Origin of the sequence: Pantoea sp. OXWO6B1 (assembly GCF_001641135.1) — a bacterium.
Taxonomy (GTDB): Bacteria; Pseudomonadota; Gammaproteobacteria; order Enterobacterales; family Enterobacteriaceae; genus Pantoea; species Pantoea allii.
Genome location: NZ_LWLR01000001.1, coordinates 2667063 through 2724733, shown reverse-complemented (window position 1 = coordinate 2724733; position 57671 = coordinate 2667063). Strand labels below are relative to the sequence as shown.

Genomic DNA, 57671 nt, shown 5'->3' with positions numbered 1-57671 from the left:
ATGTTGTGTCACAGTTGTGATACAACGCGTTATCAATGATAATAAGCCGCTTTGTGGCAATCAGGCGAAAAAATGACCGATTATCTCCTCCTTTTTGTTGGTACTGTGCTGGTGAATAACTTCGTGTTAGTGAAGTTTCTCGGCCTGTGTCCCTTTATGGGCGTTTCCAAAAAGCTGGAAACGGCCATTGGCATGGGCCTCGCCACCACATTTGTTATCACACTGGCCTCCATTTGTGCATGGCTGGTGAACCACCTTATTCTGGTGCCGCTGGACTTAGTGTATCTGCGGACCATGGCCTATATCCTGGTGATCGCCGTGGTCGTGCAGTTCACCGAAATGGTGGTGCGTAAAACCAGCCCGTCGCTCTATCGACTGCTGGGTATTTTCCTGCCCCTGATTACCACCAACTGTGCCGTGCTGGGCGTGCCGTTGCTGAGCGTTAATCTCAACCATACCTTTTTGCAGGCGGCGCTGTATGGATTCAGCGCGTCGCTGGGTTTCTCACTGGTTATGGTGCTGTTTGCCGGTATGCGTGAGCGTCTGGTGCTGGCGAACGTCCCCGCGCCGTTCAAAGGAAACTCCATTGCGCTGATCACCGCGGGTCTGATGGCACTGGCCTTTATGGGCTTTACCGGTCTGGTGAAATTCTGATGAGTGCGATTTGGATAGCTGTTGCTGTATTGAGCGCCCTGAGCCTGGTCTTTGGCGCGCTGCTGGGTTACGCCTCGCGACGCTTTGAGGTGGAAGAAGATCCGATTGTCGAACAAATTGACGCCATTCTTCCGCAGAGCCAGTGCGGTCAGTGTGGTTATCCCGGCTGTCGTCCCTATGCTGACGCGGTGGGAAATAACGGTGAAGCCATTAATAAATGTGCGCCCGGCGGCGAACAGACCATGCTTAAACTGGCGGCGCTGCTCAACGTGGAACCGCAACCGATTGACGGTGACGAAGACGCCAAAGCGCCGGTGCGTACCGTGGCGTGGATTGACGAAGCAAACTGCATTGGCTGCACCAAATGTATTCAGGCCTGTCCGGTTGATGCCATCGTCGGCGCAACGCGCGCCATGCACACCGTGCTGAGTGATGTCTGTACGGGCTGCGACCTTTGTGTGGCGCCCTGTCCTACCGACTGTATTGAGATGCGTCCGGTTGCCACCACCACGGCCAACTGGAAATGGGATCTTGAAGCCATTCCTGTTCGGGTGATCCCGGTAGAGAGTCATGCTTAATCTGCTCAATTTTTTCAAAAAAGATAAGGTCTGGGATTTTCAGGGCGGCATTCATCCGCCGGAAATGAAAACCCAGTCCAACGGCACGCCGCTTGCCGAATTGCCGCTGCCGCACCGGTTTATTATTCCGCTTAAGCAGCATATTGGTCATGAAGGTGAGATCGGTGTCTCGCCGGGCGATAAGGTGCTGCGTGGTCAGGCGCTGACGTTTGGCCAGGGCAGAATGCTGCCGGTGCACGCGCCAACCTCTGGCGTGATTGAAGCGATTGGCCCGCACATGACGGCTCACCCGTCTGGCCTGTCTGAACTGTGCATTTTCCTGACGCCTGATGGTGAAGACCGTTGGATCTCGCTGGAACCGTTGCCGGACTATCGCCAGCACGAACGTGCCGCCATCCTGAAACGCATTCATGACGCCGGCATCGCGGGTCTGGGCGGCGCGGGCTTCCCAACCGCCACCAAACTGAAAGGCGGCTTGCGCGGCGTTAACACCCTGATTATCAATGCGGCGGAGTGCGAACCCTATATCACCGCTGACGATCGTCTGATGCAGGACTACGCAGCCGAAGTGCTGGAAGGCAGCCGTATTCTGGCCTGGGTATTACAGGCAGAACGGGTGTTAATTGGCATCGAAGATAACAAGCCTGAAGCTATCGCCGCACTGAAACAGGCGCTGGGTGGCGAGCGCGATCTGCAGATTCGCGTTATCCCCACCAAGTATCCGTCTGGCGGTGCCAAGCAGCTCACCAAAATTCTGACCGGCAAGGAAGTTCCGCATGGCGGACGCTCCACTGATATCGGCGTGCTGATGCAAAACGTCGGGACGGCCTGGGCGGTAAAACGCGCCATTATCAATGGCGAGCCCATTACCGAGCGCGTAGTCACCCTGACCGGTGAGGCGATTGCCCAGCCGCGTAACGTCTGGAGCCGCTTAGGCACGCCCATCAGTCATCTGTTACATCAGGTCGGTTTTCATCCCTCGCCACGCCAGATGGTTATTATGGGTGGCCCGCTGATGGGCTTTACCCTGCCATCACTGGATGTGCCGGTCGTAAAAATCACCAACTGCATTCTGGCCCCGTCCAGCACCGAAATGGGCAATGACGAACAGGAGCAATCCTGTATCCGTTGCTCTGCCTGTGCTGACGCGTGCCCGGCTAAACTGCTGCCGCAGCAACTTTACTGGTACAGCAAGGGCGGCGATCACGATAAAGCCCGCGCGCATCACATCGATGACTGTATTGAGTGCGGTGCCTGCGCCTATGTCTGTCCCAGCAATATCCCGCTGGTCCAGTATTATCGTCAGGAAAAAGCCGAGCTGCGGGCTATCGACCTGGAAGCCAAACGCACACTTGAAGCCAAAGCGCGATTTGAAGCGCGTCAGGCCCGACTGGAACGGGAAAAACAAGCGCGTGAAGCGCGCCATGCTGAAGCGAAACAGCGCGTGGCCCGTAGCGACAGTGGTGAACTGGCCGCGGCGAAAGCGCGCGCCAAAGCGCAGCAAGGTGTTGAAAGTGAAGAGGCCGTCGCCGAGGCTCGCCACGCTCAGGCACGTTTACGCCAGGCCGAGGCGCAGGCAGAAACTCAGGCGCTGAGCCGTCAGGCCACCGATCCGCGTAAAGCGGCTGTTGAAGCCGCTATTGCGCGTGCTAAAGCAAAAAAATCAGCCGTGTCTGATGCGCCAGAAACTACCGAAGAGGTGGCGGAAGATCCACGCAAAGCGGCGGTCGCTGCCGCCGTCGAACGCGCCAAAGCCAAAAAAGCCGCTCAGGCTGCGGCTGCGGACAGTGCTGATGCGGCGCAGGACGCCCCGACGACGGAAGAAGATCCTCGTAAAGCGGCAGTCGCTGCCGCCGTCGAACGTGCCAAAGCCAAAAAAGCCGCGCAGGCTGCGGCGGCGGACAGTGCTGACGTGGCGCAGGACGCCCCGAGGGAAGAAGACCCACGCAAAGCGGCTGTGGCTGCCGCCGTCGAACGCGCCAAAGCCAGAAAAGCCGCGCAGGCTGCGGCGGCGGACAGTGCTGACGTGGCGCAGGGCGCCCCGACGGAAGAAGACCCTCGCAAAGCCGCAGTCGCCGCCGCCGTTGAACGCGCCAAAGCCAGAAAAGCCGCTCAGGCTGCTGCTGCGGACAGTGCTGTCGTGGCGCAGGACGCCCCGACGGAAGAAGACCCACGCAAAGCGGCAGTCGCCGCTGCCGTTGAACGCGCCAAAGCCAGAAAAGCCGCGCAGGCTGCGGCGGCGGACAGTGCTGACGTGGCGCAGGACGCCCCGACGGAAGAAGATCCGCGCAAAGCGGCAGTCGCCGCCGCCGTTGAACGCGCCAAAGCCAGAAAAGCCGCTCAGGCTGCTGCTGCGGCGGACAGTGCTGATGCGGCGCAGGACGCCCCGATGACGGAAGAAGACCCACGTAAAGCGGCAGTCGCTGCCGCCGTCGAACGTGCGAAAGCCAAAAAAGCCGCTGCCGCACTTGCCCGGGCAGAGGCCGCCTCGCGGGATGCAGCACTGGCGGCTACGGAGGCGCACCAGGACGTCGAGCAGGCAGAAATGGCACAAGAACAAGCCAATAATGCGAATGCCGAAGCCGAACAGGCACCTGAACTTGAGCACCCCACGGATGCGCGCAAAGCCGCTATTGCGGCAGCCATCGAACGTGCCAAAGCGCGTAAAGCGCAATCGACATTGACACCTGAGGAATAAATGGCTTTCCGTATAGCAAGTTCACCTTATACCCATAACCGTCGCAGCACCGGCAACATCATGATGCTGGTTGTGTTGGCTGCCCTGCCGGGCTTTGCGGCACAGTGTTATTTCTTTGGTGTTGGCACCCTGTTGCAGGTCATTCTGGCCTCGCTGACCGCATTGCTCACCGAGGCGGCAATACTGCGTCTGCGCAAAACGCCGGTTGCTGCCAATCTGGCCGATAACTCAGCTTTGCTGACGGCGATTCTGTTGGGGATAAGCATCCCCTCTTTGGCCCCCTGGTGGCTGGTAGTTATCGGTACGATCTTTGCCATTGTGATCGCCAAACAGCTGTACGGCGGACTGGGACAAAACCCCTTTAACCCGGCGATGGTGGGTTATGTGGTGTTACTCATCTCGTTTCCGGTGCAGATGACCAGTTGGATGCCGCCGGAATCGCTGCAGATGATCAAACCGGGGATGCTGGATTCGCTGAATATGATCTTTACCGGTCATACCCTGGCGGGCGACACCTTGCAGCAGTTGCAGCTCGGGGCCGACGGCGTGAGTCAGGCGACACCGCTTGATACGTTTAAAACCGGCCTGCGCGCCGGACACAGCGCAGAGCAACTGCTGGCTCAGCCTATTTACAGCGGCGTGCTCGCGGGTCTCGGCTGGCAGTGGATTAACCTGGGTTACCTGGTTGGCGGCCTGTTCCTGCTGTGGAAAAACGCCATTCGCTGGCATATCCCGGCCGCCATCTTGCTGTCTCTCGCCTTCTGCGCGACGCTGGGCTGGCTGTTTTCGCCCGCCTCACTGAACAGCCCGATGATTCACCTGTTTTCCGGTGCGACGATGCTCGGGGCGTTTTTCATTGCGACCGATCCGGTCACCGCATCGACGACCGATCGTGGTCGTTTGATCTACGGTGCCCTGATCGGATTGCTCATCTGGCTAATTCGTAGCTTTGGCGGTTACCCGGACGGCGTTGCTTTCGCCGTATTGCTGGCTAATATATGCGTACCGCTGATTGACTATTACACTCAGCCGCGTGTTTACGGCCATCAAAAGGACTAAATGATGCTGGACACGATACGCAAAAATGGCGTGACGCTGGCGTTGTTCGCCGCCATCACAACCGGCGTTACCGCCATTGTGAATACGGTAACCAAGCCCACCGTTGAGCACCAGACGCAGTTACAGCAAAAAAATCTGCTGGATCAGGTGGTGCCAACCGATATGTATGATAACCACATTCAGCAGGAATGTTACGTTGTCACTGATGCGGCGCTGGGGAATGCCAGCCCTCATCATCTGTACCTGGCGCGTAAAGGCAATCAGCCTGTCGCTGCCGCTCTGGAAACAACGGCACCCGACGGCTACTCTGGTGCTATCCAGATGCTGGTCGGGGCGGACTTTAACGGCAAGGTCCTGGGCGTGCGCGTGATTGAACATCATGAAACGCCAGGCCTGGGCGATAAAATAGAGCTGCGTATTTCTGACTGGATCAACAGTTTTAATGGCAAAGTAGTAACGGGCCCGGACGATAAAGCGTTTGCCGTTAAAAAAGATGGCGGCGAATTTGATCAGTTTACCGGTGCCACGATTACACCCCGTGCCGTCGTCAATGCCACCAAACGGACGGCATTGTTAATTGAAACCCTTAAGGGAAAACTCTCTTCGTTACCCGAGTGTGGAGACGCAAATGAGTGAAGCTAAAAACCTGCTGGTAGGCGGGCTATGGAAAAACAACTCGGCGCTGGTTCAGTTGCTGGGCCTGTGTCCGCTGCTGGCGGTGACCGCCACCGCCACCAATGCGCTAGGGCTTGGTCTGGCGACCACGCTGGTGCTGACCCTGACCAACAGTTTTATTTCCGCCTCGCGCCGTTGGGTGCCATCGGAAATTCGTATCCCTATCTACGTGATGATCATTGCGTCCGTGGTGAGCTGTGTTCAGATGCTGATCAATGCTTATGCTTACGGCCTGTACCAGTCGCTCGGCATTTTTATTCCGCTGATCGTAACGAACTGTATCGTGGTGGGACGGGCCGAGGCTGTCGCGTCGAAAAGCAGTATTCCCCTTGCCGCGCTTGATGGTTTTGCCATTGGCATGGGCGCGACCTGCGCGATGGTGGTATTAGGTTCCCTTCGGGAAATTATTGGCAGCGGAACATTGTTTAACGGCGCGGACCAGCTTTTAGGCCCGTGGGCCAAAGTGTTGCGCATCGAAGTGATCCACTTTAATTCGCCGATGCTGTTGGCCATGTTACCGCCCGGCGCATTTATTGGTCTGGGCATGATGCTGGCGGGTAAATACCTGATCGATCAGAAAATGAAGCAGCGGGCGCTGCGCCGTGCTGAAGAGCAGGCCCTTGCCGCACCGCAAGGCACGACCGGAAACGCCGTGTGAACCAGACAAAACGTACAGAGATTCTCAGCCGTCTGCAGCAGGCTAATCCCCATCCGACGACCGAGTTGCAGTTTAGCTCGCCGTTTGAATTGCTGATTGCGGTACTGCTCTCGGCCCAGGCGACTGACGTCAGCGTCAATAAAGCCACCGCAAAGCTCTACCCGGTCGCCAATACGCCCGCCGCGATGCTGGCGCTGGGCGTGGATGGCGTTAAGGAATACATCAAAACTATCGGCCTGTTTAACAGCAAAGCAGAGAATGTGATTAAGACCTGCCGCATTCTGCTGGAACAACACGGCGGTAACGTACCAGAAGACCGTGCCGCGCTGGAGGCGCTGCCCGGCGTGGGCCGTAAAACGGCAAACGTGGTGCTTAATACTGCCTTTGGCTGGCCCACCATCGCTGTGGATACGCATATTTTCCGCGTCTGCAACCGAACGAATTTTGCCCCCGGCAAAAACGTCGAACAGGTTGAAGAAAAGCTGTTGAAGGTGGTGCCGAAGGCGTTCAAAGTTGACTGTCATCATTGGTTGATTCTGCACGGTCGTTATACCTGCGTCGCCCGCAAGCCGCGCTGTGGGTCCTGCCTGATTGAAGACCTGTGCGAGTATCCTGATAAAGTCGAATAGGCCGATATCCTGCCTGATAAACAGCCCCCGACTGAGAGAAGCCTGTGGAGACACAGGCTTTTTGCTTTTTGATCTAACGCTGCTTCAGCGCCGCCTGCATCCAGGCAATCACCAACGGAGAATCCTTGTTCTGTAATGCGGCGCGCTCAGACTGGAACAGCGTGGCGACATAAAAAGGGTGATCGGTCAGTTCTATGCCACGCACATCACCGTCCAGATCCCAGGCCGTAATCCGCAGGTTGCTGCCTTCCAGCGCCGTGATGAATGCCGGGTTAACGCCAAAGTTACAGTGATATCCTTCGTCACTGGATAATCCCCCGTCGGCCCTGGCAATGCGCGTATCGGGTGCAAAAGTGACCTCACCGCGCTGCTCCACCAGCGAGCAACTTAACGGCGCAATGACCATCCGCCCTTCATCATGGGTTTCGGCATGATTTGCATCGTGCCAGCCAAGTGCGTTGCGCGCATAGTCGATAACGGCATACTGGAAACCGCCACAGGAGCCCAGAAAAGGTTTGCCGCTTTCCCGCACGTCGCGCAGCATGCTGTATACGCCTTCATCATTTTTATAGGGGCTGCCCGGTACCAGCCAGACGGCATCGCTTTGCCTGATGGCGGATAAGTCGCCCAGCTCAGGCGTAGCAACCCACTGCGGGTCACTATCGATAGCGAGAAAGTCAGCGGCACGGGCAAGCGCCAGAGGAATGGCCTGATGTGCAACGGCTTCTGGGCGGTAGTCGCCCACCAGCGCGAGACGTAAAGGTAACGGCATAGCGAAATCCTTGTTAAGGAAATAATGATGCTACGTTAAGGTTAATTTTCTGTCGAGCATTCGGATACTTTCGCGCCCTGTTCAGACAGAATTACTGAAGCTTCACAGGCATTATTTCCGCTGGAAACCTTTTTTCTCTCTATGAATTAACATCGATAAATGTGACCTTAATCAACATTTTCACGCCTTTGCGGGTCATTTCCGCCATAATCCGCAGACTATTTCATCAAATCGGCTTCAGAACCTGCATTTTAGCCAGATTATCCTGATGAAATATCACATTTCGATGTAAAGCTCGGCGCAACGCTCTTTTAGCAGTTAATATCATTATTAACGTTCTGATAACCACCAGGTGGCGATGTTATTTTGTAAAATCGACTTAAACCATAACAAAATGCTAATTAATAATATTTATTTAGGTTTTAACGCCAGATAACCGGTTTCCCGCAGAAGGTAGAAAAGGCTTGCCCTGTCGCCTTTATTCAGCCAAATTAGTCGCCGTTTTTCCCATCTAATAAAAATCTGGCCCATGGTCCGATCACATGGCGCGGACTTAATTCCTGTCGCGACACAGGATATGAAATAACAGAGGTACAAGTGTCAACTGCAAACAAACACACCGACGAGGCGGTCAGCCTTAATGCATTTAAACAGCCTAAAGCGTTTTATCTGATCTTTACGATCGAATTATGGGAACGTTTTGGTTATTACGGCCTGCAGGCCATCATGGCGGTTTACCTGGTCAGGCAACTGGGGATGTCAGAGTCCGACTCTATCACCCTGTTCTCCTCCTTTAGCGCCCTGGTTTATGGTCTGGTCGCCATCGGCGGCTGGCTGGGCGATAAAGTTCTGGGCACCAAACGCGTTATCGTGATGGGCGTGCTGGTGCTGGCAATAGGTTACGCGCTGGTGGCCTTCTCGGGCCACAACGTCAGCGTGGTGTATATTGGTATGGCAACCATCGCCGTCGGAAGTGGCTTATTTAAAGCTAACCCCTCTTCGCTGCTCTCTACGTGTTATGACAAAGACGACCCGCGCATTGATGGTGCATTCACCATGTTTTATATGTCCATCAACATCGGCTCGCTGTTTTCAATGATGCTGACCCCATGGTTAGCAGAGAAATACGGCTACAACGTGGCGTTTTCGCTGTCGGTGGTTGGCCTGGTCATTACACTGCTTAACTTCCTGTTCTGTAAACGCCTGGTGAAAGACTTCGGCTCCAAACCAGACTTTGCGCCACTTCAGTTCGGCAAACTGCTGATGACCCTGGTGGGGATTGTGGTCCTGATCGCCCTGGCAAACTGGATGCTGCATCATCAGTCGATCGCCCGTGTGCTGTTGGGCCTGATCGCGCTGGGCATCTTTGTCATCTTTGCCAAAGAAGCCTTTGCCCTGCGTGGTGCAGCGCGCCGTCGTATGATTGTGGCCTTCCTGCTGATGGTAGAAGCCATCGTGTTCTTCGTCCTCTATATGCAGATGCCAACGTCGCTTAACTTCTTTGCCATTCGCAACGTTGAGCACACCATTTTTGGTATCACCTTTGCCCCTGAGCAATTCCAGGCGCTGAACCCGTTCTGGATTATGCTTGCCAGCCCAATTCTGGCCGCAGTCTATAACAAGCTGGGCGATAAACTGCCCATGCCACATAAGTTCGCCATCGGTATGGTGCTGTGTTCGGCGGCCTTCCTGGTGTTACCGGTTGGCGCGAAGTTTGCCAGCGACGCGGGTATCGTGTCCGTTAACTGGTTAATTCTCAGCTATGGTCTGCAGAGCATCGGTGAACTGATGATTTCCGGTCTGGGCCTGGCGATGGTGGCGCAGCTGGTTCCTCAGCGCCTGATGGGCTTTATTATGGGCTCATGGTTCCTGACGACGGCTGGCGCAGCAGTGATTGCCGGTAAAGTCGCTAATCTGATGGCGGTCCCTGAAAACGTTACCGACCCGCTGATCTCTCTGGCCACCTACGGCAAAGTGTTCCAGGAGATTGGTATTGCTACCGCGGTCATTGCCGTGCTGATGATGATAACCGCGCCGCTGCTGAATCGTATGACCCAGGATACGGCAGCCGACAAAGTCTGATTGACCTTATGCCTTTTGATCAAAACCGGGCCTGGCCCGGTTTTTTTGTTTTTGTCGCCGGTCAATTTCCGGTGAATGCCGCATTCTTATTACTGGCAATTCCGCGTCAGGCGATTACTATGCAAACACGATTCGCAATATGGTGACCTCGTTATGAAACTGTTTTGTAAAGCTGGTGCCTGTTCCCTTTCACCGCATATCGTTATGCGTGAATGTGGTCTGGACTTCACCCAGGTTAATGTCGATCTGCAAACTAAGCTCACCGAACGCGGTGAAGATTTTCGCCAGATTAATCCCAAAGGCCAGGTGCCGGCACTGCAACTGAGTGATGGCAATGTGTTGACCGAAGGCGGGGCCATTGTGCAGTATCTGGCCGATCTCAAGCCCGACCGTCACCTGCTGGCGCCGGTGGGAAGCCTGACCCGTTACCATACGATTGAGTGGCTCGGCTATATTGGCAGCGAGTTACACAAGAGCTTCTCTCCGCTGTTCCGCAACGATGCGCCAGAGGAGTACAAAGCCCTGGTACGTCGCCAGCTGGAAGCGAAATTTGCCTGGGTGAACGGTGAACTCGAAGACAAACAGTGGCTGATGGGCGTGCATTTCAGCGTCGCGGATGCCTATTTATACGTGGTGACCCGCTGGGCGAAAGCCCTGAGTCTGGACCTGGCAGCGCTGGATCACCTGCAACGCTGGTTTGAACGCGTTGCAGAGCGGCCGTCGGTACAGGCCGCGCTTAAAGCGGAAGGACTTAACTAATATGAAAAGGGCCTTACCGGCCCTTTTCTTTACAGCTTCACAGCTTCTCAGCCGGGAAAGCGTGCGTCGGTCGGGCGATGGCGTCCTGCGCGGCAACCAGCTGCAGTTCATACTCACCCATTTCATGCGTTTTCAGCATCACTTCATAGACCGCCGCCGTCACGTGTTCCAGTGCAGCCTGTAGCGATAGCCCGTGCAGCAGATCGACCAGCAATAAGCCGCTGGTTAAATCGCCCACGCCCACCGGCTGACGAACGCCAAAATCCACCAGCGGACGGCTGATGTGCCAGGCTTCATCGGCGGTAACCAGCAGCATCTCAAAACGGTCACTGCGGCGTCCTGCGCGCGCCAGATGCTTAATCAGCACCACTTTCGGCCCCTGACTTATCAGCATACGTGCCGCGTCTACGGCCGATTCCACGCTGGTTACGGTGCGTTCGCTGAGCATTTCCAGCTCCAGCAGGTTCGGCGCGATGATATCGCTGGCGGGTAACGCCATCTTGCAGTGGAACTCGGCTACGCCGGGCGCGACGATACAGCCTTTCTCCGGGTGCCCCATCACCGGGTCGCAAAAATACCAGGCTTCCGGATTCGCGACTTTCACCTGACGCACAATTTCCAGAATCTTTTCGCCTTGTTCGGCCGATCCCAGATAACCGCTTAATACCGCATCACAGGTTTTCAGGCGGTCAATATCGGCGATGCCTTTAACAATGTCGGTTAAATGCGTGGCCGGCATAACAGTACCGGTCCAGTGTCCATATTGCGTATGGTTAGAAAACTGCACGGTATTCAGCGGCCAGACGTTCACACCCATACGGCGCATCGGGAACTCTGCCGCCGCGTTACCCGCGTGACCAAACACCACGTGCGACTGAATTGCTAAAACGTTTTTCACTTTTTTGCCCTGTAGTGCCTTGCCATAAAAAAGGGCCGGAAACCGGCCCTGAAAGGTTACTGCCAGTTAATCAGGCAATAATGTTTTTTACCGCGACGCAGCAGCGTAAAGCGGTTAAACAGCTTATCGCTGTCGCTAAAACGGTATTCGGCATCAGACTGCTTTTCGCCATTCAGCGACACGGCATTCGACCCGATCATAGTGCGCGCCTGACCGCGTGAAGGCACCAGCTCAGCTTTGACCAGCGCCTGTTGCAGATCGTCCTCGGCACTCAGCGTGATGGTCGGCATACCGTCCTGGGCCAGCTGTTCGAAGTCGGCCTCTGTCATATCGCTTAACGCGCCAGAGAACAGGCTCTCGGTAATACGTTTTGCCGCCGCCAGGCCGTCTTCTCCATGCACCAGGCGCGTGACCTGCTCAGCCAGCACATACTGTGCGCGCGGCGCGGTTCCGCTGTTTTTATCTTCTTCTTCCAGGGCATTAATCTCGTTGATGCTCAGGAAAGTGAAGAATTTCAGGAAGCGGTAAACATCCGCATCGGCGGTGTTGATCCAGAACTGGTAGAACTTATATGGACTGGTTTTCTTCGCATCCAGCCAGACCGCGCCGCCTTCGGTTTTACCGAACTTGGTGCCGTCCGATTTGGTGATCAGCGGGACGGTCAGACCAAACACCTGATTCTGGTGCAGACGACGCGTCAGATCGATACCGGAGGTGATGTTACCCCACTGGTCAGAACCACCGATCTGCAAGGCGACGCCGTGCAGCTCGTTCAGACAGGCGAAGTCGTAACCCTGCAACAGGTTGTAGGAGAATTCGGTAAACGAGATGCCCTGATCGTCACGGTTCAGGCGCTGTTTAACCGCTTCCTTGTTGATCATCTGGTTAACAGAGAAGTGTTTACCGATGTCGCGCAGAAAGGTCAGCACGTTCATATTGCCAAACCAGTCATAGTTGTTGGCGGCAATCGCACTGTTGGCCCCGCAGTCAAAGTCCAGGAAAGGTGCGACCTGGCTGCGAATTTTTTCTACCCACTCACCCACGGTTTCGCTGGTATTGAGTTTACGCTCTGCGGCTTTAAAACTGGGATCGCCAATCAACCCCGTTGCGCCGCCTACCAGCGCAACCGGTTTGTGCCCGGCATCCTGAAAACGTTTAAGGCAGAGTAGCGGTACCAGATGGCCCAAATGCAAGCTGTCAGCAGTGGGGTCAAAGCCGCAATAGAGCGAAATTGGCCCTTGCGCCAGTTTCTCGACTAACGCGTCTTCATCCGTCACCTGGGCGATCAGGCCCCTCTCTTGCAATTGTTGTATCAGGTTACTGCTGGTCATCACTGACTCCAAATTGATCAGGCTGCACCTATGCTGGTACACAGCTTTCCGCTGAGTTGCGGAAGGAAAAAATTAAGGGCTATAGCATAAAGCGCTGACGCCTTCTGTGCCAGCGCTGATGAGGGGGAAAGCGCAGTTTTAAGGGGCGAGTCGGTCAATTTTCCAGCCGTCGTGATCCCGCTGATAAAGGAAACGATCGTGAAGACGATGTTCGCCCCCCTGCCAGAATTCCATAGTGCTAAATTTCACCCGATAACCGCCCCAGAAACTGGGTAGCGGTACATCACCCTGCTGGAATTTTTGCTTCAGCTCCAGAAACTTGCCTTCCAGCACGCCACGGGCAGAAATCCGTCTTGACTGTTTGGAAACCCAGGCACCGATCTGACTGTCACGCGGACGGCTGCTGAAATACTTTAATACCTCCAGCGGCGACAGCTTCTCAACCTCGCCTAAAACCATCACCTGTCGCTCCAGGAAGTGCCAGGGAAAATGAAGCGAAATACGCGGATTATGACCAAGCTGCTGTGCTTTGCGACTGCCCAGATTGGTGTAAAACACCATGCCCTGCTCATCGAAATGTTTTAACAGCACAATGCGTTGATAAGGCTGTCCATGCTCGTCCACCGTGGCCACTGTCATGGCGGTGGGATCAGGCAGTTGCGCCTCGCAGGCCTGCTTTAGCCAGCTTTCGAACAGCGCCAGCGGATTATCGGGTAAATCTTTGCGACGTAGCCCACCCCGTGTGTATTCACGGCGCAGATGGGCAATAGTTTGTAGCATGTCACTGTCACTCATGATGCACACTCACTCCGGTAAACGTTAACTGGCCGGTTGCAATTCGCAATCGTTTACAACGATCTTATCATTACGCTCAATGAACGCGCCGTTCCCTTTAGACCAGAAAACGTAGTTACCGTCGCTATACCGTGCGCCGGACGCAGAAACCGTTTGCGTCAGCGTCAGCGGCTTGCCATCCATAATAAAGCTGACCTGCTGTTTGGCATTATCCAGGGTGACGGTAAGGGGCAAGGTGCCACAGCGGTAATGCAACGTTTCTGGTGCTGGTGGAGCCTTGTGCATCAGGCTGCAGCCCGACAGCATGACCACGGCGGCAACGGTTAATCCTTTTAACATCAGCAATTCTCCTGTAGGGAAAGCAGGTAATGGGGCCTTCTGCTTTGTTAGGTGTTTTTGACCTTGCACCGGATAGCGCCTTACGCGCGCTCCGGCCTCTCAGGGCAATTTAACCGATGATAGCCTGGGCATCAGCAAAAGTTTTTAAACAAGTCGGCAGAATGAGGAAGAACGGGGGGTGAAAGCACCGCCGCCCTGCCGGGTGAGCAGTTGTGTTTAATGTCAGCCAAGGAGAGTGTTTAAAGACGTGAAGTGATTACAGGTGATGAATGTCCGCTGTAAGCGAAAAGCGGACTTTCAGTCTTTGTAATCTGCAACTACTTCAACGTAATAATAATTAAGAAGACTTATAATTACGATTTTTCGCATTCATTGTACTAAGTTAACCTCTTTCGCCAGCTGTTTAAATACCGACTTAAGCCAGTTAGTTGCATCTCTTTTACCGCTCCTTTTATGCGAATAAATCTTCACTTCAAAGGAGGGTATCTCGAACGGGGAGCAGGTCACCGGGAGCAGTTTCTCTGCGGCGAGACGGGGAATAGCCATCAGCAGGTCGCTTTCCGCAACAATAAAGGGCGCGCTGAGCATGGATGGCGTTTTAATCGCTATTTGCCGTATATAACCCATCGACTCAAGCTGTAGATCCAGAACACTTCGCTTTTCATTCCAGGGCGTCACAATCAAGTGCCGGGCAGCGAGATAATCTTCCAGCGTAAGCTGCGTTCGGTTTTTGTTACTAATGACGACATATTCATCTTCGAACCAGGTAAGTTCTTCCAGTTCGGGATGTCGAATCTCATCTGGTGTGCTGAACCCAAGCGCCAGGCCTACTTCGCCCGCCAGCAGCTCTGTCAGCGCCGGACTATGTGGCAAATAGACTAACTCAAAGTGCAGACTGGGCGCTTCCTGCTGCAATTTATGCATCAGGGCAGGGAAAACACAGAGCGCGGTAAAATCTGTTATCGCGATCTGAAAACGCGCTGTGCTCGTTGAGACTTCAAATTTTGGCTGCGGAGTCAGTTGCTGATTGAGGTCGTTCAGCGTTGACGCGATAGAAGGCGCAAGCTGGACGGCATACACGCTGGGACACATACGGTGACCTTCTCGAAAAAATAATGGGTCATTAAGCGTGATGCGTAGCCGTGAAAGCGCATGACTCATTGCCGATGTGCTCATTGCCAATTCATCCGCAGCCAGGCGAACTGAACGGTGGCGATAAATCGCGTCAAAAATTGGCAGAAGGTTTAGATCAAGACGTCTTAGCGCTGAATGCATAATATTCACCATTTAGTGATTTCATTGCACTTAATTCCTTAAACAATAATGCTTATGCTTGGCACCATCAATATCGATACTATCCAAAGGTCACAGGAAAACTAATGAGTATCACGATTCGCCCAGCCCGCCCGGAAGATGCAACAGCAATTTACGATATGATCTATGAACTGGCTATGTATGAAAAGGCGCCAGAAGAAGTGGTCACCACACCAGATGAGATCCGGGAAACACTGTTTAGTGCAGGCAGTAAAACCGAAGCGTTAATCTGTGAAAGTAAAGGTAAAACTATAGGGTATGCCGTTTTCTTCACCCGTTATTCCACCTGGCTTGGACGTAACGGTATTTATATGGAGGATTTATACATTACTCCTGATTATCGGGGAAAAGGCGCGGGAAAGGCACTGTTGAAAAATATTGCGCAATCAGCTGTCAAACGACAGTGTGGCCGACTGAAATGGAGTGTACTTGACTGGAACCAGCCAGCCATTGATTTTTACCTTAGTATTGGCGCGTTGCCGCAATCTGAATGGGTACGCTATCGTCTTGATGGCGAGGCACTGCTGAAATTTGCTGAACAAACATCGCCGTTTTATTGACAACATCCGGCTAATGCGAGGTTTAACTTTTGATCCTGGATTGGCTAAAAATCATTTTCCATGTCCGCTTCTGGCACAGAGCGGACATGCTGACTGAGCTGAAGGTCCGCTATGAGCGAGAAACGGACATTTGCCAACTACAGAACCAGCAGTAACATGCGATAATCGTCTGAAACTAAGTCAGCCTGACATGAGTGACAGATTTTAAAAAAGTGTGTGACAGTCAGCGCCTATTTCAGAATTTCATGCGCTTCGTTATCACACACTATCAATATAGTTGCACTATTTAGTGGTTCCGCTTCTTCAGCTATTTATCTGAAGAACTTAGACATAAGTATTTATGTTATCAATTTAGAAAATTTTGGCATAGATACGGTAAGTATAAATAGCCTGAGAATGTTTAAACCAATTCTCTGAGCATTGCTGCATCAAAACCTTTTAACATGCCGACATTTCCCTCACGTATTTTTTTAACCCAGTCAGAGTTGCTAATGAGAGCTCGTCCCACTGCAATTAAGTCAAACTCATCACGTTCCATTGCGCCCGCCGGGAATTTGATATAAGCCAGCCAAATTTTGAGTAAACATTAAAAATCTTGCACAACTGGCCTCAACAACTGCTTTGAATTAATAACTCAAGCTTAAAAAAAAGCTTCATGGAGAGGGGTTAATAGCACTTTTGCTGGTTGATTTGAGGTTAATTTCCGCTTCTGGCACGGAGCGAACTCATCAACAGACCGATGTCTGCTATGAGCGAAAAGAGGAAATTCGCGTTTGTCATTACTTCTGTGATGCCGAACTAATATGAACATATGGTAACTTTCAGGAGGCTGGTCATTCGTCTAAAAACACTCGGAATAGACCTCCTGCAGATAAGATTTTCAATATGTATACAGCAGGAGTCAGTAGATATTCTGAACATTAATGTGGGAATACTTAAGCCGGAGTATGTTAAGTTTCGAGGAATATGTCAGATCATCACAATGGAGTGTGCATTTCACTCAGGGCCACTTTCGAACACCATATGTCCTCCCTGATGCTGTAGTAGTGCCCGGAACGTAATCAAATCCCACCCTTGATGTTGGGTGTTGCACTCTCGGACGAGAAGCTCCCCCCCGTAAGCACTGATAAATTCATTGAATACGTCTTCTTATGTATCGCCGGAAAAATAATCAGATTCAAACTCAAGGCATTCCTAAAAGGCATGATTTCGGTTCTAAAAATTCATTTCTGTAAAGGTTTTACGAAGCATATAGTTTTTCTGTATTCAGACCATTTACCTGATTCTATTAAATAAGGAAAAGATAAAATGATAGTTTCATCGCCCGCTGATTATCGTGAAGCTGCACGTATGCGCATCCCACGATTTCTCTTTGATTACATTGATGGTGGGGCTGTGGCAGAAAATACAATGAATGCCAATGCTTATGAACTGTCATCCGTAGCTCTTCGCCAGCGGGTTCTTTGTGGAGTCGGTGAAACTAATCTGTCCACCAAAATACTTGGGTCATCATGGTCCTTACCCATAGCATTAGGTCCTGTTGGAGCTACTGGCATGTATGCCCGTCGTGGGGAAGTCAAGGCAGCTCGGGCTGCATCTAAAACAGGTATTCCCTATACGCTTTCTACCGTATCAGTTTGTTCTATTGAAGAAGTTGCGAGCCATGCATCTGGAGAACTCTGGTCGCAGCTTTATGTGCTTAAGGATCGCGGATACATGCGCAATGCGCTTGAGCGTTCGTGGGCCGCAGGTATGAAGACTCTCGTGTTTACTGTAGATATGCCCATACCTGGCTCCAGATACCGTGACAAACGTTCCGGAATGTCTGGACCGATGTCGACGCTTAGGCAATATGTACAGGCGTGCATTCACCCTCGATGGGCTCTGGATGTCGGGCTGAGAGGCCGTCCCCTGTCTTTTGGTAATATTGAGGCTTATACCAGGCATAAGATGAAGATGGCCGACTATATGGGATTCATCAGCAGCAATTTTGATCCATCTATCACCTGGAAAGATCTGGAGTGGATTCGCGAAAGCTGGCAAGGGAACCTAATCATTAAGGGAATTCTTGAGCCTGAGGATGCACGTAATGCAGTAAGGCTTGGCGCTGATGGTATTGTCGTTTCTAATCACGGCGGAAGGCAGTTGGATGGCGCAGTTCCAACAGCAAGAGCTCTGCCTCGTGTGGCAGATGCCGTTGGAGACGATCTCACCGTATTAGTGGACTCTGGTATTCGGTCTGGCGTTGACGTTATCCGCATGCTTGCTCTTGGGGCGAAAGGAGTTTTACTGGGGCGTGCGTACATTTATGCTCTTGCCGCAGCCGGAGAAGAAGGAGTAGAACATTTACTACGGCTGTATGCTGAAGATATGAAAGTGACGATGACACTGACAGGTGCAACATCTCCTGCAGACATAAACTCGGGATGTCTTGACCGCTTAGAGAAAGAATTACTTACGTTACAAAGATGACCTTTTGAGCTGTACTATCACCAAGCTGATATCGGGCGAGGTCGTGCTGTTTAGATGCCTCGAATTGTATAGCAACAGAATACAGAAGTTGATTCTACGCTAAAAAAAAGTCCGGCCTCACAAGTGTGGGCAGTGCTTATAAGCTAAATCAGGGTCAGCGCCTCTTGTCAGGCTGGCCCTTCGGCAGTCTACACAATCTTAATCCAGCATCGTATTTGCATAGCGTCATAAAGGAGTTCCGCCTGTAACCAAATACCGAGCCATATGAGTAACTGGGCTGATGCAGAGCAGATTCAGCGATGATGGGCACGATGCTGGTCCATCTAATTCCGGTAAACCGTGCGATAGTCGTAACGCCGCATGGCACAGGGTTTTATCGCTCATCCTAAATAGTGCCGTGCTTTCTGCGCTTTCCGCAGCGAGGTGGATTCACTAAAGAAGGTGCAGATAAGTCATGGGTGAACATGGAAAGAAATCATCCTCTGACGACTCAGCGTTTCAGAGTTGTGCGACCATAATCAAACTCCCGGAGGTGTGAAGTATTTGATTATTGCCCGTCAGGAACGAAAAGTGGTGACTGTCCAGAAGCCACTCTTGCCTCTTTTAAAGAATATTTTACTCAAAATAATTACCGAATTTACAAATTCTGTTTTCCATTATCCCAAATTTTATAGCAGAAAAGCTTATTGAGTTTATCATTTAATTTTTGTGCGAATAGCAGAATCATAATCATCAAAAAACTTACGGCGTTTCGCCAGTAAAAATGTAGACTGCCTGGAAGTTTTTGTAATCACTCACAGATAACTTCTGGCAGGCCTTAACGAGTTGAGCGGTATGCCAGGTGCAGTTTTCAAAGCACCTGACAGGTTTATAAAGCCGCATATATGCTAAATGCTAAAATGTTTCCCAGTTGGAAGATGATGGTCTGGCTGACGCCGGAGCCAGCGAACGGCCTGTAATTACCGGCATTCTGGTTGGTATCAGTGACCCGGAAGACGGCAAACGGAATATGGAAACCGTTTTTTCAAGTTCAAGTGCCTGCTCTTCCAGACTGCTCGCCGCTGCAGAAGACTCCTCAACCAGTGCAGCATTCTGCTGTGTTGTGGTGTCCATCTCGGTCATCGCCTGTGCAATCTGGCTAATTCCCCGGTCTTGTTCATCAGAAGCAGCGGCAATTTCGCTCATAATGTCCCTGACCTGCGATACGGACCGGACGATGTCTTCCATCGTACCGCCGGCACGATTAACCAGCTCAGTGCCGTCATTAACTCTGTCAAGGGACTCGCGGATTAGCGTTTCTATTTCTTTTGCTGCAAGCGAGCTTCGCTGAGCCAGATTTCTTACCTCTCCTGCCACAACGGCGAAGCCCCGCCCCTGCTCACCAGCGCGCGCTGCCTCAACTGCGGCATTAAGTGCCAGGATATTAGTCTGAAATGCGATGCCATTAATGACGGTAATAATTTCACCAATCCTTCCCGAGCTATGGTTAATTTTTCCCATAGTGGAAATAACATCGCTGATGATTTCTCCTCCGCGGCTGGCGTTTAAAGAGGCTTCAGTTGCCAGCTGGCTGGCATGATGTGCGTTTTCTGCGTTCTGTTTTACGGTTGATGTCAGCTCCTCCATGCTGGCAGCTGTCTCCACAACGGCTGCAGACTGCTGTTCTGTGCGAGATGAGAGGTCAGTATTACCTGCGGCAATCTCAGAAGATGCACGGGCCACTCCGTTCACTCCGTCCCTTACCCGGACAATGATGTTGCGAAGGCTATGGTTCATGGTACCTACCGCAGTCATCAGTTGTCCCAGCTCATCGCCTCGGGTGCTGGTGATTTCTGAGGTCAGGTCACCCTCAGCTATACGTTGTGCTGAGGAAAGCGTCTCTCTGAGTGGTACGGTGATGCTGCGGGTCATTCTCCAGGCGACCAGCAGGCTGAGAATAATACAAGTGAGCGTGGTGAAACCAATCTGCCAGAGTGCCGTGTTGATGAACGTAGCAGCCATCTGCGTCTGAAAGAAAGCCAAATCTTTCATCGCCGTGTCGAGTTTTCCCGCGACTGCTGTCATTTCATCTGAAGCCAGTTTTTCCGCCTTCACTGCAAGAAGATAGTTGTTTAGAAGGGGGATGCTCAATGAGGCTTTTTTCTCAACAGCCACCAATAATTCGGTGACTTCAGTATCAGAAACGCCCTTAAGGCTGTTAATCAACCGAGGGAGTTCGTTCTTGATTTCGCTGAATTTATCCAGCGAGGAAGCGACCGGTGCTTCAATCAATTCTTCAACAGATAATGCCGCCTGACTTAGTTTAAGGCTGAGAGAAATTAATGCCGTAACAGACTCTGCAGGTACTGATGCCTGCCGTAGACTAAGTTTGTCCGCCATTTGGGCAAAGCTCAGTGCTTTTAACTCATCTAATGACAGGGCTGACTGACTGGCGTTTGAAAGAAAACCCTCGCGTATGTGATTGTATTTATTGAAAAAAAACTCAAGACTGGATAGCTTCTCACTTCCTGCTGTAGACCAGGTGAACTCATCAAGCTTATTTTTCAGAGACGATAGCTGGGTCATGGCCTCTTTGTTTAGTGTGATGAATTTTTCATCACCGGTGTATTGAAAAAGTGTACGGTTTAGCCTTGCTTTCGCAAGCGAGTCAAGCATCTCTACAGTAATATCACGCTTGGCAGAGTTTTCGCGAATTTGTAAAAAACAGCGAAATGCCAGTGTTGAGATGACTGCCGCAGCCAGTATAACCAGCAGAAAGCCCAGAAATAATTTTCCGCCTATTTTCAAATTAGGTACTTTTTTTATATTTTTCATAAAGGAATCCCTGTGTTGGCTAATACTCCGAGCACTTAATTTCCTCAGAGTTATCATCTAATATCGGCATGAGTAATTTAATTTCCATGTTTATTTTTCTAAATCCAGCTTAAATGTTGTGATTATTTGATTTCAGTCACACTTAGTGTTTTTTATTTTAGTAACATGCGCGCTAATCATTACTTCACCAATCATTCACCATCTAATCTTTAATTATCATTGAGAATAATTACCCTTTAATTACAAGTAGTTAATCGTTTTTTTATTTATGGGAGCAGAAAATTGAATCCTTAAGAAATTATTAGTTTTTTCTTCCCTTGGCAATGTATTGCCTGTCTTGAAATTCCTTTTATCAGGGAGCCATTTCCTCGCAGTCAATAAAGAAGATGTGATAGTAAACAATATTTTTCTTTTAAATTGCAGAAGTGCATTTTTCGTAATTGAGGTGATTACATTGTTGCATTTTCTAAAATGCGCTGACAGGTACTTTACGTTATGTAAATGAAGCACCAGTCGGGATGAGTCTGAATGAAAATGGCAGTCAAGGAAAACAGTCAGTTCATGACCGAAATAAAACTCATTGTTACTCATCAATCCAGATTTCCATACTATCTCTTTAGCCACGTAGTATTATGCCTTAAGCAATAGTATTTATTTGCTTGTTTCTGAACCTACAATGCCTTCCTCTGGCACTGAGCGGACCGGCCCGAAGAACGATGTCCGCTGAGAGCGAAAAGCGGACGTTCGCAGTGGCTCTCACCTCTGATGAAGGTATTAGTTAACGTTGCGGTGTGTTAATCAATATGGCGCAAGTCATATCACAGGGATGCTTCACAGCGTCGCGCTAGCACGTTTTATCGCCGTCAGCCCAGCGCTTGATATCACTTATCTTTGGCGACCGGATACCCGTGCTCAGGAGGTTCTTGGTTGTATACAGGCTGACCTGCGCGTGGTCACCCTCCGGGCTTTCGATCTCAATTAGCGTGTTGTTAATCAACAGTCCCTGTGAAAGAAACTTCTGATTAATCTCCCCTTTTCTGCGCTCACCATCAAACTCGCTTAATACGATTACCGGATTTCCTGAATATGCCTCATATTCGAGGCACTGCCTTGCCATGAGCCTTATGGTTCGATAAGTATCAGAAGACCCTGCGTTGCTCACGAAACTGCCGTCAAAAGAGGATTGGCTGCTTTTTAGTTCGCTGACTGTAATAGCACACCCGCTGAGTGAGAGCGAAAATAACAGACTTGTCAGAGCAACGTATTTCACTTTTAACTCCATCATTCAGGTAAATGCCTTGCGCCGGCGCGGATCAAGATGGTGTTTGCTTTCAGGCGGATTTGTGATTTGGGAAATTAACCGAAACCATCAGCCCACCTTCTTCCGACGTACTGAGGCGTACGCTGCTGTTGTGTTGCTGTGCAACGGCTTTGACGATGGCAAGCCCCAGCCCACTTCCGCTTTGCATCTGATTGGGATCACGAAAAAATCTGTCGAATACGCGCTCCCTCAATTCAACGGGAATGCCAGGCCCTGCATCTGAAACACGTAACTGCGTGGATTGGTCTAAGGATCGTAACTCCACCTCAACCCTCCCGCCCCCGGGGCTGTACTTCACTGCATTTTCAACTACGTTATCGATAAGCGACATCAACCGCTCCCTGACGCCAGTCACCCAGATTTCCTCTTCGGCGTAGAATTCAAGTTCAATCCTGCGTTCCGCCGCGAGCGGTGCCAGCCCGGCCATGCGTTCTTGTATGAGCGTTGTCATCTGCAAAGGCTCCATAACCGTGTCAATGCGCGCTTCGCTGTGCATCATCAGCAGCAACTGATTGACCAGACGAGCCGCACGGCTGTTACTGCGAATAATGCCTGCAAGCAACTCTTTTTGGCTGTCACTGCTCACATAAGACTGCAACGCCTCAACATTGATTCGCATCGCCGCCAGGGGGGTACGCAGCTCGTGAGCGGCATCGGCAATGAAAACGCGTTCCCGTTCAGTGCTTTCCCGCACTCTGGCAAGAAATCCATTAACAGCGTCAACCATCAGGCGAAGCTCCCTGTGCTTTGGCACTGCTTTTAAGGGCGAGAGATCGTCCGGCGTGCGTAAGGACACTTCATTTACCACCTTATTCCATGGGCGCATGGCAATGCGGATTGACAGCCACGCAGGAAACAAAAGAAACGGAATGCATACCAGCAGCGGCATCACGTAGTAGCCGCGCGAGTTCAGGTAGATAAAGAAATTCCAGCCTCCAGCAGGGGTGATAAGCGTGACCTCTGTGTCGGCGTTCCCGGACTTTAAGGTACGGCTGGTCCAGGCGCGACCATCACTCTCAACACGCTCAATTTTTCCATAACGGCTGTTTATCACGCCCGCTGGCGCACCATCAGAGGCATAAACTATCTCTTTATTCTTGCGTACGATAAGGCTGATTGAGAGTTTTGGATCTTCACCGCCGCCATAATTTTCCCGCACTGCCTTACTTAATGCAGCCAGCACATGCGTTCGCGCCTGCGGGCGATCGTCCATATTCTTAACCACAGTAAAAATGGTTTCGTACGTCTTGCTGCCCGTTAATATTGGCGGGCTACGCAAGTCCTCCCACAAAACGTAAGTCAGAAAAAGACACCAGAGCAGGGTGAGCAATAGCATTTGCGCTACCATAATTCGCCGTACGAACGTTGGGGTTCTCAGAAGGCGCCAGACATTTCGCATCAACCTGCCCCCTTCTGAATGGGTACGGTATCAATGACATACCCAACGCCCCTCACCGTTCGCACATAGCCGTCGCCGATTTTGCGACGCAAATTCCCCATATGCACATCGAGCGCATTACTCATATTTTCTTTTGCGCCGAAGATCCTTTCTTCCAGAAAACTTCGAGTAAGCACGCGGTCAGTGCGCAACATCAACGTTTCAAGCAGCGCGTATTCACTTGCCGTCAACTCAATATGCTGTGCATTCACGGTCACGCGTCGTGTGGGCACATAAAGCGATAATCCGCGCAGTTCTATCGCCTCGTTCTGAAAACCATAACTGCGGCGCGCAAGCGCTCTCACCCTCGCCAACAACTCGGCGAGAACAAACGGTTTGACGAGATAGTCGTCTGCACCCGCGTCCAGCCCGCAAAGGCGATCGTGCAGTGTGCCTCGCGCCGTCAGGATGATGACGGGAATACCCTTGAGCTGCTGACGCAAGTACGCCATCAGGCTCATGCCATCGCCGTCGGGTAATCCGAGGTCGAGCAACACAAGTTCAGGCACGCAGACATCAAGCTGATGCAGCGCATCCTCTTTGCGGCGAACCCATATAACATCAAATCCTTGATCTGCAAGGGCAATACGTACGCCGTTGCCGAGATCCAGGTCGTCTTCGATTAGGAGTATTTTCACAATGGTTACGGTATCAACAGTGAATGAAGAACGTCTGAAGAAAAAAACGGTATCAGGAAATCTATCAGCTTTGCCGCCTCTGTGGTTGCTTCACCCTTTCTTCATTTTGGGCTCATGAGAACTTTAGCGGGCGCCTGCAAAATGCGCGTTCTGGCGTTTACAACCCGCTTGTATCGTAATCATTTGAATCCACGAGGACTTCTTTAATGAGAAATAACATACTGCGTCATAAGTTCCCCTTTTCACTCCCGGGGCGCAGCCTGAAAAAAATGTTGCCGGGCACCGTCCTGGCGTTACTGGCAACCCCGATACTGGCGGCAGCACAGAATCAGGACAACGCGTTGACTCTGGGAGGCGGCGCGAACGTGACGCCACGCTATTCTGGTTCGGATAAAAGCCGCGTCACGACCGCCATGGTGCTGGATTACACAATGGCAAATGGTTTCTTCGCCAGCTCCACGCGGGGCATCGGTTACGGCAATAACATCGGCAAATTCGATTACAACGCTGCGCTGAGCTATCGCGCAGGTCGGAAGGATCACGACGTGGACAGCGACTCGCTGAGCGACGGCAGCGACTATTTGCGTGGTATGGGCGACGTCAAAGGCTCGGCTCTCGGTGTGTTTGGCCTGGGATACCGGGTGGCCGACTGGCTTAATTTGCAATTGCAGGCTGAAGTGCCATTTTCTGAACGAAACAATGGCGCGGCACTGCATTTTGGCATTAATAGCCCGCTTTATACCTCACCGAATAATACCGTAACGCTGGCGCTGACCGGCAGTTGGGGGACGGACAAATACATGCAGACTTACTACGGAGTCAGTGCATCCCAATCAGCCGCATCAAGGTTTACCCGATATGATGCCGGAGCGGGAGTTTACGCCTGGTCGATGAATCTTGACTGGACACATAAGTTCAATGAGGACTGGAGCGTGGTTGCCGCAGCAGGCGTTACGCAGTTGACGGGGGATGCGCGCAATAGCCCGATTGTGCAACGAAAAACATCGCCCACCGGAAGCCTGCTGGTGACATATCGCTTCTGATCGTTATTCAATGAGTCCGTCTAAACAGGCTTTATGACCATACAAGCAGGGCTGCGGTTAAGCGGTCAGCCAGCGCGTGTTGCTGACGCGAGATGAGGTAAAACGTGCCGGCAGCGGAGGTTATCAGGGCGCTGCCGGGCGCTGTTAATTACCGCGATAGGTGGAATAGCCGTAAGGACTCAGCAGTAACGGAATATGGTAATGCGGCTCGCTACTGTCCATATGGAATATCACCGGAATTTCCGGAAAAAATGACTTGTGCTGCACTTTCTGATAATAATCGCCTGTTTTAAAGACGACTTTGTAATCTCCTGTTTCAACTTTCTTATCATCTGGAAACAGTGCGCTAATTCTGCCGTTTTTATCGGTGACACCCGAGGCGAGTTTTACCCATTTGCCCTGCTCTTTATGTTCGAGGTCAACGGAAATACCCGGGGTTGGCGTGCCAGATTCCAGGTTTAATACATGAACACTCAGCGGATTTTTCATACTGGTTGATTCTGCTGCATACGCACTGACTGAGCCCATTAATAACGCTGCAACTGCACCCGTTTGCCATTTCATTATCGATTCCTTTTTTGAGTTAACCTGCAAACGAGGTTATAGGGCGTCAGGTAAAATACCTAACGACAGGGGATAAATGTGAATTTTCTGAGAAACATGGTTCGTTATTGAACTGATTTAGCGATTCGCGCTTTCCATCCGGTAATTTGCGCTGTTTCGCTTTTACGCCTGCAAAAATCTCAAAAGCGACTATGCTGTTTAATTCAAGGTCCACTTCAAGGAGATGAAATGCATACTAAATCCTTCTCAGCTGCCGTTTTGCTTGCCCTTTCACTGGCAACATTAGTGGGTTGCTCTTCAAATCAATCCATTAAGACTTCAGACGGCCGCACCATAGTGACCGATGGTAAGCCTCAAATTGACAGCGATACCGGACTGGTTTCCTATCGCGACGCACAGACAGGCAAAACCGAACAAATCAATCGCGATCAGATCAGCAATATGAGTGAACTTAATAACTAATTAATTCCATCATGGATATAAGGTGAATAATATGAAGAAGACTCTGATTTTACCGCTGGCAGTTTTGATCGGCATGGCCGCATTAACCGGTTGCACACGTACCAGTTATGCTATTCATACTAACGATGGCCGTACGATTATTAGCGATGGCAAACCCTCTGAATCGGATGCCGGTTTACTGGGTTACACCGATGCTAACGGTGTGAAACAGCAGATCAATAAAACAGACGTGAAAGCTGTCTCTGAAGTCCCCCACTAATATCATTGCCGCCCACCCAGGGCGGCATTTTTATTTCCCATCTGCCCTGCCCCTTTCTTAAAGACCTTCTGTTTTAACCGTTAATCCACAGGCGACAATCGCAAATCCATTTATTGTTTGCAGGATTTTGTGTGGCACAGATAAAGGTAAGCTGTTGCACAGGCCGCCCTGCCGCTGTGTGAAGCCCGTTGCCCTGGCTCCCGTATCAGACAGAGCGCTTTTTTAATCACCCGCGTGATATTTCTTGATGTTATTGGCCCTTTTCTCGCCGCGGTATCGCTGTTATTCCGCTGAAAAAGTCATAATAATGGCGCGATATCAGTCCATTTTCGTCAAGTACCTATCTTAATTTCAGGCCAATAAATACATATCTAGTGGTTTAATCACTTCAATCTTTTACCGTAAAACCGCTTTATATGCGTTTTTCCCTTCCTTTTGAGGAGGTTAGCCTGCTTATCGCAAAGTTCACTTTTTATGCAGGTTTATTTGATAGGTAACGCCTAATGAAATAACACTTTCGTTATGCATTTCTTTTACTAAACTAATTACTGGGTCGACGACATTCTCACTCACTCAGGAGTTGCATATGTATTTTCACGATGAAGCTACCGGTCATAAGATTATTGGTGAAGCTGCGGTGAACCTGGCACTACAGGATGAGGAGATAACTGTGGTTTCGTTGATCCGTCAGCTAAGCATCATGGCGGACAATGAAATCGACGACGAGCGGGTTATTCAGATTGCAGATGCCCGTAAATGGCTGAAAAGCTTTATTAACGTCGCGACACGGGAACGGGCAGAACTCAGCTGGATGGTTGTTACCGGCCAGGTGCCCGCCAATTTGACCGAGCATTAACTCAGCAGGTCAGTCGGTTATCCCTCTGCGCGGGCGCGCTCTGCGTCCGCGCAATCATCATCCGCTCCTGGCGCGTTTTGTTGCCGATCACCTGCTTTGACGTACTTCACTTGCATCCTGTTACCTCCCGCACAATTTCCCACCGAAATATCTGTACAAGTTTTATTTTATTGTATAACTTTACGCAACTTTCAACTGACTATTTTTGGACCACTGCGAGAGCACCTATGCAACACAACCATCGCCTACCTCAGAGCGCCGACGATATCTCCCGTTATTTTGCTGCGGCCAGCCTGCCTTCACAGCAAGAAATGCTGGGGCAGATCGTGGTTGATATTTTACGTGCAGGCCAGAACGTGAATCGTAAAGCTATCTGCACTAAGCTGCTGCGCCGCCTTGAGCTGTCGGCAAGTGAGGAAGAAGAGCGTCTGTGTCGTGAACTGATTGGATTGCTCTTTGGGCGGTGATGCGGCAACGGGCTGCCGTTATTCAGGCGGGTTGGTCTTTGTCAGAGCAGTCGCGGCATAGCTGCTGTTACTGCTGTTACTGCTGTTACTGCTGTTACTGCTGTTACTGCTGTTACTGCTGTTACTGCTGTTACTGCTGTTACTGCTGTTACTGCTGTTACTGCTATGCAGGAAACGTCCTGCCCGTCATTGCTATCCGCTAGTGAAGTTTATGCGCCAGGATGCGGATAGCCTGTTCACAGGTCAGCCTGGTTTTTTCGCACTCCGTTAGAACACTTTGCTGATGCAGGGCGCTAATAATTTCCTGTACTGTCACCGCTTCTCCGGGCTGGAGAATACCTGACACAATCCTGCCTAACAGCGCGTGTATCTCTTCACCAATCTCTGTCCTGTCTTGTTTCACGCCTTTTCCTCGAACCTTACTTTTCATTTAATATCATCAATTTATCGCGACGGCGTGTGTTCGGCCGCCCAGTCAACGCGCCGCATGTTGTGCAGTCACGGTCAGCGTTGTGTCAAAATTTAGGAAACATTCGCTTCCTAAATAGACAAATGTTAATCCAGTATTTTCAGGGCCAGCGCAATAGTCGCTTGCTCATCGGTTACATCGGCGACCTTGCCCGTGACGCGCATACCAAATGCGATGCGCAAAATCAGGCCTGCTGCCGTCTCAACATCCAGACTGGCTGAGATCGAGCCATCGTGCTGCCCTTCCTGCAATAACGCCATCAAAAATTGCTTGTTACGGTTGATGACCTGCGCAACCAGCTGCGACAGCTCTGCGTCCAGCACCTGTAACTCAATGGCGCTGCCTACCACCAGACAACCTGTTCGCCCTTCTGTCGCCCGGGAGGAATCCAGATAAAACTGTAACAGCTCGGTTAACTTCGCGCGGCCGGTAGAAAATCGGGCCAGTCGTCCGCGCAAATCCTCATTGCGAACGGCGATATAGCGCTGAAAGACCAGTAGAAACAAGGAGCGCTTATCCTGGAAAGCTTTATAGATACTTCCCACAGAGAGGTTCATTGCTTTACCCAAATCGGCTAGCGATGCGGCATGATATCCCTTTTGCCGAAACACAATCATCGCCTGGTCCAGAGCCTGTTCCATATTGAACTCTCTGGGCCGACCTCGTTCTTTGTGTTGATACGCTGTAGCGATTTGGCTGTTCATGACGACCAATTTGAAAGGCGGCATCTTCGGCTCGGCCGAAAACGATATGCGCGGGTGATTGTATCTCAGTCGTGGATCACAAGTACACCCCGAATCCCGGCCCGAATGCAGAAGCCTGGCCTGGACCACGCCGGGCGCGGGACAGGGGTACGAACCTTTTAGCTTTTAGCGGTTAGCGTTTAACAATTCCTCTGCGGCCAGTTTACCTAAGACATTCGCGGCAAACGGGCTGTCACCGGTCAGTACGCGGCGATCTTTATGCACAGTACCTTTGATATCACTGTTAACCAGCGTTAATCCCATCGCCTGGAGCTTCTCGCCAAAATACCAGGTCAGGTGCCCTGGCATATAACCCATATCGGGGGTTTGCTTATCGGCTGAGTCCGGGAACGCGCAGATTGCATAGCCGTTAAGGGGATTTTCACCTTTGTCCAGCGCCAGGAACGCCGCCGGGCCATGGCACAGCGAAATCAGATGGCGATCGTTTGCCAGCGTCCAGCGGATAACCTCTGCCACCGCTTCACTTTCGGGCAGTCCAATCAATGCACCGTGCCCGCCCGGAATAAACACACCGGCATAGTCGGAATGGGGCGTGAGTGAGGTTACAACGTCACTTAACGTCAAAGGCGAACGGAACAGCGACAGGCAGTGGTTATAAAATCCCACAACCACTTCATCCTGTTGTGGCATTGCCCAGTGTTCAAACTTCACCATTTGTCCAGACAGCGTGGCAACGTCAAACTGAAAGCCGGCCTGATACAGGTGGTACATAGGCAGCAACGTTTCAATCGGGTGATTCCCGGTTGAAAACAGCGTGTCGTTATCCAACGGCAGATAGCGTTCGTCGGCACAGATGACCAGAATTTTTTTATTCCCTGTGTGCGGTTGCGCGTACCCGGCATCGCTCAGATCGGATTTAGGGCTGGTGAACTGGTCAAGAGAGTAGGCTGATGGGAAAAAGGCATTATGTTCAGCCTGATCTGCCACCGGAGATTTACTAAGTTCTGACATGACAATGTTCTCCTTAAGGGCGAATGAATACCTGTTTCATCCTAGACCAGAAAGTCAGGTTTAAGCAGCGCGCCAGCACAAAACGAACCCTTTATGAGAGCATTCCGTTGTCTGCCCTGCCCTCAACCTCGATCTCAACCTGGCTGGTTCCATCATTTCACCACGGGAAAATCGCTGATGCGGGCTGGTGCGCAGATGTCCTCCGATTTGTCTGCAGTACTGGTTTTCTTTATGCAGTTTTTCGGCGGCACGTTCGGCCCAGGTACAGACCGGCTCACGCACCTGGGCATAGTTTGAGAGAAGCTGCTGACCACGATGTGGAACACCGGGCACGTATTAATGAAGCATTTGCCCTGAACCGTGCAGATTTCACCCTGACGCTATCCCATCCCTTTGTGCAGTAGCGGCCGCAACGGAAGGCGGCGTGACGTTCTCCGTTCCTGTGACGCCGCACACCTTCCGGCACAGCTACATGCACATGCTTTATGCGGGGATTCCGCTGAAGCCGCTACAGAGCCTGATGGGCCACAAAATCCTGAAATTGACAGAGGGATATACGAAAGTTTTCGCACTTGACGTGACGGCGCATCACTGGGTGCAGTTTTCGACGCCGGGTAAGGAAGCTGTAGCCATGCTAAAAAAATTTTAATGCCAGCATCAAGACATCAGGGTGATATATGTTTAAGTAATTTCATCCTGTGATTAAATAACTATAAATATTATTATTTTTTTAGGCGAAATATTTCAGATATATTTTTCCAATCAAAACCAACGCATTAATAGATAATTTTCATTAAGTTTTTCGCGATCATTATCACAACAATGTAAATGCAAAGTTAACTTTTATTAATTTTTTATTATATATGAAATTGCTGACAGGTGATTAACACTGGGTTATTTATGATTATGCTGGCTGTTCAGAACTGCTGAACAGCCATTATGTTACCAAGAACAGAATGCTTGTTCCCCTCAGCATATTTCAGCAAGAAAAGGCGATCATTGAACGTTTTATGTTACTTATTAATCAGTCACTGATTTTTCGGGACGATTGTAAAAGTGATGTGGTCCGGCTTATTCATCAAAATTTCAAAAAATTGCCCTGCGACGAGATGATTGAAAGGTCACTTTTGCAGATCAGGGAAAAGAAATACCTTGATGAGCATGATCTTATCAACCTCAATAACACGCTTGCGGCCATGCTTGTCGGGTTAGAACCTGCCCGCCACTTGTCGGATCATGCGTATAATGTGGGTATGCTTTTCGACGGCAGAGTAAAGGGAAAGGAACATTTTGTCGACATTGCGCATTCCTTTATGGCCGTTTTTGAAGCCTGCAGAGGCATGACTTCTGGCTGTGATCCCTGCACCGATGTTCAGGCGTCAGACAGAGCTATCGCCTATATTGCTGCGCATCAGACGACCATGCAGCTCATTGTGGCCACGCTCTGGGCCATATCTCACTTCAGTCTGAGAGTAAATGCAGATAATGTCCGCGACATAGTGGTTGAGGCCTCGCGTTTTTACAGCCCCGTTCTCTCCGTAGGAAGAGTGATGTCTCAGGATCTGAGCTTCAGAGGGCTGAATCTACGAAAGGGTGACAGGGTTATGTTCTATACCGCGCTGGCTAATTTCGATGCCGGGGTTTTTGATGAGCCTTTCCAGTTCATTCCGGGTCGAAAAGAGAAACCACTTTCTTTCGGAACCGGGATGCATATGTGTATCGGTATGGGGATCGCGCTCAACTTTGCTTCATCCTTTATCGCCCGTACCAGCTCAAATGGCGCACTCAGGAACGTCAGAATTACCGAACTGGCGGAGGGCGTTTCTGCGCTGGGCGCTTCGCGTTTCAGTATGGGAATGGACTGTCATGAACTGGCTGAAGATTAAGAATTTCCGAACCCTTCTCGCCTCGCTTTTTATGTCAAAGACAGGCGATTATGCATACGAAGTGGTTTTCGTATTTATCGTGCTGGAGAGCACACATCATGATTATCTGCTTACCGGTTTCGTTTACTTTTTCCGGTTTATTCCCTTTCTGTTCTTCGGCCCGGTTGGAGGCTGGATGGCAGATAATTATCGCCTTAAACATAACCTCTTACTCAGCGAATGGCTGCGTCTTATTGTGTCGCTTCTTCTTTTCATATGCAGCCTGAATGGTTCGGTCAGTATCACCGTCCTTATCGTGGCTTCTGTTCTGACAACCATTGGCCGCAGTATCTTCCAGCCAAGCTATCAGACCGCTGTGCCCAGAACCGTTGATGCATCAAGGCTTGCCGGTGCTAATGGTATATCGCAGGTAGCCGAAGAAACGGCTTCGGTGGCAGGCCCTCTTATTTGTTCCTTCATACTCACATTCTCGGATAAATCATGGGTCCTGCTCTTTAACACTTGACCTATGCTGTATCGATTATTTTCCTCTTCACATTTTCTGAAACGGTAGCGGTAAAAATATCGGCTTTCAGGATCAAAAATGTTTATAAGGAAACCTGGTCCTGTATACAGGGCCTTTATTATGACACCCGTGGGCTATTCATCACCATACTGTGCTCTTCCGTCTGCATCCTGTTCACCGGATCGGTTCTGCGTTTTATAATTCCTGCGATGACAGTCAGTCACGGACAGGGGGAACTGATAACCAGTTGGATCTTTTCTCTCATGGCCGCAGGCACGATCACTGGTGGACTTATCTATGGTCGGTTTTTAAAGCAGGCTTCACCCGAGAGAGTAATGCGGTACTGGTTCTTGTACGGTATGCTTTTATTTGTAATGTCACTTACCGCTCTGTATTCCTTGAATTTTCTTCTTCCTCTCGCATTTATACTTGGGATCAGCGGTGCCTTTGTAGATATTGCGCTTGTGACAGTTATACAGACGTTGTCCCCGGCGGAGAATACAGGTAAGACATTCGGCACGTTCTCTACACTGGCAAACACTGCTGAAGCCCTTTCTGGCCTTCTTTCCGGGCTGCTCGCAGCTGGGGGACTGATGGTTGCTTTTGCTGGGATGAGTTCGCTTATCGCGCTAACAGGCATTACCGGAACAGTCCTTCTTTCAGGTAAAACGCGGAACCTTCACCTAAAAAAAAATGAAGCCGGTGGCTCAGTTCAAAGAGAATCTTCGGATTGAGGTGTGCGAGATGCCGGGTGAGCCGCGAGCATTGACGTCTGCGTACTGGTTTCATGCTAACTGCACTTTTTCAGATACAAGATTATGTTGAGGACAAACTGGATTTCAACAAATGACTGAGCGGGCATCCGTGTGCACCTTGCGTCATGAAAAATCATAATATGATGATGTAAAAGGTTATTTTACGATAAGGAGGTCTGAATACCTTGTGGTATAACAAGGCGACAACATCTCGCGCTTCATGGCCCAGCGTTTTTCCGTGCCCTGCCCGGCAAACCACATCTTTCCTTTGCCCTCTTTATGAATCCGATCGATCACCTGCATCAGATCGTTACGGCCTGGGTTAACCGAACGCTCGTCGAACATATCCAACTGCGTCACGCCATGATCGAAGAAATCGCTCAGGACTATGCCGGCCTTGATATAGCGGTGTCCTTCTATCCAGATATAGTCGAGCATCTCGGTCGCCACCCGAATAATATCGCGCGTATCGTGGGACGGCGTCAGGAGTTGCCCTGTCGCCTGATTACCGTAAAAATTTTCGCCGGGTGCATGCGGACTGGTGCGCAGAAATACCCCGATTTGTCTGCAGTACTGGTTTTCTTTACGCAGTTTTTCGGCGGCACGTTCGGCATAGGTACAGACCGCCTCACGCACCTGGGCATAGTCTGAGAGGCGGCTGCTGAAGGAACGTGAGCACATGATCTGTTGTTTGGTGGGTTCGAGCGCCTCTAAATCCTGACAGGGTTCGCCACATAATTCTCTGACCGTGCGCTCCAGCACCACGCTGAAGTTCTTACGAATCAGGCTGGGGCGCTGACGCGCCAGGTCCGCGGCCGAGGTTATGCCCATTTCCTCAAGCCGCTGGCTGAGCCGTCGACCTACGCCCCAGACATCCGCAACGGGCACCTTCACCAGCAGTTTTTGCCGACGCACAGGATCGGACAGATCGACAACACCCTTGGTGTAGTTTGCCCATTTTTTAGCGGCAAAATTCGCCAGCTTCGCCAGCGTTTTGGTGGGGGCTATGCCGACACAGACGTTGAGATGAACTTCTTTTTTTATCCGGGTTTTGATCTCGTGGCCCAACGTGTCGAGCGACATGCAATGGCTGACGCCCGTTAAATCCAGAAAAGCCTCGTCAATCGAGTAGATTTCCACCGACGGGGCCATTTCCTCCAGCAACGTCATTACTCTGGTGCTCATATCCGCATAAAGCGCGTAGTTGGAGCTAAAGACCTGTACGTTGTGGCGGGCAATAATCTCTCTCATTTTGAAGAACGGCACAGCCATGGTAATGCCCAGCGCTTTTGCCTCTGCATTACGCGCAATCACACAGCCGTCGTTGTTAGACAGCACAATGATGGGCTTTCCTTTGAGATCGGGGCGAAACACCGTCTCACAGGAGGCATAAAAATTGTTCACATCCACCAGCGCAAACATGATTAATAAACCGACTTGATCACATAGGTCACCACGCCAAACACTTCCAGCGCATCTTCCGTGCTAATCGCAATCGGTTTAAACTGCCGGTTCATCGGCATCAGTTGCAGGCAGGGCTGAAGCTGAAGACGCTTAACGGTAAATTCTCCGTCCACGGACGCCACCACGATATCGCCATGCGAGGCTCTTAGCGCGCTGTCCACCACCAGCATATCGCCGTCGTTGATGCCTGCGCCGGTCATCGACTCTCCGCTTACCCGTACAAAGTAGGTCGAACTGGGGTGCTGAACGATGAGCTTGTTCAAATCAAGACGTTGCTCAACATAGTCCTGAGCCGGTGACGGAAAACCACATGGCACCCGCTCCATAAACAGTGGCAGCGGTAACAGCGCACTGACTTTTGCTGGCCTGATAAATTCCATACTCACCTCCCCTTCAAAATAACTGTATATATTTACAGTAATCGCGATCGATGGGTTTGATCAAGTGAAACGGCAGAGGTTTATATGAAGCGGTTGATGTGGATGAAGATTTTGTTACAGCGAAACGGTGTCGGTTTTACGCAGCCGCTTAACGATTGCGCATTCAGGTTATGCTTTCACCTGTTGCCTTCTGCACGCCTGGCATTTTTTCATTGATGGCTCCCTTTTTTGCCATCCCCTGCAGAAGCACTCGGCGGGTTTACACGTCTCTGGCTGACGTTCTGTACTGCGCAAAACAAGACATAAGGCGGTTCTGTTGACGACTCGCCCGGTTTTTTTCAGTTCTTTGTTACTGGCTGGATTTAAATTACCTGTCACGCCTGTTTTCTGAAATATATAGCCCTGAATCCCTGGCGATAACATAATGTAAACCCGGTCGGGAATCGTTACGTTTTAGCTCCCCTTCCCTTAGCATTACCTGTTTATTCAAATACAGTAGCCGCATAATACATAACGAGCCAAAGAGAAGTTTATTGCGCAAAATTCAAATGGTGTTATCTGTCCAACAGGATTAACACCAGAAGCGCAGGTGTTTATTGCCGTAAGGCTCAGCCGCGCATTCGATCCAACGCGATAAAAAGCAATCGCAGAGTAGTCTGTATATCACACGGACTCAACAAGCCCCACGATATCTGATGCACTGGCGCGCAGCGGCGACATGATGCGTCATGTGTTCTTCGCTTAACCTGACCTTTCTCAGGCAGATCAGAAAACAAGAGTAATCAATTGATTTAAATGAAGATTAAAGACTTAAGATAAGCAAAGAATACGTGAAATGCCATTACTTCATCCCAGCGCTATGATGAGCCCTGATCAGACAGCTGTATGTTGAAAAGGAGCACAGCATGGAAATAAAAAATAACGACGGACAACAGGTTTGTTTAACGGTCGATGAGATTTCATTAACGTGGTTTTTTATGACGGGAATGGATATGAAACAGATAGCAAGCTGGATGGCACTCCCTGTACACGCTGCATATTATATTAAACAACGCGTAATGAAAAAGCTTGGCGTGAAAAATAACAGTGAGTTTATTATCTGGTTTCTTAATAACAGAGGGCGTGACGAAACTGAAAAAACTGAACACCGCAGGCTTCCACACAGCGATAGCCTGATGAAATGAATCATCCCGAACAGGCTGTTTTTTACATCCGTCATAGCGGGTAGCCGTTAACGCTTTTTCTCTGCACGATGAGTGAATACAGAGCCGCCTTGCCGCCTGAGCACGATGCTGCTGCTCAGATGGCGTTTAGCATTAAGGCGCGCCGCCTGCATCGGGCTGATCCGGCTCTTCATGACCGCCTTTTGCCTGCTGCACTATCCATTCACGGAATATTTCCATCGAGGGCGTCATCTTTTTTGAGCGGAGCCAGGTTAACCAGTAGCCACCGACATCGATCTCAAGCGTAAAAGGACGGGCCAGCGTGCCGGCATCCAGCTCACGCTGAAACATGCACGCCGGCACCAGAGCAACAGCGCCGGTCTGGATCGCGGCTTCAACCATTAAACGTGACGAGTCAAATACCGGGCCGGTGATCCTGGGTGGTGTCATTTCCGCCGCCGTAAACCAGCTGTCCCACTCATCAGCCCGATAGGAACGTAACAGGTTTTCCTGCAACAAACAGGCAGGCTGCTGCAGAAGGCTGGCGATGTCCGGGCGACAGAGCACCGTCAGCGGTGCCGTAAACAGCCGCTCATTGTGTGTGGCGGGCCAGGCACCCGCGCCAAACCGAATCGCATAGTCCACGCCTTCACCCGCCAGGCTGACCACGTTATTGTTAGTGCGCACATTCAGCTCCAGCGCCGGGTGCTGCTGACGAAACACCTCAAGTCGGGGTAACAGCCAGCCCAGCGCAAAGGTACCCACACAGGCGATCGTCATCACCTCGCGGTATTCTCCACCTTCAAAGCGACGCCAGGCGCTTTCGAGCTGCGTGAAGGCCGCTGACACTTCCGCAAACAGCAGCCGCGACTCATCCGTCATCTCCAGACCACGCGGCAATCGACGGAATAATACGACGCCCAGTCGTTCTTCCAGCAGCCTGACCAGCTGGCTGACGGCGGCCTGAGAGACAAACAGCTCCAGCCCCGCGTGGGTAAAATTCAGGTGGCGGGCGGAGGCTTCGAAAGCCCGAAGCGCGTTAAGCGGTACATCATTTTTCACGTTTACCCCCAGAAATTCTTTAGTCTCCACTCAAATTATCTCGCTTGTCGACATTTTGAAATCCCCTACCATCTCTCTCGTGATTTAACAAAATCGAGGAATAGCGTACTGCAGGGCTGAATGGCCTGACGCGTCACGCCGTTTAAAGCGACATAAGTTTATTGAGGGGCAGCCAGTCTGTTTCTTATTGCATCCTGCCGCGCAATGATGCGGTAAACCGCCATGCACTTCCCGGCCGCAGACGGCACTCAGCGATGCGGACATTTATCAGATGAGGTTTTATATGATTAATCTATTCACACAACGCGCACGCCCTACCGTTATCCTGCTGGCGCTCGCGACCCCGCTTGCCGCACAGGCCAGCTTTGATGACGCCGCGTTGCAACGCGATATTCAACAGTTGGAACAGACCGCAGGCGGAAGGCTGGGAGTGGCAGTGACGGACACCGCCGATGGCGCCGTTTTTACCTATCGTGGCAACACGCGTTTTCCGCTCTGCAGCACCAGCAAAGTTTTCGCCGTTGCGGCCATCCTGAAAAAGAGTGAAACCGCGAGCGGATTGCTTAATGAAAACGTCACGATCCACAAAACCGATCTGGTTAATTACAATCCGATAACTGAAAAACACGTCGGTGCCACAATGACGGTGGCTGAACTCAGCGCGGCTGCGCTGCAATACAGTGACAATGCGGCGATGAACAAACTGCTGACGCGGCTGGGCGGTCCGCAGAAGGTGACCCATTTTGCGCGCAGCATTGGCGATACCACTTTTCGGCTCGATCGCACAGAACCGGATCTGAATACCGCCATCCCGGGTGATAAACGCGATACGACATCGCCTGCTGCCATGATGCAAAGCCTGCAAAAGCTGGTGCTGGGCAGTGCGCTGGCACCGGCGCAACGTCAGCAACTGAGCGACTGGATGAAAGGCAACACCACAGGGGCGAACAGCCTACGTGCCGGCCTGCCCGCTGACTGGACAGTTGCGGATAAAACCGGCAGCGGCGATTACGGCACCACCAACGATATCGCCGTTATCTGGCCACCGCATCATGCACCGCTGGTATTGGTCACCTATTACACCCAGCCCGACCCACATGCCGCTTCGCGCAAAGCGGTTCTGGCGGGCGCAGCGAAAATCATCGCTTCGGGTTATAGCCAATAACGGCCAGTAAGCGGGCAGTCCAGGAAACAACGGCATCAAAGGCGGCGCTCTGCTGGACGCTCTCTGCGGGGAAAGGGTTGGCCAGGAATGATCGTCACCCAAAATTGAGCAGTTGCTCAAGGACACTGAAATGCGCTATTTTTATCGCGTCCAGCCAGTCTGCCTGCGCTGACCTTCTCTTCTTATGCCGCGCCGTGGGTGCCGCAACGGAAGCGTTCTTTCTCGCTATGACAGGAAATGCATCATGCGCCCGGCTTTTAATGCATTACAACGTGTTCGCTATCCTCGTGGGATGTTAACCGCGATGCTACTTGCCTTGAGCCTCGCGTCCGGCTTTAGCCTGGCGGACAATCATCCACTGAGAATCGCCATTTATCGTGGTGCGGCAGGCTGTGAAGGTTGTTCAGAAATGGTGATGAAAGCGCTACACGGCGTCGCGATGCCGCTCAGCATTTCTTATATCGGCGAAAACGAAAAACAAACACTGAATGCTCAGAACCTGCGTCAGGTTGATCTTTATATCCAGCCCGGCGGAGGTCAGGATATTCCAGCGGCCTATGAAGCCCTGGGGGATGAGGGGGCAAAAGCCCTACGCGATTTTGTCCGCAATGGTAAAGGTTACCTCGGTCTGTGCATGGGTGCTTATCTGGCGGACAGTAACTGGCTGGGGCTGATCGCCTCGCCGCTTGATTCCGAAGCAGGACGTCCGGGATCGCCGATCGCCGATGAGGGTGATTACACGATTCCTGTTAAGTGGAATGGCAGACAAGAGACATTCTATTATCAGGATGGCCCTTATCTTGTCGGCCATAAGCCGCAGGACGGTTTTACCCCTGTGGCCTTTTATCGTAATGGTGATGTGGCGATGGCGCGTTATGCCTACGGAAAAGGGACGGTGGTGTTAACCGGACCTCATCCTGAAGCAGATGATCGCTGGACAGGTAAAGTCACTGACGAGACTTACACCTCACCCCAGCAAAAGATGACCCGTCTGCTGGCTTATTTCTCTCAGCAGCGCTCTGAGCGATAACGCTATCGGTGCCGTCAAAGCCTGATGGCTGCGTAGAACCGGCAAGCGGTGTTGGTGACGTTACCGGGATGACAGGCTGTATAGCGCTGCGCAGTGGGACATGGTGGGAAAGCGGGCTGCGCAGGGGCGGAGAATGAAACAGACAGCCTTGTTATTGAGCGTGAGCGTGCTTTTTACCGTCGCGCTGCCCGATCAGACAGCGCAATCTCACCGTTATACGTCGCTGTCAGACTCCAGCGCATCCTGAATCGCATCGGCCAGATTGGCAATTTCGTTTGCCACCGCTTGCAGATCCCAGGCCGCTTTCGAGCCATTTGCTGACGTTGAGGCGCTGACTGACTCTTTTGCCACTGCCAGTGCCGCAGCAACCGCGACCGTACGTTTATGCTGTTCCTGCGTCATACCCGCAGGCGGCAGCGAAAAATAGTCGTTAACCATTATCATTTCCTTCTGATCCAAGAGGCGTAAACCTTAACGCCCTGCGGGTACAGAAGGAAGTGAATTATTGCACCGCCGCCCACAAAGCCTGCTTTATGACCACAGGACGCAAAAATGCGGGCCTGACCGGTCGAGCGTTTATGTGCCGCTGACCATCGATTGCTATTCTCTGCCGGGGCATCGTTATCAGGAAAATGGTCATACGCTGCACGCGGGCCGTCATGCGATGATGTCGACGTTGCGGTCGCCCGCAGCACAGTAGCAACCGGCTTAAAGGCTCCCAACCCGACGCGTGCCCTGCCCAGTCCGGGACTTTTTTGTGCGTTCCTGACCAGAATTATACAGCTTACGCTGTACAAGTTTGCGCAGCCTTGTACAACCGCACGAAAAAAACAGGCGCAGGCAACACCAGAAAAAACCCTTATAAATCATAATTAAATATCAAAAACAGTAGCATAAAGCAGCGCACCCTCGGCCAGTAACTCATCCGACCAGAAGTTTTTCTTCGCAAAAAATTGTACAAAGTTAGTTTTTTTGTATAACTTTACGCCGTGATGTTAAATCACTTGTAACGAAAGGTGCCTTGCACCGCATCTGAAGGTGAGTGGATTTCCACCTTCAGATGCAAAATTTTCTTCGCCACGGGCAGGAAAACGTCTTCTTCCGATTTTGAGGCTACCATGCAAACGACAACGAATACTGAGTCTCAGATTTCTGAATATTTCATGAATGCGGGTGACACTTTCACCAGCGAAAAAGATGTGATTGCAGAGACCTGGTCAGAACTCGCTTCTTTTAAAGCGCACGTTTCTGAAAAAGATATGTTACTGGGTTTGATCCATAAACTGGAAAGTGAAACCGACGCGACCAAACAGGATATCTATCGTCAGGCTCTGGAGAGCGTTCTTCAGCGTAAGCCGGGCGACGTTCGTTTTTAATTTTGTTGTGATGATGACACGCTACTTAGCAAGGATGCTTTACCTTCCCTAAAAATTTGCCCCTGATTCAGGGGCTTTTTTTTGCCTGCGCGCCTCAGGCGATCAGGTTTTGACGTCTTCCCCAATCGTACAGCTGCTCACGCGCCAGGTTTTTCATTTTCACCTCACACATGATGTCGAAATCGCTGAATGACAATGCCCAGGCGTTGAGCGTGGGATTGAAATAGTAATCGGAATGGGCACGAAGCTTTGTTTTCGGCACGGTCAGGGCGTGCTGATCCGGAAAGCCCTCGGTGGGGATAATCCCCTCTTGCGAAATGGAGTAATGCAGCACCGGGCGGACGCCGCGCCAGGAATCAACAATCCGCGCAATACGTGCATCGTCCGCCCGGATAAACTGGTTCTCTTTGACCCAGTGATGATGGATATCCAGCACCACCGGACACAGCGCCCCTGCCTGCAACACATCGTCCAGTGAACACGAAATTTCGTCGTTTTCTACCGTCAGCATCAAGCGCGCTTCAGGACTGAGGCGCTGAAACGCCTGTTTAAACCCGTCAAACCCGAGTTTGCCATTCATATGAATGTTGATTTTAAAGTCCTGGAAGGTTTTGCCGTACCCCATCAAACAGGCGCACAACGCATGGTATTCCACATCCTCTAAGGCGCGTGAAACGACATCAGGATTGTCCGACGCCAGCACGCTGTACTGTCCCGGATGGAATGACAGCCGGATATGATGCGCCCGCGCCAGCTCACCGCAGCGGGCAAACAACGGATACAGCTCAGGCAGAAACGCCGCAAATAACGGCTTTGCTTCAGGTACGGTATACAACGGCAGTAAATCGCTGCCAATCCGCATCATTCTTAACGCGTCCGGGAGGACCGCAATGGCTTCCAACGTTAAATACAGGTTCTGCAAATTGGTCTTCGAAATCTCATAAATGAGCGCCGTGCGTTGCGCCTCATCCAGGCTGAGAAAACGGGTTCGCGTGGTCGCGCGAAAGGGGAAATACTGCTTGCCCTCTTCGTTTAAATACTTACATGCAAAGCCTAATTTCATAAACACTCCTGAACAGTATCCAGAAAGTGTAACAGCTAATTTTAAAATCGCCATTAAGGCCAGCACTATCAATAGGTTAAGTGCTAACTTTATGAATAATCCCTGATTAATACCTTTGTTGTAACGGGTCGCGTATAACGGCAACGCGCGCTACCTGCCCCGCGTCCCCGGCGCGCACAGCTTATCCACTGATTTTACAAGTAATAACCGCAACATCTCGTCACCGAATAATGGGTTTCAGAGTGGCATAATTTCGTATCAGAACTAAACTTAGCGCTGTGACTAGCTAGTCCTTCTTATCTAAGGAACCCTGATATGAGGTCTTGTCTATGACACAACAGAAATACAGAGGTGGTGCCGGTAATTTTGCCAACGATCCAGACCGAGCCAGTGAAGCTGGCAGTGCAGGAGGCAAAGCCAGCGGAGGTAATTTCAAAAACGATCCTGAAAGAGCCAGGGAGGCCGGTCGGAAAGGAGGCAAAAAAAGCCGTCGCACTTCTAAGTAGTTCTGAGTAAGGCGCCTTAAGGAGGTAGTACGCCATGGACTGGCGATTTTTATCCCCTCTCACCCCTGCATTTTTATTCCCGTTCACCCTTTCCAGTAATGCTTTTTACGCCTTATCCATCGTCGCTTATTTCCGCTTCGCTTTGAGGATAATAAGCGTAGCGTGAGAGGAAAAAACGCCGCTTATTTTTAGCAAAACGTAATAAACCTGAGCGGAACGATTTTCAGAAAATACCTGCCTTATAAAAAACAACTGGCTGTAATCACCCAGGCTACAGCAAAGGGAAATAAAAAAATAACCCATTGAATAAGATAGAGATACCACATTGCCGTCGCGCTTAAAATAAGCATTTAGTTTCGCTATTAAATTATTTTTTCGCTGATTGAAAATCACTAAAAACAGGAGAAATATCGCCTGCTCTTTATTTAACCGCAACGATTAAGCGCAATATTTATAAGCTTATTAATTAAGTTGTTCTATATTTACTGGCACCTCAAGTAGTAAAAAAAAGCTGGAGCAATGTGTTATGTCGAATGAAAAAAAGAATAATCCCCTGAGTCATCGGGCCCCCACGACCGGCCCGGAATCATCACAGCCTGGACTGGGCTCACTGGCTCCTAAAGATGGTTCACATCAGCCACCAGCCGAACCGACACCGCCGGGTAAGAAACCCACGGCACCAGGCAGTCTTAAAGCCCCCGATACTCACAGCAGCAAACTCGATCAGCTAGCAGCGAACCGTAAAGATGGAACGGGCAGCCCGCTTACCACCAATCAGGGCACCCGTATTGCAGACGACCAGAACTCGTTACGCGCCGGTGCGCGTGGGCCGACGCTGCTTGAAGATTTCATCATGCGGGAGAAAATCACCCATTTTGACCATGAGCGAATTCCGGAACGTATCGTTCATGCGCGAGGCTCGGCGGCACACGGCTATTTCCAACCTTACTGCTCAATGAAGGACGTGACCAAAGCTCATTTCCTGAGCGAGCCAGAGCAGATTACGCCGGTGTTTGTGCGCTTCTCCACGGTTCAGGGCGGCGCGGGTTCAGCGGATACGGTGCGCGATATCCGTGGCTTTGCCACCAAGTTCTACACCGATGAAGGCGTTTTCGACTTAGTGGGTAATAACACGCCGGTGTTTTTTATTCAGGACGCCCACAAATTCCCCGACTTTGTGCATGCGGTGAAACCCGAGCCACACAATGAAATTCCACAGGGCCAAAGTGCTCATGACACCTTTTGGGATTATGTGTCGCTACAACCTGAAACCCTGCACAACGTGATCTGGGCAATGTCTGACCGCGGTATTCCGCGCAGCTATCGCACAATGGAAGGCTTTGGTATTCACACCTTCCGCCTGATTAACGATGAAGGCAAAGCCACGTTTGTTCGCTTCCACTGGAAACCACTGGCAGGTAAAGCCTCGCTGCTGTGGGACGAATCGCAGAAGCTGACCGGGCGCGATCCGGACTTCCACCGTCGCGATCTGTGGGAAGCGATTGAAGCGGGTGACTTTCCGGAATTCGAGCTTGGCCTGCAGCTGATCCCGGAAGAGGATGAGTTCAAGTTCGACTTCGATATTCTGGATGCCACCAAGCTGATTCCTGAAGCGTTGGTCCCTGTCATGCGGGTCGGTAAAATGGTGCTGAATCGCAATCCGGATAACTTCTTTGCAGAAACAGAGCAGGTTGCGTTCCACCCGGGCCATATCGTACCTGGGCTCGACTTTTCCAACGATCCTCTGCTTCAGGGCCGACTGTTCTCCTACACCGATACGCAAATCAGTCGCCTCGGTGGTCCTAACTTCCATGAGATCCCGATTAACCGCCCGGTTTGTCCATATCACAACTTCCAGCGCCAGGGCATGCACCGGATGGATATTGACACCAATCCGGCCAACTATGAGCCCAACTCAATTAACGATAACTGGCCTCGCGAAACACCGCCTGCGGCAAAAGGTGGCGGTTTCGAGAGCTATCAGGAACGTGTTGAGGGGTATAAAGTCCGTGAACGCAGTCCATCCTTTGGCGAATATTATTCTCAACCTCGCCTGTTCTGGAACAGTCAGACCGAGATCGAACAGCAGCACATCATTGGCGCGTACTCTTTCGAGCTGAGTAAAGTCGCCCGTCCTTATATTCGCGAGCGCGTGCTTGACCATCTGCTGCGCATTGATGTCAAACTGGCGCAAGGTGTGGCAGCCAATCTGGGTATTGGCCTTAGCGACGAACAGCTGAATACCGCTGCGCCAAAAGACGTGAATGGTCTGCAGAAAGATGACAGCCTGAGCCTGTATGCGATTCCGGATGGTGACATCAAAGGTCGTCAGGTGGCGCTGCTGTTGAGCGAAGGCGTGAAGGCTGAGGACGTGTTGCACATCCTGCAGCATCTGAAAGCCGCAGGCGTGCATACTAAACTGCTGGCAGCGCATATGGGCCAGGTCAGCGCCGACGACGGTTCTCTGTTACCCATCGATGCGACGTTCAACGGTCTCCCTTCACTGACCTTCGATGCCGTAATGGTACCTGATGGTAACATTGACGCGCTGCTGAAAAGCGGTGACGCGCGCTACTTCCTGCTGGAAGCCTACAAGCATCTGAAAGTCATCGGCCTGAGTGGCGACGCACGTCGCTTTAAAGCGCAGTTTGATCTGGATGAAAACCAGCAAGAAGAAGGCATTGTGGAAGCCGATAATGCTGAAATTGCGCTGATGAATGATTTTACCGCCGCCATGGCAGAACATCGCGTCTGGTCGCGCAGCCAAAAAGCACAGACCATTCCGGCCTGATCCTGGTTCCAGCCATTCCGATTGGGGTGGCTGGAGCACGGGGCGCGCGAGTGTCACACCTGCCCTTTCTGTTTTCCCTGCAAAACCGCTGCTTTCAGCGGTTTTTTACTGCAAAAGCCCTGGTCTTTATCTGATTTACCGCAGACAGCTGCAGAAGGATGTCGGGGTGATCGGACAACTCTGTCATGTAGAAGGGAAAAAAGGTGCGCTGTTCATTGTGCACCGCGACCGTAAATGCCGCAGCGTAGTCTATGATTACTTGTTGAGAGTCGTGTGAAGCAGGCGCTGCCGGGTGCCTGAAGCGGTATTACACATAACATTTTCTGAATAATGGCGCTGGTTAAGGCTGTTAAGGCGTACCGACCTCCTGGGCGCTGAATCTCGCTGACATACCTTTGAACTCGCCTCATCGGCTTAACGATAGCGCGAGGATGTTTATTGCGTACTTTCTGGTTAACGAGGCAACGGAATGGGATCTACATCTTTTTTTAAGAGTTGGGGAAGTGAATTTCTGGCTGATGGTACCGTGCGTTTCCGCGTGTGGGCGACGGGTCAACAGCAGGTCACATTAAGACTTTCCGGTAATGATATCGCGATGACGCCAGCCGAAGACGGCTGGTTTGAGCAGCAGGTCAGCGGTGTACAGGCGGGAGCAGCCTATAATTTCGTGCTGAACGATGGCACGGTGATTCCCGATCCGGCTTCACGCGCGCAGCAAGACGACGTCAACGGCCCTTCTCTGGTCATCGATCCTGGTCACTATCATTGGCAGAACACCAACTGGCAAGGTCGTCCGTGGCAGGAAAGCGTGGTCTATGAAATGCATATGGGCACCTTCACCGAAGAAGGAACCTTCCAGGCCGCGATAAAGAAACTGCCTTACCTGGCTGAAACCGGCATCACCATGATTGAAGTGCTGCCCGTCTCTCAGTTCGGTGGTCAACGTGGTTGGGGTTACGATGGCGTGCTGCTTTACGCACCTCACGCAGCGTACGGTACGCCTGACGATTTTAAGGCGTTTATTGATGCAGCCCACGGTTATGGCATTGCGGTGGTACTGGATATTGTGCTTAACCACTTTGGCCCGGATGGTAACTATCTGCCGTTGCTGTCGCCTGACTTCTTTCATAAAGACCGGATGACGCCGTGGGGCGCAGGCATTGCTTATGATGTGGATGCGGTGCGACGTTATATCGCCGAAGCCCCGCTCTACTGGCTGCAGGAGTACCATCTTGACGGCTTGCGCTTTGACGCCATCGACCAGATTGAAGACATTTCAGACAAGCATGTTTTGACTGACATTGCCGAACGCATTCGTGCCGATATTCCCGATCGCCAGATTCACCTCACCACCGAAGACTGTCGCAACGTTATCTTTCTGCATCCCAGAGCAGAAGATGGCTCCGCCCCGCTGTTTACCGGGGAATGGAATGATGATTTTCACAATGCCGTTCATGTGTTTGCCACGGGCGAAACGCATGCTTATTACCAGGATTTTGCCGAACAGCCAGAGAAACGCGTGGCGCGCGCGCTGGCTGAGGGCTTTGTCTATCAGGGCGAGGTCTCCGTGCAGTCCGGCGAAAAGCGCGGCGTTGACAGCACCGGTCAACCCCCGGTGGCCTTTGTGGACTTTATCCAGAATCACGATCAGGTCGGCAATCGCGCGCAGGGAGAACGGCTGATTTCGCTGGCCGGGGCCGAACGTACCCAGGTGCTGCTGGCCACGCTCCTGCTGTCGCCTCACATCCCTTTGCTGTTTATGGGGGAAGAGTACGGCGAAACCCATCCTTTCCTGTTCTTTACCGATTTCCATGGCGATCTGGCCAAAGCGGTGCGAGAAGGCCGGGCGAGAGAGTTTGAAGGACACGCGGGCCATGAAGGTGAAAGCGTTCCCGATCCCAATGACGAAGCGACCTTTACCCGATCAAAACTGGACTGGCGCAAGCTGGAAAGTGAAGAAGGAAAACGTTGGCTGAAGCTGACCCGTTCGCTTCTGGCCATCCGGCAGCAGTACATTGTGCCGCTGCTGGCAACGGCGGGCGGGCATAGCGGGAAGGTGCTGGAAACCGCAAAGGGATTCGTTGCCGTAAGCTGGACGTTCCCAGCCGGAACCCTCTCTTTGGCATTGAATATCGGTGAACAGGATCGTCCCCTGCCAGAGATGCCGGGGGAAACCCTTTTTGCCTGGCCGCAACCGGCAGACAATCTGCCGCCAAACGCAATGATTGTTCGTCTGGCTGCCGGAGAGCATAAATGAGTATTCCAACCGCGACCTACCGTATTCAGTTCCGAAATGGCATGACCTTTGACCGCGCGGCGGCGCTGATTCCTTATCTGAAACACATCGGCATCAGTCATCTCTATGCTTCGCCAGTCTTTACCGCGACCCGTGAATCTACCCACGGGTATGACGTGACCGACGTGAATCAGATCGATCCGGCCATTGGTGGCCGCGCGGGGTTTGATCGTCTGGCGCAGGCGTTGAAACAGGCCGGTATGGGATTCATCATTGATATCGTTCCCAACCACATGGCGGCATCGCTGGAAAACGGCTGGTGGTACGACGTGCTGGAACACGGCCAAAACAGTCGCTATGCCCACTATTTTGATATCGACTGGTCACGCCGTTTGACGCTGCCGTTTCTGGGCGATGATCTCGACACCGTGCTGGAAAACGGAGACCTCGCCGTCAAACGCGATCCGCAAACCGGCAAACCGGCACTGGCCTATTTTGAGAGCTACTATCCCCTGACCCCGGAAAGCTGGCAGGGACGTGAAGAAGCGGTTCTCCAGCTTCGCAGCAAAGCCGAGCTGGCGGCCCTGCACCAACAGCAACCCTGGCGACTGATGTCGTGGCGCGATGCCGCCCAGGATCTCTCCTACCGCCGTTTCTTTGAGGTTACTGGCCTGGTCGGTGTGCGGGTGGAAGATCCGGCAGTGTTCAGGGATGCGCACCGGCTTATTCTGGAACTGGTGCACAGCGGCGCGGTTGACGGCCTGCGTGTCGATCACGTTGACGGGCTGGCCGATCCAAAAGGATACCTTGAACAGCTACGCCACGATGCCGGTGCGGCATGTTATATCACCGTCGAGAAAATCCTGGGTGAGGGAGAACAGATCCCCGCCGACTGGCCGATTTCGGGCACCACCGGCTACGAGTTTATCGCCGCGCTGTCCCATGTCCTGGTTGATAATCATCATCTCGACGGGCTCCGCCAGGCCTATGAGAGCGTCAGTGGCACCGCCGTCCAGATGGCAGACGAACTCCGCAACGCGAAATGCCTGATGGCAGACCGCAACTTTGCGGGTGAATTTTCGCGCCTGATGGATCTGGCTACCGCTATTGCCGCAGGTGAACAGATGACGGTTAACCCGGATCAGCTGCGCGCCGCACTGCGTGAGCTGTTGGTGGCCTTTCCGGTTTACCGCACCTACGGGAATGCGCACGGCCTGCCCGCAGATGACCTGCAACGGCTACAGGATATCGCCAGCAACGTGAAGGCGTCAGCACAGGTGCCGGACAGCCGCACGCTCGATTTCCTGCTACAGATTATGCAGGGCAACGTTGACGCTAAGGTCACCGGACTGGCGGACAGCTTCCGTACCCGCTTCCAGCAGCTCACCGGCCCACTGATGGCGAAATCCATCGAGGACACGCTGTTCTACCGACAGAACCGGGCGCTGGCGCTTAATGAAGTCGGCGCAGAACCCTTGCAGCAGCAGTTTGACCCGCAACAGTTTCATCATGAGATGCAAACGCGTCTTGCGCGCCAGCCGGATGCCCTTACCGCCAGCTCGACGCATGACACCAAGCGAGGCGAGGACGCACGTGCCCGCCTTTACACCCTGACAGAAGCCCCTCAGCGCTGGGCGACGTGCGTGGAACGCTGGCGCGGGCTTAATCGTCAGGCGGTACGTACCCTTGAGGATGGCCCTGCGCCGGAGGCGTCCGTGGAGTGGATGCTGTATCAGGCGCTGGCTGGCGTCTGGCCACCGACCCTGGACCCTCAGGATAGCGCGGGACTGGACGCCTTAGCCGAACGCTTTGCGGGCTATGTGGAAAAAGCGCTGCGTGAAGCCAAGCTGCGTACTGACTGGACAGAGAACAATGCGGCCTATGAGCAGGCGGTGCTGGACTACGCGCGTCATCTGCTTTCACCGACTAATCAGGCTTTCCTGCAGGATTTCGTCGAGGCGCTGCAGCCCTTTATCCAGACCGGGCTGATAAACAGCCTGAGCCAGAGAGTCATCAAGCTGACCGCGCCTGGCGTGCCGGATATTTATCAGGGAAGCGAAGCACTGGACTTCAGCCTGGTCGATCCTGACAACCGTCGTGAGCCTGATTATGCCGCCCTCCAACAGATGTTAGCGGCTGCGACGACCGCCCTGCCCGCTACGCTTGATGGCTGGCTTCAGGGACAGGTTAACCAGCAAGCGACGGTTGCGCTACTGAATGCCCGTCGGGATCGGCCTGAACTGTTCGCCCGAGGCGCTTACCTGCCGCTGACGGCACAGGGCGCGCATTCGGACAGGCTACTGGCCTTTGCCCGTACGCGCGGCAATGACGCTGTTATCGTGATCACCTCCCGGCTGATGTTTAACCCACAGCAAAACCTGGAAACGCCCCCGTCGGCGCGCTGGGCCGCCACAGAGATTGTGTTGCCTGACGAACTGGCACATCGCCGTTACCGTGATGTGTTAAGTGGCCAGGAAATCACCCTGACCGATCGCATTACGCTTGAAACGTTAAATAACTACTGGGCACTGGCATTATTCGCTTGCTGAAAGCAGGTCAGTACATGGACTGAAACGCCGTAACTGGGTTCGTTAATTGAGAGGGATAGATGTCAAATCATCGTTTTGAAATCACGTCGGGATCGAGTCTACAGCTTGGGGCAAACTTTGATGGTAAAGGGGTAAATTTCGCGCTGTTTTCTGCCCACGCAGAACGCGTAGAACTGTGTCTTTACGATCCAGGCGGAAAAAATGAGATAGCCAGACTGGATTTGCCTGAGTTTACCCATGAGGTTTGGCATGGTTACGTGCCTGGTTTACCGCCAGGCACCCTGTATGGCTACCGCGTTTATGGCCCTTACGATCCGGAAAACGGTCATCGTTTTAACCCGAATAAATTACTGGTCGATCCCTATGCGCGCGAACTGGCCGGGGATATTGCGTGGAACGAGGCACACTTCGCTTATGATCTGTACCACGAAGACAAAGACCTGACGTTTGACGATCGCGACAGCGCGCCCTTCACGCCGAAATGCCGCGTGATTGACCCGAATGAATTTGACTGGCAGGACCAAAACCGCCCTCAGGTTCCCTGGTCCGAAACGATCGTTTATGAAACCCATGTGAAGGGCTTCACCCAAATGAACATGGCGCTGCCGCCGGAGATGCGTGGCACTTACGATGGGATGAGCCATTCATCGACGGTGGGCTATATCAAAAGCCTGGGCATTACCTCGGTTGAACTGTTGCCAGTGCACTGGTTTCCAGACGATCAACACTTGCTGGATAAAGGGCTGAAAAACTTCTGGGGCTATAATTCGCTGAACTTTTTTGCCCCGGCGACGCGCTATTTCGGTCCGCGCGGCATTCAGGGTTTCCGGGATATGGTGCGCGCCTTTCATGATGCGGGCATCGAAGTGATCCTTGACGTGGTTTACAACCACACCGCCGAGGGCAACGAGCTTGGCCCAACCCTGTCCTTTAAAGGCATCGACAACTTCTCTTACTACCGCACCTTGCCGGACCAGCATCGTTACTACATCAACGACACCGGCACAGGAAACACCGTGAATACCTCTCATCCGCGCGTGTTGCAGATGGTCACGGATTCCCTGCGTTACTGGGCCGACTCCATGCATATCGACGGTTTTCGTTTCGACCTTGGCACCATTCTGGGCCGCGAACCGGAAGGCTTCGACCCACGTGGCGGCTTCTTCGACGCCATCACCCAGGACCCGTTGCTCTCCCGGTTAAAACTTATTGGTGAGCCCTGGGACATCGGCCCTGGCGGTTATCAGGTCGGCGGCTTCCCACCGGGCTGGGCAGAATGGAACGATCAGTATCGCGATACCGTGCGCGATTACTGGAAAGGGAACAATGTCTCCACCGATTTTGCTGCGCGCCTGCTTGGCTCCGGCGATCTCTATGACCAGCGCGGACGCCGCCCCTGGGCCAGCGTCAACTTTATCACCGCGCATGATGGCTTCACGCTGAACGACCTGGTGTCCTACAACGAGAAGCACAATGCCGATAACGGTGAGGACAACAACGACGGCCACAATGATAACCGCTCGTATAACTATGGTGCCGAAGGCCCCACGGACGACGAGGGTATCAATGCGGTTCGTGAGCGTCAGAAGCGTAACTTTCTTGCCACGTTATTTTTCTCGCACGGTACACCGATGCTGCTGGCGGGCGATGAGTTTGGTCGCAGCCAGATGGGAAACAACAACGGTTACTGTCAGGACAGTGAAATTTCATGGGTTCACTGGGACAACCTGCCCGCCTCCGCTGAAGCCTTGCGTGAGTTCACGCGCCACGTCATCTCGCTGCGTAAAACCCAGCCGCTGTTACGGCGTGAAAGCTGGCGCGATGGAATGGAAATTAAGTGGTTCAATGCCGGTGGTGGATTACAGCAGGCGGAACAGTGGGACGAAGGCTCAACGCTCGGTGTCTATATCGGCCGCCCGGACCTGCAACATCAGGACGGTGTCTGGTATGACGTGCTCATGCTGATCAACCCGTTTGAAGGCAACGTCCCCTTCCGTATTCCTCAGTTTGGGGAAGGCGGATGGGTACTGGAGCTGACCACCAGCGATGTGAGCAAACACGGAATGGTGATCACCAAAGAGAAGGACTTTGAGCTGGAAGGCCGGAGCATGGCCCTGTTCAGAAGGCCGTAACGGCGTCCTGCGCAACGCGATTCGGGCGCTTAGCGGTTAAACAATACGCATCCGGTCCCGTTGCGCTTGACCTGGGCCACAGGGCTGCCAGGCTGAACAGGGTTATAACAGCAAGCGACGCCATTAAGGAGGCAAAATGTCCAGATTTACAGGTAAAATCGTTGTAGTGACAGGAGCCGGTTCAGGAATTGGTGAAGCGAGTGCCAGGCGTTTTGCACAGGAAGGCGCCTCTGTCGTACTGGTTGGACGTCATCAGGATAAGCTGCAAAAAGTGTTAGCACAGTTGCCTGGCGACAGTCATCTGGCTACCGCCTGCGATGTCGCCGAGGCCGATCAGGTAAAAGCCCTGGCAGCCCGCGTCGAAGAGAAATATGGCCGGGTTGACGTGCTGGTCAATAATGCCGGGATTATCGTGCAGGGGCGCATCCATGAGATCGAACCTGCCGACTGGAAGAAGCTGATGAGTGTCGATCTCGACGGCGTATTCCACTGCGTTCACTTCTTCATGCCCGCCCTGCTCAAATCCAAAGGCAACGTGGTGAATATCTCATCGGTATCCGGTTTGGGTGGCGACTGGGGAATGAGCGTGTACAACGCCGCCAAAGGCGCAGTGACCAACTTTACCCGGTCACTGGCAATGGATTACGGCGCTGACGGCGTGCGGGTAAATGCAATTTGTCCCGGCTTCACTTTCACCGATCTGACCGAAGGCGTGAAAAACGATCAGGCGCTGCTTGAGCGCTTCTACGATCGCATTCCGTTAAGGCGTGCGGGTGAGCCTGAAGATATTGCTGATGCAATAGCCTTTATTGCCAGTGAGGACGCGCGTTATATTACAGGCGCTAATCTCCCGGTTGATGGTGGCCTGACCGCTTCTAACGGACAGCCTAAACAGGCTTAATATGAATAAAGCAGCTGTTCGCAGCTGCTTTATTACACTGCGTGCCCTGCACTATTAATACGATGCGTGTTTAGCGGTTATTCGCTCTTAACGCGGCAGTGAACGCCCCGCCTTCATGACCCGATTTTTCACGCCCTTCCGACACCTTGTGCCGACAAGATGAAACGCACGCTCAGCGCTGGCGCAGCATACTCCGTTCAGGACGACTTTGGCGTATGACGCATGGGCATGGCCCGACTGCGTGCTGCCAGGCTTCTGCCAGCACTGGGGCACACGTACGGGCTCAGGCAGGCGGTACACAGGATGACGTCGGGGTGATGAATTTTGGCCACCGTTAAGGCTTGCTGACGGGTATACAGCGAACCAATAAATTCACGTCCACGGCCGTTATCCAGATGAATACAACCTTCTTTATGAATTATCCATCCGCCTCGGGTATAAGGACAGACATAATAGTAGCTTGATTTAAGCATAAGATTGCCCCTGGTGGTCGCTGTGCCAATGAGGTAGAAAAAGAGTTAATTACGATTTAATTTAATAATGTAGCGTTGTTGACCTTAGCTGAGAATTATCCCTAAAACTACAGAGATAATTATAAAACCGTGGTTTTGAGATTTATTCGCAGTGGGCGGTTTCGCATAGGTTAACGTCTTATGAGCATCGGGTTTCAGGAAATGGCATTGTTCGCCAAATCAGGTCTGATCCTTTAATCATTGCGTTTAAACCCGTCACTGTGCATACCGCTTAAAAAAACATATCAAATCAACACGCTGCTATTTTCTGCCCGGCTATGGACGTAAGGCCAAAGGGATAATTTGATTACGCCAGATAACCTTATCGCAGACTGCGCCAGCCGGATTTATTAGTGGGCGATAAAATGCAAAAAAGATACTACTATTCAATACCTAACGGCTGAACTACTGATATAATAGAAACTATGCGTAACACGCTGGTAAAGAACAGAATAATAAAAAATCTGTTTACCGCCGACCCGGTCTGTTATCCACCCCATGGATTGATCGCGTTAACTCTTCTGTGACAACGGAACATCACAGGTAAGCGCCCCCTGGTGCAGTGCTGGTGAAGAGCATGGCACAGACACATTTTGCGATGATATGACAGCAGGATCAGGCTCTGCCTGATAAACGCTCTGGCAATGTGTGCGGTAAAAAAACAAGAATCTGGAAGACTTTATGCTGTCTACAATTATCTATCGCAGTCACATCGCTGACCACGTTCCGCTTAAGATGCTGGAAGGATTAGTCACTAAAGCTAACAAAATAAATGAGACATCCAGTGTAACCGGCATTTTATTATTTAACGGTACCCATTTTTTTCAGGTGCTTGAAGGACCTGAAGCGGATGTCCTGGCGGTTTATGAGCGTATTTGCCGCGATTCCAGCCATCATAATATTGTGGAATTAATGCGTGATTACGCCCCTTCTCGTCGTTTTGGTAACGTGGGCATGGAGCTGTTTGACCTGCGGGAATACGATAAAACCACAGTGCTCAATGCCGTGCTGGAAAAAGGCACGACTAAATATCAACTGACGTACGACGATCGGGCGCTTAAGTTCTTACGCACGTTTGTTGAAGCGCGAGAGAAAGAAAATTATTTTGAAATTCCCTCTGCGGACAGCTGGGATTTTATTCAGGATGATGCGGAAACACGCGAAGGTGATGCGGCAATGATCGATCAGGAGGGCGTAAATTTTGCCTTTCAGGCGATCATTGATCCCTTTGCCCGTAAAATCGTTTCCCTTGAAGCCCTGCTGCGCGGCCGTCAGGGGGAAACACAACAGCATTATTTTTCGCGCCTTGCACCCGAGGATATCTACCGCAACGATTTGCACTCTAAGCGCACCGCCTTTGCCCAGGCAAAAGCACTGGGCGTCGACGGTATCATGCTGTCAGTTAACCTGCTGCCAATGTCGTTGGTCGTGGTGCCCGATGCAGTCGCTTTTTTGCTGGCGGAAATTCATGCCCAGGATCTGGTGCCCGAACAAATTGTGGTTGAGTTCACCGAAAATGAAATCATCTCACGCCTTGATGAATTTGCCGCCGCGCTAAAACAGCTTAAAGCCGCCGGTATTAGCGTTGCGCTGGATGATTTTGGCGCGGGCTATGCCGGGTTGTCATTACTGACGCAGATTCAACCCGATAAAATAAAAATCGACCGCAGCATTATCAGTAACGTGCACAAGAGCGGGCCGAAGCAGGCGATTGTGCACGCTATTTTAGCCTGTTGTTCGTCTCTGGAAATTAGCGTCATTGCAGAAGGGATTGAACAACCTGAAGAGTGGATGTGGCTGGAAGCCGCCGGCATTTCACAGTTCCAGGGGTTTCTTTTTTCCTGGCCTAAGTTAAACGGTGTCTCTGCCGTCGCCTGGCCCGAGCTTAAATAAGGCTTAGCACGAAAACGTAATAAATTTTGCGTTTCCCTTGCCGGAAATAAAACGTGCTGCTAAATATGAGTAGCACGTTTCAGATTGTGTCATTGCTCTGCAATATTTAACGTGCACGCTGTTTTTTAAATTAACGATGATGTTAAGCAGTCAGATGTTCAGTGTTAAAGACCGATGCAACGCGCAGTGTTCAGGCGCGCCCCACAGGTAAAGCATTTGAGGGACTGAATGAAGCAAATCATCCGCGGTGATAAAGAACCCGTCCATATCGTAGCCGCCTCGCGCGCGCTTGAAGCCCATATGTCTCGCTATGGTGAGGGCAATAAATACCATCCGGTTATCTATTCAATTGCCTATCGCAGCAAATACTACCAGGTCGAAGTCATTACACGTCGGGAAACCATCGTGGCAACCGTCATCACGGGCGTGCGTAATCTGACGCATCTTCCCGGGGTGGCCTGAGCCGCTACGTCCACGTCTTTCAAGGGGACAGCTTCTGTCCCCTTTCTTTTAGCGCGTATATAACGGATTGGCGGGATAGATTGCACCGATAACGCTTTTGGCACGCGCCCCGGTGACCGCCGGCAAATTCCCAGGCAGGCCCGACAGGGTGCGAAATGCCAGCCAGGCAAAAGCCAGGGCTTCCATATCATCACCGTTAATGCCAGCCGAATCGGTCGTGGTCACCTCGGTACCGGCAAGATGCGCTGCCAGACGTGACATCAGTAATGGATTGCGGCTGCCGCCCCCACAGACCAGTAAACGATCGCACCCGTCATTGAGCTGCACCTGTTGCGCAATGCTGATGGCAGTAAACTCGTTGAGCGTGGCCTGGACGTCCTGTGCGGCGATGCCGGGGAAATGGCGCAGGTGTTGTTCCAGCCAACTCAGATTAAACAGCTCCCGCCCGGTACTTTTTGGCGGCGGCAAGGCTAACCAGGGCTCACGCAGTAAAGCCTCCAACAGAGCATGACTGACGTGGCCACTGCGTGCCCACTGGGCATCTTTATCATAGGCTTTACCCTGATTGCGCCAGATCCAGGCATCAAGCAGCATATTGCCCGGCCCGGTATCAAACCCCCGAACAGGCTGTCCCGGGATCAGCAAAGAGAGATTGGCGATCCCGCCTATATTCAGCACCATGCGACGTTCAGTGGCATCCATCAGCAAGGCCTGATGGAAAGCCGGCACCAGCGGGGCACCCTGCCCACCCAGCGCCATGTCTCGCCGCCTGAAGTCACCCACCACCGTGATACCGGTCGCGGCAACAATCTGATTGTGGTCACCGATCTGGAGCGTATTCGGTGCCGCGCTCTGCGGCTCATGCCACACGGTCTGACCGTGGCAGCCGATGGCCACGATATCGCCCACCTCAAGGGATTCTCGCTGCATCAGGGTCAGTACCGCTTCAGCAAACAACTGCCCCAGTCGCGTATCAAGTTGCCCTAATTGTGACAACGTCAGGGTTTGCCCCTGACATATCGCCAGAATCGCCTGACGCAAATCAGGCGGCATGGGATGGCAGTAGCTTGCCTGCTGCGCCACCATATTTTCGTCGATAGCTGCCAGCACCACATCCACACCATCAAGGCTGGTACCCGACATCACGCCGATGTAGCGTCCTGATTTCATAGCCTTTCCTTTCGTTGTGGTGAAAATGTTATTACGCGGGTATAAGCGTGACAAACTCTCCCCGCTAAATCCATGATTAATTTGTTTTTAATCAATTAATTGCCTGTCAGTTAACGCCTTTGAACTTTTTCTGTTATCGATTGAATCATTGTTAAATTTTAACGGTCTATGCTGGCGTCAGCCATGTTTTGTTCCGACAAAGGTCAACTATCCAGCTTTATGTCTTATACTGTTTACAGGATTTCGCGAGAGATATGGCGCATTCTTGAATAAAGGAGTTTTCAAATGATTAAGCGTGTAATTGTGGTCGCTTTGACTGGTGTAATGCTTGCAGGTTGTAGCAATACCGAT

At 51.8% G+C, this 57671-nt stretch carries 55 protein-coding genes and 1 pseudogene (1 of these 56 only partly in view); 33 read left to right on the top strand and 23 right to left on the bottom strand.

All coding sequences use genetic code 11. From position 1 onward, the window contains the following. The first annotated feature begins 72 nt into the window (after positions 1 to 72). The 7 genes from rsxA to nth are packed head-to-tail and all read left to right on the top strand — an operon-like array spanning position 73 to position 6951. The gene (gene rsxA / locus A6A26_RS14955; RefSeq protein WP_013025663.1) at positions 73 to 654 is read left to right on the top strand and encodes an electron transport complex subunit RsxA; all 582 of its coding nucleotides are present in this window, start codon (positions 73 to 75) and stop codon (positions 652 to 654) included. Then, the gene (gene rsxB, locus A6A26_RS14950; protein WP_063879457.1) at positions 654 to 1232 is read left to right on the top strand and encodes an electron transport complex subunit RsxB; all 579 of its coding nucleotides are present in this window, start codon (positions 654 to 656) and stop codon (positions 1230 to 1232) included. Before rsxA ends, rsxB begins: the two co-directional genes overlap by 1 nt. After that, positions 1225 to 3930, top strand: coding sequence for an electron transport complex subunit RsxC (gene rsxC, locus A6A26_RS14945; protein WP_063879456.1), 2706 nt, complete (start codon positions 1225 to 1227; stop codon positions 3928 to 3930). Before rsxB ends, rsxC begins: the two co-directional genes overlap by 8 nt. After that, positions 3931 to 4989 (top strand): electron transport complex subunit RsxD, encoded by a 1059-nt coding sequence (gene rsxD, locus A6A26_RS14940; protein ID WP_063879455.1) that lies wholly within the window; start codon positions 3931 to 3933, stop codon positions 4987 to 4989. It begins immediately after the preceding gene. A 3-nt stretch (positions 4990 to 4992) separates the two neighbouring features. Next, a complete protein-coding gene (gene rsxG / locus A6A26_RS14935) occupies positions 4993 to 5625 on the top strand; it encodes an electron transport complex subunit RsxG (protein WP_063881170.1) in 633 nt (210 codons plus the stop codon). Continuing rightward, positions 5618 to 6322, top strand: coding sequence for an electron transport complex subunit E (locus A6A26_RS14930; RefSeq protein ID WP_063879454.1), 705 nt, complete (start codon positions 5618 to 5620; stop codon positions 6320 to 6322). Before rsxG ends, A6A26_RS14930 begins: the two co-directional genes overlap by 8 nt. Then, entirely contained in the window at positions 6319 to 6951 is a 633-nt protein-coding gene (gene nth, locus A6A26_RS14925) for an endonuclease III (protein ID WP_063879453.1), read from the top strand. Before A6A26_RS14930 ends, nth begins: the two co-directional genes overlap by 4 nt. A gap of 73 nt (positions 6952 to 7024) precedes the next feature. On the opposite strand, the gene A6A26_RS14920 is transcribed toward nth, so the two are convergent. After that, complete coding sequence (locus A6A26_RS14920; RefSeq protein ID WP_063879452.1) at positions 7025 to 7723, bottom strand: CTP synthase C-terminal region-related (seleno)protein; 699 nt, start codon at positions 7721 to 7723, stop codon at positions 7025 to 7027. A gap of 597 nt (positions 7724 to 8320) precedes the next feature. Here A6A26_RS14920 and dtpA point away from each other — a divergent pair. Both dtpA and gstA read left to right on the top strand, forming a co-directional pair. Next, positions 8321 to 9805 (top strand): dipeptide/tripeptide permease DtpA, encoded by a 1485-nt coding sequence (dtpA, locus tag A6A26_RS14915; RefSeq protein WP_063879451.1) that lies wholly within the window; start codon positions 8321 to 8323, stop codon positions 9803 to 9805. Positions 9806 to 9958: 153 nt separating this feature from the next. Further along, entirely contained in the window at positions 9959 to 10564 is a 606-nt protein-coding gene (gene gstA / locus A6A26_RS14910) for a glutathione transferase GstA (protein WP_063879450.1), read from the top strand. 37 nt (positions 10565 to 10601) lie between these two features. Here the strand turns inward: gstA and pdxY are convergent, their stop codons facing one another. The 5 genes from pdxY to A6A26_RS14885 form a co-directional block, all read right to left on the bottom strand. Continuing rightward, on the bottom strand, positions 10602 to 11462 hold the full coding sequence (pdxY, locus tag A6A26_RS14905; protein ID WP_063879449.1) for a pyridoxal kinase PdxY: 861 nt from the start codon (positions 11460 to 11462) through the stop codon (positions 10602 to 10604). 56 nt (positions 11463 to 11518) lie between these two features. Continuing rightward, on the bottom strand, positions 11519 to 12793 hold the full coding sequence (gene tyrS / locus A6A26_RS14900; RefSeq protein ID WP_063879448.1) for a tyrosine--tRNA ligase: 1275 nt from the start codon (positions 12791 to 12793) through the stop codon (positions 11519 to 11521). Positions 12794 to 12931: 138 nt separating this feature from the next. Continuing rightward, the gene (gene pdxH / locus A6A26_RS14895; protein WP_063879447.1) at positions 12932 to 13588 is read right to left on the bottom strand and encodes a pyridoxamine 5'-phosphate oxidase; all 657 of its coding nucleotides are present in this window, start codon (positions 13586 to 13588) and stop codon (positions 12932 to 12934) included. 24 nt (positions 13589 to 13612) lie between these two features. Next, positions 13613 to 13927, bottom strand: a complete 315-nt coding sequence (locus tag A6A26_RS14890) for an MliC family protein (protein WP_063879446.1) — start codon at positions 13925 to 13927, stop codon at positions 13613 to 13615. A 369-nt stretch (positions 13928 to 14296) separates the two neighbouring features. Beyond that, complete coding sequence (locus A6A26_RS14885; RefSeq protein ID WP_063879445.1) at positions 14297 to 15214, bottom strand: LysR family transcriptional regulator; 918 nt, start codon at positions 15212 to 15214, stop codon at positions 14297 to 14299. Positions 15215 to 15306: 92 nt separating this feature from the next. Between A6A26_RS14885 and A6A26_RS14880 the strand changes: the two genes are divergently transcribed. Further along, positions 15307 to 15801 (top strand): GNAT family N-acetyltransferase, encoded by a 495-nt coding sequence (locus tag A6A26_RS14880; RefSeq protein WP_063879444.1) that lies wholly within the window; start codon positions 15307 to 15309, stop codon positions 15799 to 15801. 400 nt (positions 15802 to 16201) lie between these two features. Here the strand turns inward: A6A26_RS14880 and A6A26_RS25545 are convergent, their stop codons facing one another. Continuing rightward, positions 16202 to 16339, bottom strand: a complete 138-nt coding sequence (locus A6A26_RS25545; protein ID WP_156506670.1) for a hypothetical protein — start codon at positions 16337 to 16339, stop codon at positions 16202 to 16204. A 770-nt stretch (positions 16340 to 17109) separates the two neighbouring features. On the opposite strand from A6A26_RS25545, the gene lldD reads away from it, so the two are divergent. Continuing rightward, a complete protein-coding gene (gene lldD, locus A6A26_RS14870) occupies positions 17110 to 18273 on the top strand; it encodes an FMN-dependent L-lactate dehydrogenase LldD (RefSeq protein ID WP_063879442.1) in 1164 nt (387 codons plus the stop codon). An 894-nt stretch (positions 18274 to 19167) separates the two neighbouring features. On the opposite strand, the gene A6A26_RS14865 is transcribed toward lldD, so the two are convergent. From A6A26_RS14865 to A6A26_RS14850, 4 genes are all read right to left on the bottom strand, one after another. Continuing rightward, positions 19168 to 21087 carry a methyl-accepting chemotaxis protein gene (locus A6A26_RS14865; protein WP_063879441.1) on the bottom strand — a complete coding sequence of 640 codons (1920 nt, stop codon included), beginning with the start codon at positions 21085 to 21087 and terminating at the stop codon, positions 19168 to 19170. Between the two features lie 844 nt (positions 21088 to 21931). Continuing rightward, positions 21932 to 22369 (bottom strand): hypothetical protein, encoded by a 438-nt coding sequence (locus A6A26_RS14860; protein ID WP_371560324.1) that lies wholly within the window; start codon positions 22367 to 22369, stop codon positions 21932 to 21934. 49 nt (positions 22370 to 22418) lie between these two features. Continuing rightward, entirely contained in the window at positions 22419 to 23807 is a 1389-nt protein-coding gene (locus A6A26_RS14855; protein WP_063879439.1) for a sensor histidine kinase, read from the bottom strand. Continuing rightward, positions 23807 to 24484 (bottom strand): response regulator, encoded by a 678-nt coding sequence (locus A6A26_RS14850; protein WP_063879438.1) that lies wholly within the window; start codon positions 24482 to 24484, stop codon positions 23807 to 23809. Before A6A26_RS14850 ends, A6A26_RS14855 begins: the two co-directional genes overlap by 1 nt. Before the next feature lie 206 nt (positions 24485 to 24690). On the opposite strand from A6A26_RS14850, the gene A6A26_RS14845 reads away from it, so the two are divergent. Further along, positions 24691 to 25527, top strand: a complete 837-nt coding sequence (locus A6A26_RS14845; protein ID WP_063879437.1) for a MipA/OmpV family protein — start codon at positions 24691 to 24693, stop codon at positions 25525 to 25527. Positions 25528 to 25671: 144 nt separating this feature from the next. Here the strand turns inward: A6A26_RS14845 and uraH are convergent, their stop codons facing one another. After that, positions 25672 to 26091 carry a hydroxyisourate hydrolase gene (gene uraH / locus A6A26_RS14840; RefSeq protein ID WP_063879436.1) on the bottom strand — a complete coding sequence of 140 codons (420 nt, stop codon included), beginning with the start codon at positions 26089 to 26091 and terminating at the stop codon, positions 25672 to 25674. 228 nt (positions 26092 to 26319) lie between these two features. Here uraH and A6A26_RS14835 point away from each other — a divergent pair, with 228 nt between their 5' ends. From A6A26_RS14835 to ycgZ, 4 genes are all read left to right on the top strand, one after another. Continuing rightward, the gene (locus tag A6A26_RS14835; RefSeq protein ID WP_063879435.1) at positions 26320 to 26553 is read left to right on the top strand and encodes a YgdI/YgdR family lipoprotein; all 234 of its coding nucleotides are present in this window, start codon (positions 26320 to 26322) and stop codon (positions 26551 to 26553) included. A gap of 31 nt (positions 26554 to 26584) precedes the next feature. Then, entirely contained in the window at positions 26585 to 26812 is a 228-nt protein-coding gene (locus tag A6A26_RS14830) for a YgdI/YgdR family lipoprotein (RefSeq protein WP_063879434.1), read from the top strand. 586 nt (positions 26813 to 27398) lie between these two features. Further along, positions 27399 to 27668, top strand: coding sequence for a hypothetical protein (locus A6A26_RS14825; protein WP_063879433.1), 270 nt, complete (start codon positions 27399 to 27401; stop codon positions 27666 to 27668). 227 nt (positions 27669 to 27895) lie between these two features. Further along, positions 27896 to 28135, top strand: coding sequence for a regulatory protein YcgZ (gene ycgZ, locus A6A26_RS14820; RefSeq protein WP_063879432.1), 240 nt, complete (start codon positions 27896 to 27898; stop codon positions 28133 to 28135). Positions 28136 to 28334: 199 nt separating this feature from the next. On the opposite strand, the gene A6A26_RS14815 is transcribed toward ycgZ, so the two are convergent. The 4 genes from A6A26_RS14815 to A6A26_RS26310 all read right to left on the bottom strand — a co-directional run bounded on the left by A6A26_RS14815 (position 28335) and on the right by A6A26_RS26310 (position 30652). Further along, entirely contained in the window at positions 28335 to 28538 is a 204-nt protein-coding gene (locus tag A6A26_RS14815) for a hypothetical protein (protein WP_063879431.1), read from the bottom strand. A 152-nt stretch (positions 28539 to 28690) separates the two neighbouring features. Beyond that, on the bottom strand, positions 28691 to 29332 hold the full coding sequence (locus tag A6A26_RS14810; RefSeq protein WP_063879430.1) for a TetR/AcrR family transcriptional regulator: 642 nt from the start codon (positions 29330 to 29332) through the stop codon (positions 28691 to 28693). 141 nt (positions 29333 to 29473) lie between these two features. Then, complete coding sequence (gene hchA, locus A6A26_RS14805; protein WP_063879429.1) at positions 29474 to 30319, bottom strand: glyoxalase III HchA; 846 nt, start codon at positions 30317 to 30319, stop codon at positions 29474 to 29476. A 60-nt stretch (positions 30320 to 30379) separates the two neighbouring features. Then, positions 30380 to 30652: a DinB/UmuC family translesion DNA polymerase gene (locus tag A6A26_RS26310; protein ID WP_371559366.1), complete on the bottom strand. Its 273-nt coding sequence runs from the start codon at positions 30650 to 30652 to the stop codon at positions 30380 to 30382. Between the two features lie 64 nt (positions 30653 to 30716). Between A6A26_RS26310 and A6A26_RS24870 the strand changes: the two are divergent. From A6A26_RS24870 to A6A26_RS25820, 4 genes and pseudogenes are all read left to right on the top strand, one after another. Next, positions 30717 to 30968, top strand: a pseudogene (locus A6A26_RS24870) (tyrosine-type recombinase/integrase); the annotation flags it as partial. 307 nt (positions 30969 to 31275) lie between these two features. Beyond that, positions 31276 to 32205, top strand: coding sequence for a cytochrome P450 (locus A6A26_RS25230; protein WP_082875189.1), 930 nt, complete (start codon positions 31276 to 31278; stop codon positions 32203 to 32205). Continuing rightward, on the top strand, positions 32186 to 32710 hold the full coding sequence (locus A6A26_RS25825; protein ID WP_216639864.1) for an MFS transporter: 525 nt from the start codon (positions 32186 to 32188) through the stop codon (positions 32708 to 32710). The genes A6A26_RS25230 and A6A26_RS25825 overlap by 20 nt, the downstream gene beginning before the upstream one ends. Continuing rightward, positions 32707 to 33444 (top strand): MFS transporter, encoded by a 738-nt coding sequence (locus A6A26_RS25820; RefSeq protein WP_216639863.1) that lies wholly within the window; start codon positions 32707 to 32709, stop codon positions 33442 to 33444. Before A6A26_RS25825 ends, A6A26_RS25820 begins: the two co-directional genes overlap by 4 nt. Positions 33445 to 33621: 177 nt before the next feature. Here A6A26_RS25820 and umuC read toward each other — a convergent pair whose 3' ends face one another. Together umuC and umuD are read right to left on the bottom strand one after the other, a co-directional pair. Next, a complete protein-coding gene (gene umuC, locus A6A26_RS14790) occupies positions 33622 to 34887 on the bottom strand; it encodes a translesion error-prone DNA polymerase V subunit UmuC (RefSeq protein WP_063879428.1) in 1266 nt (421 codons plus the stop codon). Positions 34888 to 34889: 2 nt separating this feature from the next. After that, a complete protein-coding gene (gene umuD / locus A6A26_RS14785) occupies positions 34890 to 35309 on the bottom strand; it encodes a translesion error-prone DNA polymerase V autoproteolytic subunit (RefSeq protein ID WP_063879427.1) in 420 nt (139 codons plus the stop codon). Between the two features lie 905 nt (positions 35310 to 36214). Here umuD and A6A26_RS25755 point away from each other — a divergent pair. Continuing rightward, entirely contained in the window at positions 36215 to 36493 is a 279-nt protein-coding gene (locus A6A26_RS25755) for a helix-turn-helix transcriptional regulator (RefSeq protein WP_063879426.1), read from the top strand. A 132-nt stretch (positions 36494 to 36625) separates the two neighbouring features. On the opposite strand, the gene A6A26_RS14775 is transcribed toward A6A26_RS25755, so the two are convergent. Beyond that, positions 36626 to 37534, bottom strand: a complete 909-nt coding sequence (locus A6A26_RS14775; RefSeq protein ID WP_063879425.1) for a LysR family transcriptional regulator — start codon at positions 37532 to 37534, stop codon at positions 36626 to 36628. 283 nt (positions 37535 to 37817) lie between these two features. Between A6A26_RS14775 and bla the strand changes: the two genes are divergently transcribed. Together bla and A6A26_RS14765 are read left to right on the top strand one after the other, a co-directional pair. Further along, on the top strand, positions 37818 to 38699 hold the full coding sequence (gene bla, locus A6A26_RS14770; RefSeq protein ID WP_082875188.1) for a class A beta-lactamase: 882 nt from the start codon (positions 37818 to 37820) through the stop codon (positions 38697 to 38699). 244 nt (positions 38700 to 38943) lie between these two features. Further along, entirely contained in the window at positions 38944 to 39729 is a 786-nt protein-coding gene (locus A6A26_RS14765; RefSeq protein ID WP_063879423.1) for a BPL-N domain-containing protein, read from the top strand. A gap of 213 nt (positions 39730 to 39942) precedes the next feature. On the opposite strand, the gene A6A26_RS14760 is transcribed toward A6A26_RS14765, so the two are convergent. Then, positions 39943 to 40167: a hypothetical protein gene (locus tag A6A26_RS14760; RefSeq protein ID WP_063879422.1), complete on the bottom strand. Its 225-nt coding sequence runs from the start codon at positions 40165 to 40167 to the stop codon at positions 39943 to 39945. Positions 40168 to 40847: 680 nt separating this feature from the next. Between A6A26_RS14760 and A6A26_RS14755 the strand changes: the two genes are divergently transcribed. Continuing rightward, positions 40848 to 41105: a biofilm development regulator YmgB/AriR family protein gene (locus A6A26_RS14755; protein WP_063879421.1), complete on the top strand. Its 258-nt coding sequence runs from the start codon at positions 40848 to 40850 to the stop codon at positions 41103 to 41105. A 94-nt stretch (positions 41106 to 41199) separates the two neighbouring features. Here A6A26_RS14755 and A6A26_RS14750 read toward each other — a convergent pair whose 3' ends face one another. Then, positions 41200 to 42168 carry a UV damage endonuclease UvsE gene (locus A6A26_RS14750; RefSeq protein ID WP_063879420.1) on the bottom strand — a complete coding sequence of 323 codons (969 nt, stop codon included), beginning with the start codon at positions 42166 to 42168 and terminating at the stop codon, positions 41200 to 41202. A gap of 329 nt (positions 42169 to 42497) precedes the next feature. Between A6A26_RS14750 and A6A26_RS24865 the strand changes: the two genes are divergently transcribed. The 6 genes from A6A26_RS24865 (at position 42498) to A6A26_RS14725 (ending at position 53283) form a co-directional block, all read left to right on the top strand. Continuing rightward, positions 42498 to 42674, top strand: a complete 177-nt coding sequence (locus tag A6A26_RS24865) for a con-10 family general stress protein (protein ID WP_074181015.1) — start codon at positions 42498 to 42500, stop codon at positions 42672 to 42674. A 526-nt stretch (positions 42675 to 43200) separates the two neighbouring features. After that, the gene (gene katE, locus A6A26_RS14745; protein ID WP_063879419.1) at positions 43201 to 45465 is read left to right on the top strand and encodes a catalase HPII; all 2265 of its coding nucleotides are present in this window, start codon (positions 43201 to 43203) and stop codon (positions 45463 to 45465) included. 469 nt (positions 45466 to 45934) lie between these two features. Further along, on the top strand, positions 45935 to 47722 hold the full coding sequence (treZ, locus tag A6A26_RS14740; RefSeq protein ID WP_063879418.1) for a malto-oligosyltrehalose trehalohydrolase: 1788 nt from the start codon (positions 45935 to 45937) through the stop codon (positions 47720 to 47722). Next, positions 47719 to 50250: a malto-oligosyltrehalose synthase gene (treY, locus tag A6A26_RS14735; RefSeq protein WP_063879417.1), complete on the top strand. Its 2532-nt coding sequence runs from the start codon at positions 47719 to 47721 to the stop codon at positions 50248 to 50250. The genes treZ and treY overlap by 4 nt, the downstream gene beginning before the upstream one ends. A gap of 59 nt (positions 50251 to 50309) precedes the next feature. Next, on the top strand, positions 50310 to 52382 hold the full coding sequence (gene glgX / locus A6A26_RS14730; RefSeq protein ID WP_063879416.1) for a glycogen debranching protein GlgX: 2073 nt from the start codon (positions 50310 to 50312) through the stop codon (positions 52380 to 52382). Between the two features lie 136 nt (positions 52383 to 52518). After that, positions 52519 to 53283, top strand: coding sequence for a meso-2,3-butanediol dehydrogenase (locus A6A26_RS14725; protein WP_063879415.1), 765 nt, complete (start codon positions 52519 to 52521; stop codon positions 53281 to 53283). A 197-nt stretch (positions 53284 to 53480) separates the two neighbouring features. On the opposite strand, the gene A6A26_RS14720 is transcribed toward A6A26_RS14725, so the two are convergent. Next, positions 53481 to 53756, bottom strand: coding sequence for a hypothetical protein (locus A6A26_RS14720; RefSeq protein ID WP_063879414.1), 276 nt, complete (start codon positions 53754 to 53756; stop codon positions 53481 to 53483). A gap of 720 nt (positions 53757 to 54476) precedes the next feature. On the opposite strand from A6A26_RS14720, the gene A6A26_RS14715 reads away from it, so the two are divergent. Then, complete coding sequence (locus A6A26_RS14715) at positions 54477 to 55688, top strand: diguanylate phosphodiesterase (protein WP_063879413.1); 1212 nt, start codon at positions 54477 to 54479, stop codon at positions 55686 to 55688. 228 nt (positions 55689 to 55916) lie between these two features. Beyond that, positions 55917 to 56150 carry a DUF4060 family protein gene (locus A6A26_RS14710; protein ID WP_063879412.1) on the top strand — a complete coding sequence of 78 codons (234 nt, stop codon included), beginning with the start codon at positions 55917 to 55919 and terminating at the stop codon, positions 56148 to 56150. Between the two features lie 48 nt (positions 56151 to 56198). Here A6A26_RS14710 and anmK read toward each other — a convergent pair whose 3' ends face one another. Next, a complete protein-coding gene (anmK, locus tag A6A26_RS14705) occupies positions 56199 to 57320 on the bottom strand; it encodes an anhydro-N-acetylmuramic acid kinase (protein WP_063879411.1) in 1122 nt (373 codons plus the stop codon). Positions 57321 to 57605: 285 nt separating this feature from the next. Here anmK and A6A26_RS14700 point away from each other — a divergent pair, with 285 nt between their 5' ends. Beyond that, positions 57606 to 57671, top strand: the beginning of a protein-coding gene (locus A6A26_RS14700) for an outer membrane lipoprotein (protein WP_063879410.1). The gene runs 402 nt beyond the window's last position; the window shows 66 of its 468 coding nt (coding positions 1-66); it begins with the start codon at positions 57606 to 57608; its stop codon lies off the right edge, out of view.

Excerpts from the sequence above, each read along its gene's own strand:
- rsxA (WP_013025663.1), top strand. The coding sequence starts at position 73 with ATGACCGATTATCTCCTCCTTTTTGTTGGTACTGTGCTGGTGAATAAC.
- rsxB (WP_063879457.1), top strand. The coding sequence starts at position 654 with ATGAGTGCGATTTGGATAGCTGTTGCTGTATTGAGCGCCCTGAGCCTG.
- rsxC (WP_063879456.1), top strand. The coding sequence starts at position 1,225 with ATGCTTAATCTGCTCAATTTTTTCAAAAAAGATAAGGTCTGGGATTTT.
- rsxD (WP_063879455.1), top strand. The coding sequence starts at position 3,931 with ATGGCTTTCCGTATAGCAAGTTCACCTTATACCCATAACCGTCGCAGC.
- rsxG (WP_063881170.1), top strand. The coding sequence starts at position 4,993 with ATGCTGGACACGATACGCAAAAATGGCGTGACGCTGGCGTTGTTCGCC.
- A6A26_RS14930 (WP_063879454.1), top strand. The coding sequence starts at position 5,618 with ATGAGTGAAGCTAAAAACCTGCTGGTAGGCGGGCTATGGAAAAACAAC.
- A6A26_RS14920 (WP_063879452.1), bottom strand. The coding sequence starts at position 7,723 with ATGCCGTTACCTTTACGTCTCGCGCTGGTGGGCGACTACCGCCCAGAA.
- gstA (WP_063879450.1), top strand. The coding sequence starts at position 9,959 with ATGAAACTGTTTTGTAAAGCTGGTGCCTGTTCCCTTTCACCGCATATC.
- tyrS (WP_063879448.1), bottom strand. The coding sequence starts at position 12,793 with ATGACCAGCAGTAACCTGATACAACAATTGCAAGAGAGGGGCCTGATC.
- pdxH (WP_063879447.1), bottom strand. The coding sequence starts at position 13,588 with ATGAGTGACAGTGACATGCTACAAACTATTGCCCATCTGCGCCGTGAA.
- A6A26_RS14890 (WP_063879446.1), bottom strand. The coding sequence starts at position 13,927 with ATGTTAAAAGGATTAACCGTTGCCGCCGTGGTCATGCTGTCGGGCTGC.
- A6A26_RS14885 (WP_063879445.1), bottom strand. The coding sequence starts at position 15,214 with ATGGTGAATATTATGCATTCAGCGCTAAGACGTCTTGATCTAAACCTT.
- A6A26_RS14880 (WP_063879444.1), top strand. The coding sequence starts at position 15,307 with ATGAGTATCACGATTCGCCCAGCCCGCCCGGAAGATGCAACAGCAATT.
- A6A26_RS25545 (WP_156506670.1), bottom strand. The coding sequence starts at position 16,339 with ATGGAACGTGATGAGTTTGACTTAATTGCAGTGGGACGAGCTCTCATT.
- lldD (WP_063879442.1), top strand. The coding sequence starts at position 17,110 with ATGATAGTTTCATCGCCCGCTGATTATCGTGAAGCTGCACGTATGCGC.
- A6A26_RS14865 (WP_063879441.1), bottom strand. The coding sequence starts at position 21,087 with ATGAAAAATATAAAAAAAGTACCTAATTTGAAAATAGGCGGAAAATTA.
- A6A26_RS14860 (WP_371560324.1), bottom strand. The coding sequence starts at position 22,369 with ATGGAGTTAAAAGTGAAATACGTTGCTCTGACAAGTCTGTTATTTTCG.
- A6A26_RS14855 (WP_063879439.1), bottom strand. The coding sequence starts at position 23,807 with ATGCGAAATGTCTGGCGCCTTCTGAGAACCCCAACGTTCGTACGGCGA.
- A6A26_RS14845 (WP_063879437.1), top strand. The coding sequence starts at position 24,691 with ATGAGAAATAACATACTGCGTCATAAGTTCCCCTTTTCACTCCCGGGG.
- uraH (WP_063879436.1), bottom strand. The coding sequence starts at position 26,091 with ATGAAATGGCAAACGGGTGCAGTTGCAGCGTTATTAATGGGCTCAGTC.
- A6A26_RS14835 (WP_063879435.1), top strand. The coding sequence starts at position 26,320 with ATGCATACTAAATCCTTCTCAGCTGCCGTTTTGCTTGCCCTTTCACTG.
- A6A26_RS14830 (WP_063879434.1), top strand. The coding sequence starts at position 26,585 with ATGAAGAAGACTCTGATTTTACCGCTGGCAGTTTTGATCGGCATGGCC.
- A6A26_RS14825 (WP_063879433.1), top strand. The coding sequence starts at position 27,399 with ATGTATTTTCACGATGAAGCTACCGGTCATAAGATTATTGGTGAAGCT.
- ycgZ (WP_063879432.1), top strand. The coding sequence starts at position 27,896 with ATGCAACACAACCATCGCCTACCTCAGAGCGCCGACGATATCTCCCGT.
- A6A26_RS14810 (WP_063879430.1), bottom strand. The coding sequence starts at position 29,332 with ATGCCGCCTTTCAAATTGGTCGTCATGAACAGCCAAATCGCTACAGCG.
- hchA (WP_063879429.1), bottom strand. The coding sequence starts at position 30,319 with ATGTCAGAACTTAGTAAATCTCCGGTGGCAGATCAGGCTGAACATAAT.
- A6A26_RS25230 (WP_082875189.1), top strand. The coding sequence starts at position 31,276 with ATGCTTGTTCCCCTCAGCATATTTCAGCAAGAAAAGGCGATCATTGAA.
- A6A26_RS25825 (WP_216639864.1), top strand. The coding sequence starts at position 32,186 with ATGAACTGGCTGAAGATTAAGAATTTCCGAACCCTTCTCGCCTCGCTT.
- umuC (WP_063879428.1), bottom strand. The coding sequence starts at position 34,887 with ATGTTTGCGCTGGTGGATGTGAACAATTTTTATGCCTCCTGTGAGACG.
- umuD (WP_063879427.1), bottom strand. The coding sequence starts at position 35,309 with ATGGAATTTATCAGGCCAGCAAAAGTCAGTGCGCTGTTACCGCTGCCA.
- A6A26_RS25755 (WP_063879426.1), top strand. The coding sequence starts at position 36,215 with ATGGAAATAAAAAATAACGACGGACAACAGGTTTGTTTAACGGTCGAT.
- bla (WP_082875188.1), top strand. The coding sequence starts at position 37,818 with ATGATTAATCTATTCACACAACGCGCACGCCCTACCGTTATCCTGCTG.
- A6A26_RS14765 (WP_063879423.1), top strand. The coding sequence starts at position 38,944 with ATGCGCCCGGCTTTTAATGCATTACAACGTGTTCGCTATCCTCGTGGG.
- A6A26_RS14760 (WP_063879422.1), bottom strand. The coding sequence starts at position 40,167 with ATGGTTAACGACTATTTTTCGCTGCCGCCTGCGGGTATGACGCAGGAA.
- A6A26_RS14755 (WP_063879421.1), top strand. The coding sequence starts at position 40,848 with ATGCAAACGACAACGAATACTGAGTCTCAGATTTCTGAATATTTCATG.
- A6A26_RS14750 (WP_063879420.1), bottom strand. The coding sequence starts at position 42,168 with ATGAAATTAGGCTTTGCATGTAAGTATTTAAACGAAGAGGGCAAGCAG.
- A6A26_RS24865 (WP_074181015.1), top strand. The coding sequence starts at position 42,498 with ATGACACAACAGAAATACAGAGGTGGTGCCGGTAATTTTGCCAACGAT.
- katE (WP_063879419.1), top strand. The coding sequence starts at position 43,201 with ATGTCGAATGAAAAAAAGAATAATCCCCTGAGTCATCGGGCCCCCACG.
- treZ (WP_063879418.1), top strand. The coding sequence starts at position 45,935 with ATGGGATCTACATCTTTTTTTAAGAGTTGGGGAAGTGAATTTCTGGCT.
- treY (WP_063879417.1), top strand. The coding sequence starts at position 47,719 with ATGAGTATTCCAACCGCGACCTACCGTATTCAGTTCCGAAATGGCATG.
- glgX (WP_063879416.1), top strand. The coding sequence starts at position 50,310 with ATGTCAAATCATCGTTTTGAAATCACGTCGGGATCGAGTCTACAGCTT.
- A6A26_RS14725 (WP_063879415.1), top strand. The coding sequence starts at position 52,519 with ATGTCCAGATTTACAGGTAAAATCGTTGTAGTGACAGGAGCCGGTTCA.
- A6A26_RS14720 (WP_063879414.1), bottom strand. The coding sequence starts at position 53,756 with ATGCTTAAATCAAGCTACTATTATGTCTGTCCTTATACCCGAGGCGGA.
- A6A26_RS14715 (WP_063879413.1), top strand. The coding sequence starts at position 54,477 with ATGCTGTCTACAATTATCTATCGCAGTCACATCGCTGACCACGTTCCG.
- A6A26_RS14710 (WP_063879412.1), top strand. The coding sequence starts at position 55,917 with ATGAAGCAAATCATCCGCGGTGATAAAGAACCCGTCCATATCGTAGCC.
- anmK (WP_063879411.1), bottom strand. The coding sequence starts at position 57,320 with ATGAAATCAGGACGCTACATCGGCGTGATGTCGGGTACCAGCCTTGAT.